Consider the following 53,224-nt stretch of genomic DNA (forward strand, 5'->3'; position numbering starts at 1 on the left):
GCGCCTTTTCAAAGCCGCCCGTGACGCTCAGCGCGTCGAGGATCTGCCCACCCTCGGCGGTGTCACGGTCCAGCAGCCGGGCCAGAGCCGTCACCTCGGCGCGCAGGGCGTTCATCTGGCCTTCGGCCTCGGACCTCTCGCCCCGGGCGTCGGCCTCGCGCGATTGCGTCTCGGCACGCTCGGTTTCGGCCTCGGTCAGCGCCTCTTCGGCCTCTTCGGCCCCGGCCTGCGCCTCGGAGAGCCGCTCCAGCGCCTCTTCGGCCGCCTCGCGGGACCGCTCCAACGCGCCCCGTGCCGCGCTGACGGCCTCACGCGCGCGGACCGCCTCGCCCTCATTGCGCTCGACCTGCTTGCGGCAATCGACGAGGTAGCGCTGCGCCGACTGGTGCCGCGCCGCAAGGCGCGCCACGTCCTCGGTCTGCTGCGCCAGATCGGCCTCGCGCTCCTGCAAGACCTGCGCCGCCTCACGGGCGGCCTCGTGCGCCTCGGCCAGCCGCGCGTCGTGCCCTTCGGAGGCCTTGGCCAGCTCTCGTTGTTCCCATTCCAGCCGCTCGATCGTCTCGCCGGCGTCACGGTTCAGACCGGCTTCGCGCTCCATGTCCAAAGCCAGCTGGGCAATCCGGTTCTTCAGGGTCTCGATTCGCGCCGCTGCCTGCCGCTCCTGATCGGTCAGGGTGTCGCGCTGGACGATCAGGCGTTGCAGCACCGCCGCGGCGATGGCCTCTTCCTCGCGCAGCGGCGGCAGCTTTTCCTCGCGTTCGCCGCGCAGCTTTTCCGCCGCGCGTGCCGCCAGCTCGGCCTTTGCGGCCGCGCTCACCGCCTCGCGCAGCGCGGCGTCGGCGGTGGCGCGGGCGTCATCGGCCTCGCGCCAGCGGCGGTACAACAGAATCCCTTCGGCCTGCCGCAATTCCGTGCCGATGGCGCGGTAGCGGGCCGCCTGCCGTGCCTGCCGTTCCAGTTGCGCCAGCTGCGTGGCCAACTGCTCGATCACATCGTCGACCCGCAGCAGGTTCTGCTCGGTGCTGTTGAGCTTCAGTTCCGCCTCGTGCCGCCGCGCGTAGAGGCCACCGATCCCGGCGGCGTCCTCCAGCACCTTGCGGCGATTCTTGGGCTTGGCGTTGATCAGCTCGCTGATCTGTCCCTGCCGCACCAGCGCGGGCGAGGTCGCGCCCGTGGCCGCATCGGCAAACAGCATCTGCACGTCGCGGGCGCGGGTGTCCTTGGCGTTGACCTTGTAGGCGCTGCCCACATCGCGGGTGATCCGCCGGACGATCTCCAGGTGGTCGCTGTCGTTGAAGCCCGAGGGCGCCAGGCGGTCGCCATTGTCGATGGTCAGACAGACCTCGGCAAAGTTGCGCGCCGGACGGGTGGCCGCCCCGGCAAAGATCACATCCTCCATGCCGCCGCCGCGCATCGCCTTGGCCCGGGTTTCGCCCATGACCCAGCGCAACGCCTCCAGCAGGTTGGACTTGCCGCAGCCGTTCGGTCCGACCACCCCGGTCAGGCCGGGATTGATGATCAGATCCGTCGGATCGACGAAGCTCTTGAAGCCGGTGAGTCTGAGTCTGGTAAAACGCAAGGTTCCGCACCCGATTCCGTCTAGGGTCTTCAGGGTGCGCGCGGCGGGGGGCCCGAGTCAAGAAAGCCGTGGCCTATATGGCGGGTTCTCGCCCTTTCTCCACAAGATATTGCGGACATACGGTCACTTTGAGCACGTCAAGGCGCCGGTCATCCGTCCGCCGCGCAGGTCGGCGCCGTCGATGTCGCAATAAAGGGTCCGGGGTCGACGGGGCATCTTGGGCGCCGGTTGTCCATCACAGGACAGGCCGATCCACATCATCGACGGATCCCCCTCGACCCAGGCGGCACGGCAACCGCTTTCGATCTGGGCGGCGATCCCGGCCTTGCGGGCCACGGCCTCGAACCTTGGAAAGGCTTCGGGAGAGGTGCGGATCGCCTCGACCAGGTCGCCGCGAAAGCGCAGCGAAAAGCGCGATCCCTCGACCGTGCGGTCCACCTTTGGCGCCCCAAGGAAACCCGGCCCCGCCACGTCACACGCGGCGAGGCCGGCAAGGAGAACACAGGGAAACACTCGCATCGGTACAGCTTGCCGTATCTTGGTTACCAGACGGTTAACGGCCGAGTGGGTCCAGTGGACCGACGCGCGTTTCCCGCTTTACATTCCATTGTCCGAATGTTTATATATTCCGAAACGAGAATTTGAATGCGACCACACAGGAGGCCCCGATGGTCCCGCAGACACACCGCCCCGCAGACAATTATTCACCGATCTACTTCCTCGCGTCGGTCGGCGCCGGTGGAATCGTCGTCAGCTTCTTCATGGTGCTGATGTTCTGGGTCCCGCACCCGGGCCAGCCGGTGCCCGTGTTCGAAGACATCATGGCCGCCTGGTCCACCCGTGGCCCGCTGATGCAGACGGCCATCGCAATCGCGCTTGCCGGCATCGCCTTCTTCGCCTTTCTCAACATCAAGTCGCTGGTCTGGAACCTCCAGTCCTTCGGCGCCTACAAGAAGACCGGCGCCTACGAGACCCTGCGCGCCTCGAACGCCGAATCGACGCTGACGGCCATGCCGCTGGCGCTGGCGATGACGGTCAACGTCGGCTTCATCCTCGGGCTCGTCTTCGTGCCCAAGCTGTGGAGCGTGGTCGAATACCTCTTTCCCATGGCGATGGTCGCCTTTGGCCTGATCGCGGTGCTGGCCTTCCGGCAGATCGGCGCCTTCCTCGGTCGTGTGCTGGCCAAGGGCGGGATCTTTGACGTCACCGCGCACAATTCGTTTGCCCAGCTGACCCCGGCCTTTGCCGTGGCGATGATCGCCGTCGGCTTTGCCGCCCCCGCCGCCATGAGCACCGCGCCGACAACGGTGGGTGTCTCGCTCATCATCTCGACGATCCTGGGGACCGTGGCCATCCTCTATGCCGCCGTGGCCGCGATCACCGCCTTTGCCTCGATGCTGCAACACGGCACCGCGCGCGAGGCCGGCCCGACCCTGATGATCATTGTCCCCATCGTCACCGTGCTTGGCATCATGTTCCTGCGGCAGGAACACGGACTGCACACCACCTTTGACGCCCATGACAACGCTGGCGAATCGCTGGTCTTTCTGACCCGGCTGCTGGCGATCCAGCTGACCTTCCTCGGCCTCGGCGCAGTGGTGCTGAAGGCGCAGGGATACTTCGCCGACTTCGTGCTGGGAACGAAGACTTCGGCCGGGTCCTACGCGTTGGTCTGCCCCTTCGTCGCGCTGTCGGTGATGCTGCATTTCTACGTGAACAAGGGGCTGGTCGGCGCCGGGGTGATCGCCAAGTACGACCTGGCCTACTGGGGCGTCACCGGGCTGGCCATCGCCTCGCAGATCGTTGCCATCGCCCTGGTGCTGCGCCTGAACCGTCAGCACTTTGCGCCCGCCCGCGCGCAGGCTGTTCCGGCCGAGTAACCCTCCGATCGACTCGGTCGCAAACTGGGGTCGGGCCTTCGGGTCCGGCCTCTTTTCATGCAGGTCAGTGGGCGACAGGAGCGCAAGGGGAACCGGATGAAGAACCCGCGCACGACGCTGTCTCAGGTTTCTCAAGGGGCTGCTCAGAAGGATACCTGGACCCCGGGCAATTTCAGCGCCTTCATCAGATCGCGCACCTCCTGCCGCGCGGCGATGTTGGAGATGCTGAGGCTGCGCACGCCGATGTCCCTCAGATCCAGCAGGGTCAGCCCGCGCGGAAACAGCTCGCGGAACACCACGCGCTCGGAAAAACCGGGTCCTACGCGAAAGCCGATGCGCTTGGACAGCATGGCCACGGCCTTTTCCATCTTGGCCTTGTTGATCATCTGCTGCGCGCCGACCCGGTTGCGCAGAACGATCCAGTCCATCGGCTTTAGCCCGTTCTTGGCGCGCAACTGCCGCGCCGACCAGACCATCTCGGCATAGACCGAGGGGCCGAGGATCTTTTCGCCGTCGCCTTCGATCCGCGCCAGCAGGTCGAAGTCGACAAAGCTGTCGTTGAGCGGCGTGACCAGCGTGTCGGCCATGGCGTGCGCGACCTGCGCCAGCCGCGTGTAGGCGCCGGGGCAGTCGATCACGATGAAATCATGGGTGTCGCGCAGCTTTTCCACCGCGCGGCGCAGGCGGTTGTCGGCGGGTTGCTCGCCGGCGGTCACCGCCTCGGGGTCCGGTTCGGGCAGCGGCATCCAGAAGGGCACGGCGAGGTCGTGGCCCTCTTTCTTCAGCCAGGCGCGGCGGTTCGACAGGTAGCGCCCCAGGCTCTGCTGCCGCAGGTCCAGGTCCAGCGTGCCGACGGAATGCCCCATGCGGGCCAGCGCCGTTGCGACGTGCATGGCGACGGTGGATTTGCCCGCGCCGCCCTTTTCGTTTCCGAAGACGATGAGATGTGCCACTGCTCTGCCTCTTGTCAGGCGCGCCGCGTGTTGACCCGCGGTCGCGCTGTGCCTGGTGCGCAGGCCCGTGCGGCAGGCCTGCCAAAACGCGGAAGGCCCGGCGCGGTGCCGGGCCTGTCCGTCTGCCGTGCTTGCGCGGCTCAGTGCAGCTTGGCACCCACCTCGGCAATGGCGCTGTCGATCAGCTGACCGGCACGATCGGCCGTCATCTCGCCGGCGACGACCTTGCGGGCGGCGGCAATCGCCACCGCTGCGGCGCGGTCACGCACTTCGCGGATGGCCGATGCCTCGGCCGAGGCCAGCTGGCTTTCGGCCGCCTGCAGACGGCGGGCAATCGAATGCTGGATGTCGGCCTTGGCCTGTTCGGCGGCCAGTTCGGCCTCCTGGCGGGCGTGGGCGATGATACGGTCAGCCTGTTCCCGGACTTCACGCTGCTTGCGCTCGTAGCTGGCCAGCAGGCTCTGGGCCTCCTCACGCAGCTTGCGGGCCTCGTCGAGGTCCGACTGGATGCCTTCGGCCCGCTTGTCCAGCAGACCGGCCAGCATGCCGGGGACCTTGAAGTAGACCAGCACCGCAAGAAAGGTGATGAAGCCCAGCGTCACGATGAAATCGGTGTTCTTCAGCGAGAAGAACGGACCCGAGGCTGCGGCGGCCGGCGATGCGGCCAGCGCGAACAGGGCGGGAAGGATGAGTTTCTTCATGGCCTTACCCCTTGAGCTGCGCATCGACCGCGGCCGCGATCTTGGCGTCGTCCGCAGAGCCGCCCAGCGCTGCCACGATGGCGGCGGCGGTGTCCTTGGCCACGACTTCGACATGGGCCAGAGCGCTTTCGCGGATCTCGCCGATGGCCTTTTCCGACTCGGCCGCCTTGGCGGCGATTTCCGCGTCGGCCTTGGCCAGCGCGACGCCGAGTTCGGCCTTGATTTCGTCACGCGCCTTCTGCGCGATGGTCTGGGCCTCGGCCCGGGCATCGGCAAGCGCCTTCTGATAAGCGGTTTCGGCCCGTTCGGCCTTGCGCTTCAGCTCTTCGGCGGCGGCGATGTCGTTTGTGATGGTCCCCTGGCGTTCCGCCAGAACCGCCGCGATGCGCGGCAGGGCAATGCGGGCCAGCACGAAGTAGATCACGACAAGCGTGATCACCAGCCAGAAGACCTGGTTGCCGATCCAGTCACCGCAGAGTTGCGGCATCCCGACGGCAGAGCCGTGCGAGTCCACGCATGCGCTGACAGCTTCGGCACCTGTAGTTTCGGTCGCCATTGTGTCCTCCGTCGGAACTTGTCTCTACATCGGGCGGTCAGGGCCTGCGCCGTGACCGCCCGCGCGTAAGGATCTTTACGTTCCGTGGATCAGACGGCGAACATCAGCAGCAGCGAAACGAGGAAGGCGAAGATGCCCAGCGCTTCTGCGAATGCGATGCCGATGAAGAGCGTGGCAGTCTGGCCGGCGGCGGCCGACGGGTTGCGCAGGGCGCCTGCCAGGAAGTTGCCGGCCACGTTGCCCACCCCGATTGCGGCTGCGCCGGAACCGATTGCTGCCAGGCCTGCGCCGATGTGTGCGAGATCGCCTTCCATTGAGATTCTCCTTACGATTGGAAGTTGAGTATTCGGGTTGTTCGTCGGGTAGGGTGGGTTTTCAACCCACCGCCCTTAATGATGCGGGTGCAGCGCGTCCTTGAGGTACACGCAGGTCAGGATCGTGAACACGTAGGCCTGGATGAAGGACACGAGGATCTCCAGCCCGTACATCGCGGTGATCGCCAGGACCGAGATCGGCGAGATCACGGCGATAGCGGCAAAGCCGGCAAAGACCTTGATCACCGCGTGACCTGCCATGACGTTGCCGGCAAGACGAATGCTGTGGCTGACCGGACGCACGAAGTAGGAGATCAGTTCGATGATCGCGAGGATCGGGCGCAGCGCCAGCGGCGCGCTCGACACCCAGAACAGGCCCAGGAAGGAGGCGCCGTTCTTGACAAAACCCAGGATGGTCACGGTCAGGAACACTGCCATCGCCAGCACCACGGTCACCGCAAAATGCGAGGTGGTGGTAAAGCTCTTGGGCAGCAGGCCAAGGAAGTTGGCCGACACGATGAACATGAACAGGGTCATGATGTAGGGGAAGTACTTCAGCCCGTCCTTGCCGGTCACATCCTCGACCATCTTGTAGACAAAGCCGTAGGCCAGTTCCGCGATCGACTGGCTGCGCGACGGCACGATGGCCCGCTTGGAGGTGCCCACCACCATCAGCAGAACGATCACCACGATGGCCAGGAACAGCCACAGCGTCACGTTGGTGATGGTGAACATGCCCACGTCGCCGCCGTGTCCGAACAGCGGCTTGACGATGAACTGGTCCATCGGGTGGAACACAAGGCTGCTGCTCTCGGCGGCTGCGTCATGCGTCTCGGTCGCCATCTCTTTTCCCCTCATCCGCTCCGGTGACCCGGGCGCTGTCGTCAGTTGCCCCCGTCGGGGCGCTAGTCCTTGCCCTCGTCGGGGCGCGGTGCCGCGCCGCCGGCCGAGGCCTGTTTCGCCTGGACCTCTTTCGCCGTGCGCAGCATCACCTTGATGCCCGCGGCGATGCCCAGCAGTGCGAACACCACCATCAGGAACGGCGCGGTGCCCAGCAGGATATCGAGACCGTATCCGATCCCGAAGCCGATCCCCAGTCCGGCCACCATCTCCGTCACCATCCGCCAGGCGATGTTGGCCTGGCTGTAGTGCTCTTCCTGATGGGTCTTCCCCACTTTCTGGCCTGCCTTGTAGGCGGCCAGCTTGGCGTCCAGGTCGTCCAGCTTGCGCTTGGGGTCGGGGTCGCTCACGTGTGGGTCGGCTCCGCTCAGGGTCGTCATGGTGCTATGCCGGGCGGGGCCACGAGTCAACACGCGGGAGTCCGGGCAAACTGGACGATCAACTACCTGTTTATGCTTGGAATTTTCTCGACCTCCCACCATGCGGTCATTCCGCCGCACTCCGCCAGACCGCTGATTTCGCTGCAAATGCACATTCAACTTAGCGGTTGAGTTTTTCCTGCGCGCCGCTCACACCCATGGCACACGACAGGATTATCGCCATGCGCACCGCCCTTGCCCTCTGCCTTTCGCTTGCCCTGACAGCGTCACAGCTGACCGCCGAAGAGGTGACGCTCACCCGCCCCGACGCGGTGCTTCGGGGCACCTGGAGCGCGCCGGACAACCCGGCCGCCGCCGCGCTGATCCTTCCCGGCTCGGGCCCGACGGACCGGGACGGAAACTCTGCGGCCGGGCTGTCCACGGATGCCTACCGCCAGCTGGCCGAGGCCCTGGCCGCGCGCGGCATCGCCACCCTGCGCGCCGACAAGCGCGGCATCGGTGCCAGCACAGGGGATCCGAACGCCGTCACGCTGGGGCTGTACGCGCAGGACGCCGGCGGCTGGATCGACATGGCCAGGGACCGGACCGGCCTGCCGTGTCTCTGGCTGATCGGCCATTCCGAAGGGGCGTTGGTGACGCTGAAGACGGCGCAGGCGCGCGACGATCTCTGCGGCCTCGTGTTGCTGGCCCCTCCCGGGCGGCCGGTCAGCCAGATCCTGCTGGAGCAGTTGAACGGGGTGCCCGCGCTTGACCCCCACATGGAGGCCGCCAAGCGCGCGATCGTGTCGCTGATCGCCGGGCAGACCGTCGACCCCGCCAGCCTGCCGACGCCGTTACAGGGCCTGTTCCACCCCGCCGTCCAGCCCTTCCTGATGGATCTCTTCGGCTTCGATCCGGCCGAGGCGGCGGCGGAGGTCACCCTGCCGGTGCTGCTGATCCGCGGCTCGGCGGACTTGCAGATCGCGGCAGTGGATGCCGAACGCCTGTCCGCCGCGCTGCCGCAGGTCGAGGCCATCGCGCTTCCAGGCATTACCCACGCGCTCAAGACCGCCGGCGATGACAGCCGCGACGCCAACCTTGCCACCTACGCGGACCCTGCCATCCCGCTGGCCGCCGGGCTGGCCGAGGCGGTCGCCCGCTTCCTCCTCGCGCCGCGATGACCGCCCGCCTCGACGCCGTCTTTGCCGCGCTGGCGGACCCCACGCGCCGCCGCATCCTGTCGATGCTGCTGGAGGACGACATGGCCGTGACCGATGTCGCCGAGCCGTTCGAGATGTCGCTGGCGGCGATTTCCAAGCACCTCACCGTGCTGACCAACGCGGGCCTCATCAGCCAGGACAAGCGCGGCCGGGTGAAGTGGTGCAAGCTGGAGCCGGACGCCCTGCGCGAGGCGTCGATCTGGATGCAGGCCTTTGGCCAGTTCGACCAGTTCGACCTTGACGGTTTCGAACGCTTCCTGGAACAGGAACTGGCCCCGCCGACCGAGACCCCGGACAGCTGATAGCAAGAGCCGCGCGCGGGACGAAGCGCGGGCAACGCGCTTGCAAGCGCGTTGAAAGGGCTTTCCAAAGCCCTTTCCCGCCAGCGCCCACGTCGGTCAGGAGACCGGAGCGCGCGCCTTCTCCTCGTCCTTCACCAGCAGCAGCAATGACAAGGCCGTCAGCGCCACCCCGGGCAGGATCGCCAGCCCCGGCACGCCCTGCCCCAGCGCCAGTTCCCACAGGATCACGGTCGATGGCACGATGTAGGTATAGGCCATGACCTTGGCCGCCGGCAGCCGCAGGGTGGCAAAGCGCAGGATCACGAAGGTGATGCCGGTCGCGGCGAAGGCGACGTAGAGGATCGTCCACCAGACAATGGCCGGAACAGACTGCCAGTCCATCGCCCAGAGATCCCGCGCGGCCCAGACGCACAGGATCAGCGCGCCGGCCGACAGGATCCCCGCGTTGAAGACCACCCCCGGCTCGCCCCGGCTCAGGAGGCGCAGCATGGGGGTGTACATCGCGTGCGCCACGCAGCCCCAGAAATAGATCGCCTCGCCGCGACCCACCTCGAAGCGCAGCAGCGCTTGCCAGTCCGCGTCGAAGATCACCCAGAGCGCGCCGACCCCGCCCACCAGGATCGCCAGCGCCATGCGCGGCGTCGTCACCTGCCGGACGATGATGTAGCCAAAGACCGCCGTCAGCGCCGGGTTCAGGGTAAAGACCGCCGCCATGCTGACCGGGGGCGCGGTCTTCAGCCCTTCGAACATGGTGACGAAGTAGATCACGAACAGCCCCGCCAGCACAAAGTAGCGCCACGGGGCGGCGACGGCCGCGCGCGTCACCCTGCCCGTCGCCAGCGCCCAACCCCAGAGCACCGCCGCCGCGATCACGAAGCGCACCGCGTTCAGCACCGCCGGGTCGATGAAAGGCGCCGCCATTCCGCCCAGCGAGAACGATCCCGACACCAGCACCGCAAAGACCAGCATGGCCAGGTGGCCCTTGCCCGCCTCGCTCATCGGGCAGAGCCTTCGCCGGCAAAGGTCTTCAGGTGCGTCAGGAAGGCCTGCACCTTGGCCGTGCGGTGCAGGTCCACGTGGGTCACCAGCCACAGCGGCGAGGTCCATTCCTCGTGCGGGGGCATGACCTGGACCAGTTCCGGGTGCCGTTCGGCCTCGCGCGTGCCCATGAAACCCAGGCCCGCGCCCTCGATGATCGCCGCCTCGATCACCCGCGCGTCGGTGCTGCGGAACACCACGCGGTCATAGGGGATGCGCGCGCGCAGCCAGCGCTGGAACGGCGCGCGGCTGTCCGGGTCGTCATGCGCGACGAAATCATGCGCCTTGAGCGCCTCCTCGTCCTCGGGCAGCCCGCGTGCCGCGATGTAATCGCGGTGGGCATAGAGGGCGATGTCCTGCCGTGAGAAGGGCTGCACCACGTTGTCGGGTTCCTGCGGCGCGGGACCGGCGCGCAGGGCGACATGCGCCTCGCCGTATTCCAGCCGAAACACCCGGTCGTCGGTGAGAAAACGCACGATGACCTCGGGGTGCGCCGCGCGAAAGCTGGCCAGCGCCGGCACCATCATCGGCGCAAAGGAAATCAGCGAGGTCACCATCAACTCGCCCGCGACCTCGTTGCCGCGCCCCTTGATCCGCCCTTCGAGCTGCTGGAACTGGTCGTCGGTGGTCTGCGCCACGCGCATCAGGTCCTGCCCGGCCTCGGTCGCGGTGTAGCCGCGCGCATGACGCTGGAACAGCTTGACCCCGACCCGCGCCTCCAGCGCGTCGATGTGCCGGATCACCGTGGCATGGTGCACGCCCAGCACCTCGGCCGCGCCGCTGACGGTGCCCAGCCGCGCCACCTGGAACGCGGTGCGGATCTCATCCCAGTTGTCCATCGGACCCTCCGGTCATTATGTGCGCTCACTCACAGCTCATGCGTTTTTTCGCCAATTGTGTTCGTCATCGCAAGTGCCAATTTGATCGGCATACAACAGACACATCCCCAAGGACCCGATCCATGACCAAGACCGTTCTCCGCATCGACGCCTCTGCCCGCACCGATGGCTCTGTCAGCCGCCAGCTGGGCGACGACATCCTCGCCCGGCTCAAGCCCGACACCGTCGTGATCCGCGACCTGTCGGAAACCGTGCCGCAGATCGACGGGCGCTGGCTGGCCGCCAACATGACGCCCGCAGATCAGCGCACCCCGGACCAGCGCGCCCGCCTGGCCCTGTCGGACGCGATGATCGAGGAACTGCGCAGCGCCGACACCATCGTCATCGCAACGCCGATCTACAACTTTGGCGTGCCATCGTCGCTCAAGGCCTGGTTCGACATGGTTGCCCGCGCCGGTCTGACCTTCCGCTATACCGAGGCGGGCCCGGTCGGCCTGCTGGAGGGCAAGCGCGTGATCCTCGCGCTGGCCTCCGGCGGCACCGAGATCGACAGCCCGATCGACTTTGCCACGCCCTGGCTGCGCCACGTGCTGGGCTTTGTCGGCATCACCGATGTGCAGGTGGTGCGGTCGGACCGGCTGATGGTGGACGCCGAGGCGTCGAAAGCCCGCGCCACCGAAGACCTCGAGCGGCTGGCAGCCTGATCCGACCTGATACCCGGCGCCGCGCTTTCCGGCGCCGGGATTTGACGGCGGTGACCGGCGCGCCTAGCCTGACGGGATGCGCGTCACCGTCACCACCCCCGACCGGTTCGAAGCCAAGGTCCAATCCTGGCTGTCCGGCATGATCCTGCTGGTCCTCGGGGTGCTCTGCGCCGCGCTGGGCCTTGCAGCCCTGGGCGCGGGTGAAGCGCAGGGCGCGATCTTTTCCGCCATCGGGCTTGGCCTGTTGGCGCTTGGTGCCTGGCTCTTGTCGTTGCGTACGCATGTCGTGTTTGACCGGCCCGCCAACCGCGCCACCCTGCGCTTCGCCAGCCTGTTCGGCGCACGCGAGGCGGCGTTTCCGCTGGACAGCGTCCAGCGGGCAAGGGTGCTGCGCCAGCGCCTTTCCGGCCGCCGACAGTACAATCTTGTGCTGGTCGTGACGCGGGACGGAACCGCCGAAGCCCATTCGCTGAGCCGCGGCTACGGGTCCGGCGGCTGGCGCAAGGGCCGCCTCTCACGCGCCATCAACGCCTGGCTGGGCGTGGCCGAGGGCGACTGACGCCACCGGCCCTTGACTCGGCGCCCCGATGCTCACTATACGCAGCCTGTTTCCGGGAGCGCTCTGGCCTTCCGGTCCCTTGGGCTTTGCCCGGGATCGCCCTCCGTCAGCGCGTTGCGCCCACGGGGGCCAACCGGCATTGGCCCGCACCGATTGGGATGCCGGTTGTCCCTCCCTACCTTGGAGGACACCATTGACGTAGAGAAGGAGGCGCTGCCTCATGTTCGAAAATCTCTCCGAACGCCTTGGCGGCGTGTTCGACCGGCTGACCAAGCAGGGCGCCCTGACCGAGGACGACGTCCGCACCGCCCTGCGCGAAGTGCGCGTCGCCCTGCTGGAGGCCGACGTGTCGCTGCCCGTGGCGCGGCAGTTCATCAAGGCCGTCGAGAAGAAGGCAACCGGGTCCGCGGTCACCAAGTCGATCACCCCCGGCCAGCAGGTCGTCAAGATCGTCCATGACGAGCTGATCGCCGTGCTGGCGGGCGAAGGCGAACCCGGCAAACTGCGCATCGACAGCCCCCCCGCGCCGATCCTGATGGTCGGCCTTCAGGGCGGCGGCAAGACCACGACGACCGCCAAGCTGGCCAAGCGCCTGAAAGAGCGCGAGGGCAAGAAGGTGCTGATGGCCTCGCTGGACGTCAACCGCCCCGCCGCCATGGAACAGCTGGCCATCCTGGGCAAGCAGATCGGCGTCGACACCCTGCCCATCGTCAAGGGCGAGGACCCGGTCGCCATCGCGAAGCGCACCAAGACGCAGGCGGGGCTGGGCGGCTACGACGTCTACATGCTGGACACCGCCGGCCGCCTGTCGATCGACGACGAATTGATGGCCCAGGTCGAGGCGGTGCGCGACGTCGCCAACCCGCGCGAGACGCTGCTGGTGGTCGACGGCCTGACCGGCCAGGACGCGGTGCACACCGCCGAGAATTTCGACAACCGCATCGGCATCACCGGCGTGGTGCTGACCCGGATGGACGGCGACGGCCGCGGCGGTGCCGCGCTGTCGATGCGCGCCGTCACCGGCAAGCCGATCAAGTTCGTCGGTCTTGGCGAAAAGATGGAGGCGCTCGAGACCTTCGAGCCCGAGCGCGTCGCCGGCCGCATCCTGGGCATGGGCGACATCGTCGCGCTGGTGGAAAAGGCGCAGGCCACGCTGGAAGCCGAACAGGCCGAGCGCATGATGAAGCGCTTTCAGAAGGGTCAGTTCAACATGAACGACCTCAAGATGCAGCTCGACCAGATGATCAAGATGGGCGGGATGGAAGGCATGATGTCGATGCTGCCTGGCATGGGCAAGATGGCCAAGCAGCTGGACGGCGCCGGCATCGACGACAAGATCCTGAAACAGCAGATCGCCCTCATCAATTCGATGACCAAGCTGGAGCGCGCCAACCCGCAGGTGCTTCAGGCCAGCCGGAAAAAGCGCATCGCGGCGGGTGCCGGAATGGAGGGCGCCGACCTCAACAAGCTGCTCAAGATGCAGCGCCAGATGTCCGACATGATGAAGAAGATGGGCAAGATGGGCAAGGGCGGCATGCTGAAACAGGCCATGCGCGGCATGTTCGGCGGCAAGGGCGGCCTGCCCCCGGAAATGGCCCAGGGCATGGACCCCAAGGCGCTGGAAGCCGCCGCCAAGCAGATGGGCAAGGGCCTGCCCGGCGGTCTGCCGGGCTTTGGCGGCGGCGCGGCCCTGCCCCCGGGCCTCTCCGGCCTCGGCAAGAAGAAATGACCTGAGAGGAAAGGACCCCTGCGCGTCGTCCTGGCGGACTTACTCCCGCCAGAGGCCCTGTCCCCTGCGGGACGCGCGGACACCGATAGATCCATGCCCGCCCCCACCCTGCATACCCCGCGCCTGACGCTGCGCGCCCACACGATGGGAGACCTCGAACAGCTCTGTGACCTGTTCGGGACCGATCGCGCGCGTTTCATGGGCGGACCTGTGTCGCGGATGCACGCTTGGCGCTGGATGGCATCCGAGGTGGCGATGTGGGACCTGATGGACCACGGCGCATGGGGCATCGAAACCCGTGACGGCACGTTTGTCGGCCAGGTCGGCCTGTACCAGCCGCCGCACTTCCCCGAACGGGAACTTGGCTGGACACTGCTGGAAAGCGCTGAAGGCAAGGGCTATGCGCAAGAAGCGGCCGTCGCCGTGCTGAACTGGGCCTGGGCGCAGGGCTGGGAAACACTCGTGTCCTACATCGACCCGGGCAACGTCCGTTCGATCGCGCTGGCCGAACGGCTGGGCGCCGCGCTTGACCCCGATGCGGCACTGCCCCAAGGCGAAACACCGGACGAAACGCACGTCTACCGGCACAGCCCGGACGCGGACGGCAACCCGGAGGCCTATGCATGAGCCTCACCAACGCCCCCCGCCTTGAAACCGACCACCTGATCCTGCGCGGCCCCGAGCCGCGGGACGCCGAACCGCTGATCGCCTTCCTGATGGACCAGGAGCGCGCCGCCGGCTTCGGCGCCTACGACAACCGTGGCGATGCCTGGCGCTGGTACGCGCTGAACATCGGCCACTGGCATATCCACGGCTACGGCTACTTCACCATCGAGATGAAGGACAGCGGCCTGCCCGCCGGGCTCTGCGGCATCTGGAACCCCGAGGGCTGGCCCGAACCCGAGGTCGGCTGGCTGGTCTTCGAGGGGTTCGAGGGCAAGGGCATCGCCTTTGAGGCCGCCCTGCGCGCCCGCCGCTGGGCCTACGAGGACCTCGGTTTTGCCACGTTGACCTCCAACATCGTGCCCGGCAACACTCGCTCCGCGGCGCTTGCACAGCGCCTTGGTGCGTGGCGGGAACGGGTCTACGACAACCTGACGATGGGCACCGAAGAGCTCTGGCGCCACCCCGGGCCGGAGGCGCCGACATGATCCCCTCCATCACCTTGACGACCGACCGGCTGACCCTGCGCACCCCTCTGGAAGAGGATTTCGAGGTCATCGCCGCCTTCATGGCGTCGGACCGGGCGCGCTTTGTCGGCGGCCCGGTCACCGACGACTTCGGCCAGTGGCGCGGTTTCCTCTCGGGCCTGGGTCACTGGGCGCTGCGCGGCTACGGCTTCTTCATGGTCCTGCATGGCACGCAAAAGGTCGGACGCGTCGGCCTGGTCAACCATGTCATGTGGGACGAACCGGAGTTGGGCTGGCACATCTTCGACGGCTGCGAAGGCCGGGGCTACGCCACCGAGGCCGCCGCCCGCGTGCGCGACTGGGCCGCTGCCGAACGCGGCCTTGGCCCGCTGATCTCCTACATCCACCCGGACAACACCGCCTCGCGCCGCGTCGCGGAACGGCTGGGCGCATGTTTCGAGCGGGACACCGTCCTGCTGGACCACCCGGCGCAGGTCTGGCGCCACCCCGAGGGCGCGAAATGACCGCCGCCTGCGAACGCCACATGCCCGGTCCCGCCGCCCGCGCCGCCGCGCGCCTGGGCGGCCGGATCCCGGTGCTCGACACCCGGCGGCTGCAACTGCGCGGCCCCCGGATCTACGACTTCGACGCTTTCGCCGCAATCATGGCCTCGGACCGCGCCCTGCACATGGGCGGGCCGTTCACACGCGGGCAGGCGTGGGACGAGTTCACCAACTACATCGCCTGCTGGCTGCTGCACGGCTTCGGTCTCTGGACCATCGACGCCAGCACCCAGCCCTCCGCGGGTTTTGCGCTGCTGGGCTTCGAATACGAAGACCCCGAGCCCGAACTGGGCATCTTCCTCACCGAAGTGGCCGAAGGCCAGGGCTACGCCGCAGAGGCGCTGACCGCCGTCCGCGCACATGCCTTCGGCGCGCTCGGGCTCGACAGCGTCGCCTCCTTTGTCGCGCCGGAGAACACCCGCTGCATCGCGTTGATGCAGCACCTCGGTGCCTGCCGGGATGCCGCGGCAGAGCAGCGGCTCGGCGACGGCACGCTTGTCTTCCGCCATATCAAGGAGGCCGCCTGATGGGCCATCGCGATATCCCCGTGCTCGAGACGAAACGGCTGGTGCTGCGCGGCCCCGTGCCGCAGGACTACCCCGACTTCAAGGCGACCTTCTCGTCCTACCGCTCGCGCTTCATGGGCGGGCCGCTGAACGCCTACGAGACCTGGATGCTCTACGCAGCCGAGATCGGGCACTGGGAGATCCGCGGCTTCGGCATGTGGATGGTCCACCTGCGGGACACCGGCGAAACCGTCGGAATGGCCGGCGGCTGGTTCCCGGCGAAATGGCCCGAGCGCGAGATCGCCTGGATCATCTGGCCCGACAAGGCCGGTCACGGCTTTGCCCTGGAGGCCACCGAGCGCGTCCGCCGGCACCTCTACAAGTCGCTGAACTGGGAAACCGCGGTCAGCTACATCGACCCCAAGAACCTCGATTCCATCCGGCTGGCCGAACGGCTGGGCTGCAAGAAAGACCCCGATGCCCCGTCGATCGACGGCTCGGACGCGGTCTATCGCCACCCGACGCTGGCCGACCTGCAAGGACAGCTGGGCCATGGCATCGACATGGAAATCGCGCACTACCAGAATCCGCTCTTCAAACCGAAAGGCTGGGCCATTGACTGACGCCGCCACCCGCGCCGCCACGCTCCTCAGGGAACACCGCGAGTCGATCGACCGGCTCGACGCGATCCTCGTCTTCACGCTGGCCGAGCGGTTCAAGCACACCCAGGCCGTGGGCGTCCTCAAGGCGCAGCACGACCTTCCCCCATCCGACCCCGCGCGCGAGGAACAGCAGATCGCGCGGCTCCAGGATCTGGCGCTCCAGGCCGACCTCGACCCGGAATTCGCCAAGAAATTCCTGAATTTCGTGATTCAGGAAGTCATCCAGCACCACAAGCAACACCAATCCTGACGGACCGTCCGTCAGATACGCCATTCAAAAAAGGAGACACCAAATGGCAGTCAAAGTTCGCCTCGCCCGTGGCGGTTCGAAAAAGCGCCCCTTCTACCGCATCGTCGTTGCCGACTCGCGCATGCCGCGCGACGGCCGCTTCATCGAGAAGGTCGGCACCTACAACCCGCTTCTGGCCAAGGACAGCGAAGACCGCGTCAAGATGGACGTGGAGCGCATCCAGTACTGGCTGGGCCAGGGCGCGCAGGTCACCGACCGCGTGTCGCGCTTTCTCGAAGCGGCTGGTGTGATCGAGAAGAAGGACCGCGCCAACCCCAAGAAGGGCACCCCGGGCAAGAAGGCCCAGGAACGCGCCAAGGCCCGTGCCGACAAGGCCGCCGAAGCGGCTGACGCCGAATAAGGCGCCCAAAGGGACGGTGGGCGGGGCGAGGCGGCGGCACGCCGCGAGCGTCCGCCCGCCGTTCCGCGCCTCCCGCCCATGTTCAGGCTGATCCGCACGAGCGTCCTTCTTGTCATCGCCTTCACCGCGGGCTTTCTCTATTCCGAACTGACGTGGCATGATCGCTGCAAAGACATGGGAGGCGAAGCGCGTGGTGGCGTCTGTTTCGACATATCGCAATGACTGACAAGGTCTGCGTCGGCGCCATCGCGGGCGCCTTTGGCGTCCAGGGCGAAGTGCGGCTCAAGAGTTTCACCGCCGATCCCTTGGCCGTGCAGGACTACGGCCCGCTCACGACCGAGGACGGCAGCCGCAGTTTCGAGGTCGAGATCACCCGCGACATCAACAACGGCTTTTCCGCCTGGCTGACCGGCGTCGACACCAAGGAGCAGGCCGACGCGCTCAAGGGCACGCGCCTGTTCGCCCCGCGCGACCGCCTGCCCAACCTGCCCGATGACGAATACTATCACGCCGACCTGATCGGCCTCCAGGTCTTTGACACAGGCGGCGCGCCGCTGGGCGCCGTGAAGGCGGTGATGAACCATGGCGCCTCCGACCTGCTGGAACTGCAGGTGCCGGGAAAGTCGCGCACCGTGCTTCTGCCTTTCACCCTGGCCGCCGTGCCCACCGTCGACCTGGCCTCAGGCCGGATCGTCGCCGATCCCCCCGAGGGACTTTTCGACTGACTCCGCGCGCACCGGGTCCCTGCCCCGAATCCGCCCACGATTCGCCGCGGTGACAGGCCCCTTGGCACCCGCAGGTGTTGGTATTGCCACGCATGGCGCAACAGCCACGCCAAGCGCCCCTTTCAGTTACCCGACCGGAAACGACACGGCCGGAAACAGGGCCCACGGCACCACGTTTTGGCCATGATTTTCGTCCAATTTTAGCCGCATTCGGCACAGTTTCGAGGGCACTGACTTGGACGCACTGGCTTTCCGCTTCATTCTCGCCGGCCTCGCCGTTGGCCCGGCGGCCGTCGCGACGGTCCTGCCGGCGTCGGGGGTCCTCGTGCCGCTGGGCTTGGTGGTGGGCGGGGCCGGCAGCGCCTGGGCCCTGTTCGTCAGCCTGCGCGACGGCAAGCAGCACCCGCGCCGCCGTGGCCCCGCGTTGCTGACACCGGCGACGCTGCGCCGCCGTCCCCGCGACCTGCCCCCGATCGGAGACCAGCGCCGCGCCTTGGCCGAGACGCTGGTCGCCGCCGTCGACCTGCGGACCGAGCCGGACGCCCCGCCGACCCGAGCCACCGCCGTCGCGCGCATCCTCGCACGCGTGCTGGACAGCTGGCAGATGGCCGACACGGCCGACCTGCCACGCGACCTGACGATCACCCTGACCCTGCTGGAACGCCTGCTGACCGCCGACCCGGGCGAGGCGGGCCGCATTGCGCAGATGTTCCGCCGTCCGGACCTGGTGCTGGCCTTGCGCGACGAGATCGACGAGGTGGCGCAGGTCCGCGCCGCCTATGACCGCGCCTTTGCCGCCTTCCAGGCCACGCGCGTCGTGCAGGCCGCCGACCCGGCCCCGCGCGACCTCGTCGAGGCATTCCTGAGCATGGGCGTCCCCGACATCGACCTGTGGCACCGCATCGTGACCGAGCACGATCCCGACAGCCCCGCGCTGCGCCGCGCCGCACTCTGGTGCGTCCTGCAACCGCAGTGCGACCGGGCAACCGTGGCCGCCTACCTGGCGCGCGTCACACATGAGGGGCAATTGACTCGCGCCGCGCGACGGGGCGACCGCGCCTATCTGGATCGCGTCGCCCGGGTGATCCGCAACTACAACGCCGGGGCCTACACCCGGCAGGAACTGGCATTTGTCCCCGCCGCCGGTGCCGCGCAGAGCCAGGCCGAGGAACTCGACGCGCTGGCCGATCTGACCCGCACCCCGCGCCTGCCGGACCCGCATTGCGCCGTGATCGCGCTGGACGGGCGCAAGCCGCGGCCGCGCCCGGCCTGGGACCTCGCCAACGGTCGGCTCGTCCGCCCACCGATGCGCGCCGATTATCTCTGAGCGGTCCCGCCTTGCCCCGTGGCCCCGCCCCGCGCTAACAGGGCCCGGCCACAGCAGGACAGACCCATGTCAGACGAACCGCCCCCCACCCGGTCACACGGGCGCAAATCCATCCGCCCCTCACTGGTCCCGCGTGACCTGATGGCGCCGGGCGAGGCGCTGGCACGGGCCTGGCGGGCGCAGGTCATCACCCTCTTTCCCGAGGCCTTTCCCGGCACGCTGGGCCTGTCGCTGACCGGCAAGGCGTTGCAGGACGGCCTGTGGCAGCTGGAGAGCATCCCCCTGCGCAAGTTCGGCGAGGGCAAGCATCGCAACGTCGACGACACACCCGCAGGTGGCGGCGCCGGCATGGTGCTGCGCGCGGATGTGATGGGCGCGGCGATCGACCACGCCCGCCGCCTGCAACACACCGCCGCGCCGCTGATCTACCTGTCGCCGCGCGGCCGTCCGCTGACACAGGGCATGGCGCGTGACCTCGCCACCCGCCCCGGCGTCACGCTGATCTGCGGTCGGTTCGAGGGGCTGGACCAAAGGGTGATCGACCATCACGGCATCGCCGAAGTCTCGATCGGCGATTACGTCCTGTCGGGCGGCGAGATCGCCGCGCAGGTGCTGCTGGACAGCGTCGTGCGCCTGTTGCCCGGGGTGCTGGGCAATGCCGTCTCGACCGAGGAGGAAAGCTTTTCCGAAGGCTTGCTGGAACACCCGCAATACACCCGACCCGCCGAGTGGCAGGGCCGGCCGATCCCCGAGGTGCTGCTGTCCGGCAACCACGGCGCCATCGCCAAGTGGCGCCGCGCGCAGGCCGAGGCGCTGACCCGCGACCGCCGCCCGGACCTCTGGGCAGCGCACGAGGCGCGCAAGCACGACACGCCGTCATGATCACCCTGCGTCGTGCCACGGCGGAGGACCTGCCTGCCCTCGTCGCCCTGCTGGCCGACGATCCGCTGGGGGCCGCGCGCGAAGACGCCTCGCTGCCGCTGGCGGACTGTTACACGCAGGCCTTTGACGCCATCGATGCGGACCCCAACCAGCTGCTTGTCGTGGCCACGCGCGATGGCACGGTGATTGGCTGTCTACAGCTGAGCTTTCTGCCCGGGCTGTCGCGCCGGGGCGCCTGGCGCGGGCAGATCGAATCCGTGCGTGTCGCGCCCAGCGCCCGTGGCCTCGGGCTGGGCCGCCAGATGATCGACTGGGCGATCGAGACGTGCCGGACGCGGGGCTGCACCCTCGTGCAGCTGACCTCGGACACATCGCGGCCCGACGCGCACCGGTTCTACGAAAGCCTGGGCTTTGTCCCCAGTCACACCGGCTTCAAGCTGCCGCTCTGAACTTTACAGCCCAGTTGGCGCGTGCAACCCTTTGCCCGACCCCGGACCGGAGCCGCCATGCAGATCCTGACGCCCCTCGCCCTTGCCCTGACCTTTGCCAGTCCGGCCCTTGCCTGGGAGCACACCGTGGAATGGCGCTTCAACGGGGCCGAAATAAAGTCGTTCAAGGCGACCGACCCGGAGTACGACGAGGACCCCGCGCTGCTGGAAGTCACCCTGAGCGATCCGCATTCCGGCGACACGGTGGTAACGATCGAGGCCGACAACGACATCGCCCCCTGTGCCGAGCTGCTGGGCTACGCCCAGGGCAACCCGTTCGAAACCGTCGTCCTGACCGCCAACCTGAACGCCCAGACGCTGAACGGCGTCACGCTGGCGCAGTGTTCGACCCGCTGAGACCATGCGCGCCTCCAGGATCATCCATGTCGTCAGCGCCCATGCCGCGGGTGAGGTCGGCGACGTCATCGTCGGCGGTGTCGCGCCGCCGCCGGGCCGCACGCTGTGGGAACAGCGCGACTGGATCGCCAATGACCAGACGCTGCGCAACTTTGTCCTGAACGAGCCGCGCGGCGGCGTCTTTCGCCACGTGAACCTGCTGGTGCCGCCGGTCGCGCCCGAGGCCGACGCCGCCTGGATCATCATGGAGCCCGAGGACACGCCGCCGATGTCCGGGTCCAACACCATCTGCGTCGCCACGGTGCTGCTGGAAACCGGCATCCTGCCGATGGTAGAGCCGGTGACGCATCTGACGCTGGAGGCGCCGGGCGGGCTGGTCCGGGTGGAGGCCGCCTGCGAGGGCGGCAAGGTCACGCGGGTGACGCTGACCAACCTGCCCAGCTTTGCCGACCGGCTGGGGGCCGAGATCGAGGTGCCCGGGGTCGGACGCCTGACCGTGGACACAGCGTTTGGTGGCGACAGTTTCGTGCTGGTGGATACCCGGCAACTGGGGCTGAAGCACGACCCGAAGAACGCCCGCATCCTGGCCGCGCTGGGCGCCCAGATCACCGATGCGGCCAACGCGCAGCTGGGTTTTGCCCATCCGGTGCTGCCGGGATGGGAGCACATCTCGTTCTGCCAGTTCACCTGGCCGGTGACGCGGGCGGGCGGCGTGCTGACCGGGGCCAACACCGTGTCGATCAAGCCTGCCAAGCTGGACCGCTCGCCCACCGGGACCGGCGTCAGCGCGCGGATGGCGGTGCTGCACGCGCGGGGTGAGATTGCCGTGGGCGAGCGCTACGTGGCCCGGTCCATCCTGGGGTCCGAGTTCGAGGGGGTGATCGCCGGCGTGACGATGCTGGGCGACCGGCCCGCCGTGGTGCCACGGATCAGCGGGACCGCCTGGATCACCGGCACGCATCAGCACATGCTGGACCCGACCGACCCCTGGCCCGGCGGCTACCGGCTGAACGACACCTGGCCGGGCGCCGAGGGATGAGCCAGGCGGTTTCGGATCGCCTGCGGCGATCCGACCGGCCGGGGGCTCTGCCCCCGGACCCCCGGGATATTTCAGGCCAGAAGAAACCGGGGGCGGGACCGCGCCCAAGGCACCATGGCCGGGCGGCTTTGTCCTTGATCCGGCGGGGCGGCGCCCCTATACAGCCCCATCTTCCGCTGCCGGGGCGACTCGGTGGCGGGGTTGTCGTGACCCCGAACGCGGGCGAACGGCAGAGCAAACAAAAGCTGGCCGGACATATCCTGTCACAGGATCAATGGCTCGCCAGACATCTCCGCGGGCAAACCGCGACGCACATAGGAGTAGGTCAGATGAACCTGATCGCACAGCTCGAGGCGGAACAGATCGCCTCTCTCGGGAAGACCATTCCCGATTTCAAACCCGGCGACACCGTCCGCGTCGGCTACAAGGTCACCGAAGGCACCCGGACCCGCGTGCAGGCCTACGAAGGCGTCTGCATCAGCCGCAAGCACGGCAAGGGCATCGCGGCCTCGTTTACCGTCCGGAAGATCTCTTTCGGCGAAGGCGTGGAGCGCGTGTTCCCGCTGTATTCGACCAACATCGAGTCCATCGAGGTCATCCGTCGTGGCCGCGTCCGCCGCGCCAAGATGTACTACCTCCGCTCGCGCCGCGGCAAGTCGGCCCGGATCTCCGAGGACACCACCTACAAGCCGCTCAAGCAGGGCGCCGACGCGTAAGGACTCCGTGAGATGAAAAAGAATCTGCACCCCGATTATCACGTCGTCACCGTCCGCATGACCGACGGGACCGAATTCCAGACCCGCACCACTTGGGGCAAGGAAGGCGACACGCTCGTGCTCGACATCGACCCGACCGTGCACCCGGCCTGGACCGGCGGTTCGTCGCGCCTGATGGACCAGGGCGGCCGCGTGTCGAAGTTCAAGAAGAAGTACGAAGGCCTCGGTTTCTGAGCCTGCCCTTCGCGCAAATTACGAAACGCCGTCCCTCGGGGCGGCGTTTTCGTTTGCGCGGCCGGTCAGCGGCAGCTGGCCCCCGGCGCATCGAGCAACGCGAACAGCGCCGCGTCGTCCGGGTCCTGTCTGGAGAGTCCCGCGTTTCGCTGCAACGTCTTGAGCGCGCGCGCCGAATTCGGCCCCCAGCGCCCATCGGGCCCGCCCTTCAGGCAGCCCCGTGCCGCCAGTTCGGCCTGCAGCGAGTAGACCAGCACCATCTGGCGCAAGGCGTCCTCCTCTTCGAGGATGTGACGCCCGGGGCAGGAGGTGGCGGCGTGGTGCTTGTGCGGCTGGATGTTGGCCGTCGGCACGCGGTAGGCGCGCTGCGCCTCGGACATCACGTGGACATAGGCCAGCCGCCCCGCCGAGGTCAGGCTCTCGTGGTTGAAGTCGCCCAGAGCCACCACCGCGAAATGCCCGGCGAAATCCGCCCGCTTGCCCGATCCATGCTCGGTCGACAGGGTGCCGGGCTTCAGCGAGACAGGTCGCCCCCGGGCGATGTTGCCCGCCTTGTCCACCGCGTAGTGGTAGGCGAACATGCCCAGCCCCGCCTGCGTGGCATGGTAGTGGTTGATGTTGCGCACCCGCTCGGTGATGGTCTGCCTTTCGCGCGCGGCGGCGGCGCGGCGGAAGAGGTTCGCATCGTCGCCGGCGAACCCCTCGTGGTGAAAGGTGATGTGGGTGATCCTGCCCTGTTCATAGCCTTTCAACGCGGCGCGGTCGATGTTGTCCAGCCTGGGCGCCAGCTCTCCGGCAATCTGGATTTGCACGGGCTGGGCGCTGGCGGACAGCGCAAAGATTGCCAACATGGCGGAGATGACGAAACGCAAGATCACGAAGGGGGCTCCCGGCAATTCGGAATCTCTCTAGCACGGAACGCGGCGGGCGCGCGCGCCAAACCCGCCATCCATCTGGACAGCGCCGCCCGTCGCCGCATAACTGGTCAGGACAGCCAGCCGGAGATACCGCCATGAAGGACGAGAATTTTCTCAAGGAGAACAACGCCCGCCACTTGTGGCAGCCGATGGGCCATCCCGGCGACGCGCAGGCCAATCCGCCCAGGATCATCAAATCCGCGCGGGGCAGCACGATCACCGACATCGACGGGCATTCCGTCGTGGACGCGGTGGGCGGGCTGTGGTGCGTCAACCTCGGTTATTCGAACGACAAGGTGAAGCAGGCCATCGCCGACCAGTTGCAGGTGCTGCCCTATGCCTCGGGCTTTGCCGGCAGCACCACGCCGCCCGCGATCGAGGCCGCCTATGCCGTGCAGGCGTTCTTTGCCGAGGACGGGATCGAGCGGGTCTTCTTTACCTCCGGCGGGTCGGATTCGGTCGAGACCTGCCTGCGGCTGGCGCGCCAGTATCACCGCCTGCGCGGTGAGCCGACGCGCACCAAGTTTCTCAGCCTGAAAAAGGGCTACCACGGCACGCATTTCGGCGGCGCCTCGGTCAACGGCAACATCCGCTTTCGCACCGCCTACGAGCCGCTGCTGCCCGGCTGTTTCCACCTGACCGCGCCCTACACCTATCGCAACCCCTTTGACGAGACGGACCCGGCCAGGCTGGCGCAGAAGATCGTGCAGATGGCCGAGGACGAGATCGCCTTTCAGGGCGCGAACACCATCGCCGCCTTCATCATGGAGCCGATCCTGGGCGCGGGCGGCGTGATCGTGCCCGACGCCAGCTTCATGCCGCTGATGCGCGACCTCTGCGACCGGCACGGCATCCTGATGATCGCCGACGAGGTGATCACCGGCTTTGGCCGCACCGGCGACTGGACCGGCGCGCGGCACTGGGGGGTGAAGCCGGACCTGATGAGCTGCGCCAAGGGCATCACCTCGGCCTATTTCCCGGTCGGGGCGGCACTGATCTCGGGCAAGGTGGCGGAGGTGTTCGAGAGCGCCGGCGCAGACGGGGCGATCTGGCACGGCTACACCTATTCGGCGCATCCGGTGGGGGCGGCGGCCGTTGTGGCCTGCCTGGCGGAAACCCTGCGGCTGGATACGAAGACCAACGCGGCCGCGCGCGGAACCCAGCTGTACGAGGGCGTCTGCCGGCTGGCCGAGAAATACGATGTCATCGGCGACGTGCGCGGTGGGCACGGGCTGATGGTCGGGATCGAGATCGTCAGCGACCGCGCGACCAAGGCACCGATGGACGCGCAGACGATGACGCGCATCCACCAGGCCACCTACGAGGCCGGGGCCATGGTGCGGCTGGGCATGCACAACATCCTGATGTCGCCGCCGCTGGTGGTGACCGAAGCGGAGATCGACCAGGTCCTGGCGGCGCTCGACACGGGTTTTGCCGCAGCCTGAGCATGAAAAAAGGGGCCGCGCGAGCGGCCCCTTTCGGTCATCGTCCGGGTTCAGTTGACGAACTTCTTGATCTCGCCGGATTTCAGGCGCGACAGGTAGCTGTTCACTTCGCGCTTGACGATCGGCATCAGGAAGTACAGCCCGATGATGTTGACAACCGCCATGGCAAAGATCGCCGCGTCCGAGAAGTCGATCACCGGCCCCAGGTTGGCCGAGGCGCCGATGATCACGAACAGGCAGAAGATGACCTTGAACACCAGTTCCTTGGACTTGCCCTCGCCGAACAGGTAGGTCCAGGCCTTCAGCCCGTAGTAGGACCAGCTGATCATGGTCGAGAAGGCGAACAGGATCACCGCCACCGCAAGGATGTAGGGGAACCAGCTGAAGGCGCTGCCAAAGGCCGCCGCGGTCAGGCCCACGCCCGAGGTGTCGCCCACGGTCTTGATGGTGGTGCCGCCCTCGTTGAGGATGTAGAGGCCCGTCGCCGGATCGACGACAAGCTGCTGGGTGATGATGATCACCAGCGCGGTCATGGTGCAGATCACCACCGTGTCGATGAAGGGTTCCAGCAGCGACACAAAGCCCTCTGTGATCGGCTCCTTGGTGCGCACGGCCGAGTGCGCGATGGCCGCCGAGCCGACGCCCGCCTCGTTCGAGAAGGCCGCCCGCTTGAAGCCCTGGATCAGCGCCCCGACAAGACCGCCCGCCACGCCAAGCCCGGTGAAGGCCCCGGCAAAGATCTGGCCGAAGGCCCAGCCGATCTTGTCCGCGTTCATCAGGATTATGACCAGCGCGGTGCCCACGTAGATCGCTGCCATGAACGGCACGACCTTTTCCGTCACCGAGGCGATCGACTTCAGACCGCCGATGATCACGACAAAGACGATCCCGGCAAAGACGATCCCGGTCAGAAAGCCGGGGTACTGGCCCACGACGCCGGTGATCGCCTGGTGCGCCTGGTTGGCCTGGAACATGTTCCCGCCGCCCAGCGCGCCGAGGATGCAGAAGATCGAGAACAGCACCGCCAGTACCTTGCCGCCCGGCAGGCCGCGTTCGGCAAATCCCTTGGTCAGGTAGTACATCGGGCCGCCCGAGACGGTGCCGTCGGCGTATTCGTTGCGGTACTTCACGCCCAGCGTGCATTCGGTGAATTTCGACGCCATGCCCATCAGGCCGGCAAGGATCACCCAGAAGGTCGCCCCCGGCCCGCCGATGCCCACGGCCACCGCGACACCTGCGATGTTGCCCAGGCCCACGGTGCCCGACAGCGCCGTTGCCAGCGCCTGGAAGTGACTGACCTCACCGGCGTCTTCGGGATCGGAGTAATCCCCCTTGACCAGGGCGATGGAGTGCGGAAAGGCGCGGAACTGGATGAACCCGAAATAGATCGTGAACACCGTCGCCGCGACCACCAGCCAGGCCACGATCCAGGGAAAGGTCGTGCCCGGGAAGGGGCTGAAGATGAAGTTGACGAACCAGCCGGTCGCGCCGGCAAAGGCGTCGTTGACCTTCTGGTCGATGCTGGACTCCTGCGCGCCGGCCATGGCGGCAGAGAGCATGAGTCCCGTGGCGGCAAGCGCCACCCGTTCTGCAAGTGTCTTCATGTGTTCTGTCCTGTTGTCCGGGGCATTCAGGGAACGATGGTGCAGGGCACCGGCGAGACCTGGACCAAAGATCCGGCGACCGAGCCAAAGACCCTTCGGCTGATCGAAGCCTGCCCGTCGCGGCCGATGAAAATCTGCTGGGCGCCCTGTTTCTCGACGATGTCGCACAGGGTGTCGGCGATGTGGCCATAGCGGACAACGGATTCGGCCGGGACACCGGCCTCGGCCAGCTTGCCCAGCACGGGCGCGATGATCATCGTCTCGGCCCGGTCCAGCTCTTCCTTGCGCCGTTTGTGACGCTCTTCCAGTTCGGTTGGCGTGAGAAAGGAGTAAGGCGACCATTCCAGCACATGGGCAACCACCAGCATCGCCCCTTGGGCCTTTGCACGCGTCACCGCGAAGTCCAGCGCACGTTGCGCCGCCTCGCTGCCGTCGTAGCCGACGACAAATTTGTCGGTCATTTCTGCGTTCCCTGTTCCGTTATTGCGCCTCTCGGCTGGGCGATTGTAACAAGTTTGTGTCAGTCGATTTGTTCGAATTCACCCCGAAAGCCGGCCGATTGCAGGGTAAACCGGGGCGGTGGCGGGGCAAAACGGGCAGCTGCCGCTTTTCAGGCGGTCTTTCCGCAGAATGCATGATGCAGGCCGTGCGCGGCAAACCTGCGACGGTTTCTCCCATATCGCATTCATTGTCCTGAATGTATACGGGCGCACACCCCCGATTCCCGTGGTGGAGGAGCGCGTCATGGAATTCCGCAAGATCACAGACGATATCACCGTCTCACCGCAGATCACCGCAGACCACCTGCAGGAAATCGTCGACGCGGGCTACCGCGCCATCATCTGCAACCGCCCCGATGGCGAAGGCGCCGACCAGCCGACATTCGACGAGATCGCCGAAGCGGCCAGGGCAAAAGGGCTGGAGGCCCGTTACCTGCCCATCGTCAGCGGCAAGGTGCTGGACGCCGACGCCACCGCCTTTGGCAAGCTGCTGCGCGACCTGCCCGGCCCGGTCTTTGCCTACTGCCGCACCGGCACGCGTTCGGCGACGCTGTGGTCGCTCAGCCAGGCGGGCAAGCTCGACACCTCCAGCATCCTCGCCGCGACGAAACAGGCGGGCTACGACATGGCGGGCGTGGTGCGCCGCATCGTCAACGGCGGCAAGACCCCGACGGACGAGGGCGACGCCAGGTTCGACGTGGTCGTGGTGGGCGGCGGCGCGGCGGGCATCGCCGTCTCGGCCAGCCTCAAGGCGCGCAAGCCCGGCCTCAGCATCGCCGTTCTGGACCCGGCCGACGTGCATTATTACCAGCCCGGCTGGACCATGGTCGGCGGCGGCATCTTCGAGGCCTCGACCACCGCGCGCACCATGGCCAGCCTGATCCCCAGCGGGGTCCACTGGATCAAGTCCGCCGTCGCCGCCTTTGAACCGCAGAACAACGCCGTGATCCTGGATGGCTGCCGTGTGGTGAAATACGACCGGCTGATCGTCTGCCCGGGGTTGAAGCTGGACTGGCACAAGGTCGACGGGCTGGTGGACACGCTGGGCAAGAACGGCGTGACCTCCAACTACCGCTATGACCTGGCGCCCTACACCTGGGAGCTGGTCAAGGGGCTGAAGCAGGGCCGCGCACTGTTCACCCAGCCGCCGATGCCGATCAAATGCGCCGGCGCGCCGCAAAAGGCGATGTACCTCTCGGGCGACCATTGGTTCCGCACCGGGCGGCTCAAGGACATCGACATCCAGTTCATGAACGCCGGCGGCGTGCTGTTCGGGGTCAAGGACTACGTTCCGGCACTCATGGACTACGTCAAGAAATACGACGCCTCGCTGAACTTTTTCCACAACCTCGTGGCGGTCGACGGTCCGGCGAAAAAGGCGACCTTCAAGGTCGCCAAGCCCGACACAGAGCCGACCGAGGTCACTGTCGACTTCGACATGATGCACGTGTGCCCGCCGCAGGTGGCGCCGGACTTCATCCGCGTGTCGCCGTTGGCCGATGCGGCGGGCTGGGTCGACGTCGACCAGAGCACGCTGCGCCACAAGACCTATGACAACATCTGGGCGCTGGGCGACGTGATGAACGCGCCCAACGCCAAGACCGCCGCCGCCGCGCGGATGCAGGCCCCCGTGGTGGCCGAAAACGTGGTCGCCGACACCCGGGGCCTGTCGGCCAAGGCGCTGTACAACGGTTATGGCTCCTGCCCGCTGACCGTGGAAAAGGGCAAGATCGTGCTGGCCGAGTTCGGCTATGGTGGCGCGCTGCTGCCGTCTTTTCCGAAGTGGCTGATCGACGGCACCAGACCGTCGCGCGCGGCCTGGCTGCTCAAGGAGCAGATCCTGCCGCCGGTCTACTGGAAGGCGATGTTGCGCGGCAAGGAATGGCTGGCCAAGCCCGAACCCGTCACCGTCAAGTAACCCCCCTCACCGGCCGCTCTCTCCAGGGCGGCCGGTGTCCTTTCCGGCCACCCTGCGTTGCGGCGTTTCGACCCTTTTCAAATTCATTTCCACGAATATATAAGCTCGCAACTCCCGCGACCCGACTCGCTGCCCGCGTCGCCGCACAGATACCAGGACACGCCATGACCCTCCTCTCGCGGACCGCCACCCAGCTGAAGCAATACCTGCCCATCCTGCAATGGGCCAAGACCTATGACCGCGAGACCGCGACCTCGGACCTGGTCGCCGCCGTGATCGTGACGATCATGCTGATCCCGCAATCGCTGGCCTACGCGCTGCTGGCAGGTCTGCCGGCAGAGATGGGGCTTTACGCCTCGATCCTGCCGCTGGTGGCCTATGCGATCTTTGGCACCAGCCGCGCGCTGGCGGTCGGTCCCGTGGCCGTCGTGTCGCTGATGACCGCCGCCGCGATCGGCAACCTCGGCCTGTCGGACCCGGCGCAGATCGCGCTGGCGGCCGGCACGCTGGCCTTCATCTCGGGAGTGATCCTGACCGTGCTGGGCGTGCTGCGGCTGGGGTTCATCGCCAACTTTCTGTCGCATCCGGTGATCGCCGGGTTCATCACCGCCTCGGGCGTGCTGATCGCCGCGTCGCAGCTGAAACACATCCTTGGAATCCCCGCGCATGGCCACACGCTGGTGCAGGTGGTGGGCGACCTGATCGCCAACCTGCCGCAGACCAGTCTGATCACCCTTGTGATTGGCGCCTTGGCCACCGCCTTCCTGTTCTGGGTCCGCAAGGGGCTGAAACCGCGCCTGTTGCAGGCCGGGTTGAAGCCGCGCATGGCCGATGTCGTGGCCAAGGCCGGGCCGGTTGGCGCCGTCGCGGTCACCACGCTGGTCACCTGGGGCTTTGGCCTGCAGGACGCGGGCGTCAAGATCGTCGGCAGCGTGCCCACCGGCCTGCCGCCGCTGACCGCGCCGTCCTTCTCACCCGAACTGTGGAGCCAGTTGTTCCTCTCGGCGCTGCTGATCTCGATCATCGGCTTTGTCGAGTCCGTCTCGGTCGCGCAGACACTCGCCGCCAAGAAGCGCCAGCGCATCGTTCCCGACCAGGAATTGATCGGCCTTGGCACGTCGAACATCGCGGCGGCCGTTTCGGGCGGCTACCCGGTGACCGGCGGCTTTGCCCGCTCGGTCGTGAACTTCGACGCCGGTGCCGCCACGCCTGCCGCCGGGGCCTTTACCGCCGTGGGCATCGCCGTCGCCACGCTGGCGCTGACGCCGCTGCTGTACTTCCTGCCCACCGCGACGCTGGCCGCGACGATCATCGTCGCCGTGCTCAGCCTGGTGGACTTCTCGATCCTGAAAAAGGCCTGGGGCTACTCCAAGATCGACTTTGCCGCCGTCTTTGCCACAATCGTGCTGACGCTGGGCTTTGGTGTCGAGATCGGCGTGTCGGCCGGCGTGCTGATCTCGATCGGCCTGCACCTCTACAAGACCTCGCGCCCGCATGTGGCCGAGGTGGGCCTGGTCCCCGGCACGCAGCACTTTCGCAACATCAAGCGGCACAAGGTCGAGACGCAGCCGCATCTTGTCACCCTGCGAGTCGATGAAAGCCTGTACTTCGCCAATGCCCGTTTCCTGGAGGATTACGTCCTGAAACGTGTGACCAGCGACAAGGCGCTGGAACACGTCGTCCTGCAGTTCACCGCCGTGAACGAGGTCGACATGAGCGCGCTAGAAACGCTGGAGGAGTTGAACCGCCGGCTGAATGAAATGGGCATCAAGATGCACCTGTCCGAGGTCAAGGGCCCGGTGATGGACCGCCTCTACCGGTCGCATTTCCTGGACGACCTGACCGGCCGCGTATTCCTGGCGCAGTACGACGCCTGGCGCAAGTTGACCAAGCCCGCGCCGGCCCCCTCAGCGCAGACGGACGCGGCCTGACGGTCCGAGGATCGAGATTTCCTGACCTTCGAAGACAGCCACCGAGAGCGGGTCGCCATAGCCCGCTCCGGTGTCGAGGTTCAGCCGGTTGGGATGCAGGTCCGGCGCATCCACCGGCGTATGCCCGTGCACGATGAAGGCGCCGAAATCGCCGGTGTAACGGTGGAAGTCCTGCCGGATCCACAACAGGTCTTCCTCGTCCTGCTGGTCGAGCAGCACCTGCGGGCGAACCCCGGCATGGACAAAAAAGACCCCGCCTTCGCGGTGTGACAGCTTCAGGTCTTGCAGAAAATGGACGTGCCGCTCGGGCACCGCCGCGCGCAGGTCGTCGGCCAAGGTCTTCTGGCGCACCTGCTTCGGCACGGCCACGCCGTAGGACTCGGCTGTCTGGATCCCGCCGATATTCGGGTGGAACCAGTGGTAGCCGACCAGAAGGTAAGGATCGACGCGCGGTGTGGGCGGGACGACGAACCATTCAAACATGCGGTCATGGTTGCCCTTGAGGCAGACCCAGTCCTGTCCAGCGTCGATCCCGGAACACAGCAGGTCGATCACCCCGGCCGAATCCGGCCCCCGGTCCACGTAATCCCCCAGAAAGACGACCCGCCCGCCGCCGTCGCGATCTACCCGCGCCAGCGCGTCCTCCAGCATGGCCTTCTGGCCGTGAATGTCGCCGATGGCGTAGATCCTGTCCATGCCATGGGTTCTAAAGCACCCGGCGCGCCGGTGAAAGCCGCGCTCAGGCGATCTGCATCGCCAGCGGGTCGTCCAGCATGACATAGGAATGCGTATTCACGTCGCCGCTCCAGCGCCAGAACGCCAGCAGCCCCTCCGGTCCCGCGCGGAAGGCATGTGGCATCCGCGACCGGTGGTGGATCTGCTCACCGGCAAACCGCTGACGGATGTCCTCTCCGGCAGTCCACAGGGCGGACCCGGCGAGGATGGTATAAGTCTCGTCGGCGTCGTGGTTGTGCAACCCGTAATAGGTGTCCGGGCGCTGATAGTAGAGGCCCATGCGCAGGTCGGCGCAGGGCACCGGCCCTTCGGGTCCCATCAGCGTGCAAACCAGGTACATCGACCCCAACCCGCCGACCTGCGCCGCGACCGGGTTCGCCCCCCAGGGCAACAGGTCAAAGCTGTCCAGCAGGCCGCGCGCGGCGGGGTGGTCCGAATTGGCCAGCAGGGTGCGGATGGCGATGGTGTCTTCCGGGGCGGGTTGCGACACGGCCAGCTGTTGCGGCCCCATCTCGCGCAGGATCAGCGCGGTGCGCGCGGCCTCGGGCCGATCCTCGGCATCCAGCGGAGTGGCAAGGGCGGCGATCAGGCACTGGACGGGATCGGACATGGCGCGCTCCGGCTGGGATCTGATGCGCCTTTGACCGGAATCTCACGGCCGCGCATATCCGGGGGCGACGCGCGCAGGTCGCAATCGGAAATCCGACCCGAAACAGGCGCCTGCCAGAGGCGTTGACACCATCGGAACGCGGTAGGCAGTCCCCGTGTCATGGCCTACCCTTGGACGGAATCCCCAGACCAAGGAGACCCCATGCCCGCGCCCACGCTCCCCCTCGACGGTTCCTGCCGATGCGGCCGCGTCCACATCCGGATCACGCAGCCACCGCTGATGACCGCCGCCTGCCACTGTCGCGGCTGCCAGAAGATGTCGTCCAGCGCCTATTCCCTCACCGCCATGGTGCCCATCGGCGGCTTTGAGGTGACGCAGGGCGACCCGGTTGTCTGCGGCACACACGGTCCGGACCAGGACCACATGGCCTGCCCCTATTGCATGACCTGGATGTTCACCCGTATCACCGGGATCGACGATTTCCTGAACGTCCGTCCCACGATGTTCGATGACACCGCGTGGTTTGTTCCCTTCGTCGAGACGATGACCAGCGCCCGGCTGCACTGGGTCACGACCCCGGCAAGACACAGCTTTGAGACCTGGCCGCCGGTCGAGGACTACGCAGCACTCATGGCGGAATACGCGGCGCAGGGCTGAAAAGGAAAACCCCTCCCGGCAGGCCGGGATGGGGTGACAATCGGTCGACGGAGGCGCGTGATCAGACCACGTCGAAGACCAGCGGCTTGATCTGGGTAAAGAGACCCGTCTCCGCCAGCTTGGCGCGCGCCTCGGCGGGCACCGGCTCGTCGACATACAGCAGCGCGATGGCCTCGCCGCCGCGGGCCGAGCGGCCCAGGGTAAAGTTCGCGATGTTCACGCCCATGGACCCCATGGTATTCCCCAACGCACCGATGATGCCCGGCTCGTCCTTGTTGGTGGTGTAGAGCATGTGCGCGCCGACCTCGGCGTCGATGTTGATGCCCTTGATCTGGATGAAGCGCGGCTTGCCATCCGAGAACACCGTCCCGGCGATCGAGCGTTCGCGCTTGGGCGTCACCACCGTCACCTTGATGTAGCCCTCGAAGGCGCCGGACTGCTCCTGGTTGGTGGTCGACAGCTTGATCCCGCGCTCCTTGGCCACCAGCGGGGCCGAGACCATGTTCACCTCGGGATTGACGCTCTTCATGATGCCCGCGATCAGCGCGCAGTTCAGCGCCTCGAGGTTCATGGTGGCGGCCTCGCCGTCGTAGAGGATGTTGATCGCCTTGATCGGCTCATCGGTCATCTGGCCGATGAAGCTGCCCAGGTGGTCGGCCAGCTTGATCCAGGGGCCCATGACCTTGGCCTCTTCGGCGGTCACCGAGGGCATGTTCAGCGCGTTTTGCACGGCGCCGGTCAGCAGGTAGTCGGCCATCTGCTCGGCCACCTGGAGGGCGACGTTTTCCTGCGCCTCGGTGGTGGCGGCACCCAGGTGGGGCGTGCAGACCACGTTCGGCAGGCCGAACAGCGGGTTGGACTTGGCCGGTTCCTCGGCAAAGACGTCAAAGGCCGCGCCGGCGACATGGCCGGACTTCAGCAGCTCGGCCAGCGCCTCTTCGTCCACCAGGCCGCCACGCGCGCAATTGATGATGCGCACGCCCGGCTTGGTCTTGAGAAGGTTCTCTTTCGACAGGATGTTGCGGGTGCTGTCGGTCAGCGGCACGTGCAGGGTGATGAAATCGGCGCGCTTGAGCAAGTCGTCGAGGTCTTCGACCTTCTGGACCTGCATCTTGGCGGCCTTCTCTTCCGACAGGAAGGGGTCAAAGGCCAGCACCTTCATGTGCAACCCGCGCGCGCGGTCGCAGACGATGCCGCCGATGTTGCCCGCACCGATCACGCCCAGCGTCTTGCCGGTCAGCTCGACGCCCATGAACTTGGACTTTTCCCACTTGCCCGCGTGGGTCGAGGCGCTGGCCTCGGGGATCTGGCGCGCCACGGCGAACATCATCGCGATGGCGTGTTCGGCCGTGGTGATCATGTTGCCGAAAGGCGTGTTCATCACGATCACGCCCTTTTTCGACGCGGCGTCCTTGTCGATGTTGTCGGTGCCGATCCCGGCGCGGCCGATCACCTTGAGGTTGGTCGCCTTCTCCAGGATGGTCGGCGTCACCTTGGTGGCCGAGCGGATGGCGAGGCCGTCGTAGTTGCCGATGATCTCGGCCAGCTTTTCCTTGTCCTTGCCCAGCTCGGGCATGAAATCCACGTCGATCCCGCGGTCGCGGAAGATCTGGACGGCGGCGTCCGACAGCTCGTCGGAGATGAGAACTTTGGGGGCCATTGCCTTGGGTCCTTTGGATATGCGGGGAAGGTGCGTGAGATCACGCACCCTACTTTTGGTTGTTCGGGGTAAGGCGCGTGCTCGCACGCACCGCGCGTCTCACGCGGCCTGCGCCAGCGCCTCGATCTCGGCGTGGAAGGCCCAGTCGAGCCAGGGCAGCATGGCCTGGATGTCGGAGGTCTCGACCGTGCCGCCGCACCAGATGCGCAGCCCGGCCGGCGCGTCGCGGTAGGCGCCCACGTCCAGCGCAACGCCTTCGGCCTCCAGCCGCTTGGCCACGGCCTTGGCAAAGGCAGCACCGTCGGTGATGCGCGCATTGGTAAACCGCAGGCAGACCGAGGTGTTCGACCTCGTTGCCGGATCGACCGCCAGGTTGTCGATCCAGTCGCGCGCCGCGCAGAAATCGTGGATCGCCTGCGCATTGGCATCGGCCCGCGCGATCAGACCCTTGAGCCCGCCGACCGAGCGCGCCCAGTCCAGCGCGACAAGGTAATCCTCGACCGCAAGCATCGACGGGGTATTGATCGTCTCGCCGACAAAGATGCCCTCGATCAGCTTCCCGCCCTTGGTCATGCGAAAGATCTTGGGCATCGGCCAGGCGGGGATGTAGCTTTCCAGCCGCTCGACGGCGCGGGGGCTGAGCACGATCATGCCGTGCGCCGCCTCGCCGCCCAGCACCTTCTGCCAGGAAAAGGTGGTCACATCCAGCTTGTCCCAGGGCAGGCCCATCGCAAAGGCGGCGCTGGTCGCGTCGCAGATGGTCAGCCCGGCACGGTCGGCGGGGATGACGTCACCATTCGGAACACGCACGCCGGAGGTGGTGCCGTTCCAAGTAAAGACGACATCGGTGTCGTAGTCGATCGCGCCCATGTCGACGATCTCGCCATATTCGGCGGTCTTGACCTCGGCGTCGATCTTCAACTGCTTGACCACGTCGGTGACCCAGCCCGCGCCAAAGCTTTCCCAGGCGACCATGGTCGCCTTACGGGCGCCCAGCAGCGACCACATCGCCATTTCGACGGCGCCGGTGTCAGAGGCAGGAACGATGCCGATGCGGTAGTCGGCGGGGATGCCCAGGATCTCGCGCGTGCCCTCGATTGCGGCCTTCAGCTTGTCCTTGCCAATCTTGGCGCGGTGCGACCGGCCAAGTGCGGCGTGCGACAGCAGGCCAAGTTCGAACGTGGGGATCTTGGCGCAGGGGCCAGAGGAGAAACGCGCATTTTCGGGCCGCGTTTCGGGTTTGCGCACGGTTTCGCGCGCGGGCGTTTGGGGTGCCATGTCAGCCTAACCTTCCAGATAGATGCCCCTCGTTGGGGAGGGGTGTCCCACGGAGGCATCTACGGCAGGCGCTGCGGCGCGGCAAGTCGGATATTGCAATGAAAGAGTTGGATTCGACGCGCCGCGCCACGTGGTCGGAGCGGATCGGAAACAGTCCGTCCAAAACCGAACCGTCGCTCGAATCCCTTTGCCACCCGCCCCCCTGTGCTAGGTTGGACCCAAGACATATTGCCAGGAGCCCTTCATGACACGCATTTTCCTAACCCTTTGCCTCATCCTGTCAGCGGCTTCGGCCCAGGCCTTCTGCGGTTTTTACGTCGCCAAGGCGGATGGCGGGCTGTTCAACGAAAGCTCCAAGGTGGTCTTTGTCCGTGACGGCGAACGCTCTGTCATCACCATGTCGTCGGACTACCGGGGCGAGCCGAAGGACTTTGCCCTAGTGGTCCCTGCCCCGCGTGTCCTGCTGCGCGACGAGATCCGCACCGTCAAGCCCGAGACGGTGGCGCGCCTGGACGACTACACCGCGCCACGGCTGGTCGAATACTTCGACCGCGATCCCTGCGCGCCGCCGATCATGCCGATGATCACGCTGAACGCCGTGGTGAACGAGGCCGCGCCGCCCATGGCGGACCGGGCCCGCGCGCTGGGCGTCACCATCGAGGCGCAATACGCCGTCGGCACCTATGACATCCTGATCCTGGGGGCCGAGGAATCCGATGGCCTGGCGACCTTCCTCACCGCCGAAGGCTACAAGCTGCCCGAGGGCGCGGGGCCGGTGCTGGCAGGCTACGTCGACGCCGGCATGAAGTTCTTTGTCGCCGGGGTGAACCTGGACCGCCACGCCGCCTCCGAGACGAAGGAGCTGCCGCCGTTGCAGATCGAGTTCACCTCCAAGGATTTCATGCTGCCGATCCAGCTGGGCAAGCTGAACGCCGAAGGCCCGCAGGACGCGCTGTTCTTCATGCTGTCGCGCAAGGGCCAGGTGCTGCCCGAGAACTACCTGCCTGTCGCGCTGCCCAGCAACGTCGACGTGCCGCTGTTCATCGAGGAAGAGTTCGGCGCCTTTTACAAGGCGCTGTTCGCGCAGGCAGCCCCCAAGGAGGGCGGCATCGTGACGGAATACGCCTGGGACATGGCTTGGTGCGACCCCTGCGCCGCCGATCCGCTGACCAACGCCGAACTGGCCGAACTGGGAGTCGACTGGCTGCCCGAAGAGGGCGCGCAGGGCGGCGGCGTGCAGGGGCAGAACGTCTACGTCACACGCCTGCACGCGCGCTACACCAGGGACCAGATGCCCGAGGACGTGATGTTCCGCGCCACCGAGGACCGGCAGAATTTCCAGGGGCGCTACGTGATGAACCACCCCTGGGAGGGCGAGATGGACTGCCCCGAGGCCGAGGATTACATCCTGCGCACCCGCGCCCGCATCGCCGACGAGGCCCGCACCGTGGCCCGGCTGACCGGCTGGGACGCCGACGAGCTGATCAGCAAGGCGCGGACCGGGATGCCGGAACTCTACCGCTGAACGCAGCTCGGCGCCCTCCCGGGGCGCCGCGATCAGGGACGGCGGGCGGGGCGATGTTGCCCGCAGGGCGACGAGCGTCGTCCGGCTGTCCCCGGCTCAGACCAGCCGCCCCCAGAGGTCGTATTCGCCAGCCTCGTCCACCTCGACCGTGACGATCTGACCAGGCACAAGTCCCTCGCCGCCTTCGTCGATGAAGAGGTTTCCGTCGATCTCGGGCGCATCCGCCTTGGTCCGGCAAGTGGCCACGCCGTCGCTGTCCACCTCGTCGACGATCACCTCGATCCGCTGCCCCAGCTTGGCGGCCAGCTTGGCCTCGGAAATCGCCTGCGCCTTTTCCATGAAGCGCGCCCAGCGTTCGGCCTTGACCTCTTCGGGAACGTGGTCCGGCAGGGCGTTGGCCCGTGCACCGGCAACGTTCTCGTACTGGAAACAGCCCACCCGATCCAGCTGCGCCTCGTCCAGCCAGTCCAGCAGGGTCTGGAACTCTTCCTCGGTCTCACCGGGATAGCCGACGATGAAGGTCGAGCGCAGCGTGATCTCCGGGCAGATCGCCCGCCAGGCGGCAATCTCGTCCAGCGTGCGCGTCGCCGCCGCCGGCCGCGCCATCCGGCGCAGCGTCTCGGGGTGGGCGTGCTGGAACGGGATGTCGAGGTAGGGCAGCACGAGACCGTCGGCCATCAGCGGCACCAGGTCGCGCACCCACGGATACGGGTAGACGTAGTGCAGCCGCACCCAGGCGCCAAGGCTGCCGAGGTCCTTGGCCAGCCCCAGCAGCGGGAACTTTTCCTCGCGGTCCTTCCAGTCGGTGCCGTAGGCCGAGGTGTCCTGGCTGATGACCAGCAGCTCCTTCACCCCCGCCGCGACCAGCCTTTCCGCCTCGCGCAGCACGGCACGGGCGGGACGCGAGGCCAGTTTGCCGCGCATGTCGGGGATGATGCAGAACTTGCAGGCGTGGTTGCAGCCTTCGGAAATCTTCAGATAGCTGTAGTGGCGCGGCGTCAGACTGACACCGCTGGCGGGCAGCAGGTCGATGAACGGATCGGGATCGGGCGGCACCGCCGCATGCACCGCGTCCAGCACCTGTTCGTACTGGTGCGGCCCGGTGACGGCCAGCACCCTGGGGTGCGCGCCGGTGATGTACTCGGGTTCCGCGCCCAGGCAGCCGGTGACGATCACCCGCCCGTTTTCCGCCAGCGCCTCGCCGATGGCCTCCAGGCTCTCGGCCTTGGCGCTGTCGAGAAAGCCGCAGGTGTTGACGATCACCGCGTCCGCACCCGCATAATCCGACGAGATGCCATAGCCTTCGGCCCGAAGCCTTGTCAGAATGCGTTCACTGTCGACCAGCGCCTTGGGGCAGCCAAGCGACACCATGCCGATGGTCGGCTGTCCGGGACGCGCGGTTTCGGTCACGCGGGCGCGGGCGAGGTCGGGGCGAAGATCGGGAGGATTCTGAACCATGGCGCGTCATACAGCGACATGCGCGGCTGGGAAAGGTGGCAGGTGATGGCGTGGACCGGACTGGAGCAGATCGACAGCCCCTCGGGGTCGCTGCGGGCTGAGCTCGAGGTCGACCGCGCCGGGAACTACCGCTACCGGCTGTTGCGCCGGATCGCCGCCGCGCCCGAGGACGAGGGCGCGCTGGGCGACGGCGCATGGCTGGTCGAAGAAGTCTCCGGCCTCTACGACTGGCGCGGCACCTGCCGCAACGATGCCCACCGCACGCTCCGCCTGGGCGATCCGGCCCGAACCGGGCCGGACTGAGTCAGCGGCGGCGGTCGCGCCGCGCGCTCATCGGCTGGAAGGCGACGCCGACATGCGCCTCGCAGTAGGGCTTGCCCTGCTGCACCGGCAGACCGCAGAACCAGAAATCATCGGTCGCGGGGTCGCCCACCGGCCACTTGCAGGTCCGCTCGGTCAGCTCCATCAAGGTCAGCTTCTTGGCCTTCTTCTCGACCTCGTTGACCTTGGCAAGTGCCTCGGGGCTGATCTCGTTGGCCGAGGGCTGCGGCGGCAGCGGCTGTCCGGCCGGGATGATCTGCTTGCGCGCGGGCATCTGCGTCACCGGCGCGGGGGCCGGAGCGGCGGCAACCGTTTCGGCAGGCTGCTGCGGACGCGGTTCCGGCGCCGGTTCGGGCTTGTTCGCCGCGGCGGGCTTGGGCTGCGGTTTGGCAGGTTTGCCCGGTGGTTGCGACTTGGCCTCGGGCTTGGGGGCCTCGGGCTGCGGCGCGGGGGTGGTCCCGGCGCGGTTCGACAAGCCCAGCCGGTGCACCTTGCCGATCACCGCATTGCGCGTGACACCGCCCAGTTCCTTTGCGATCTGGCTTGCGGACTGCCCCTCGGACCACATCTTCTTGAGCAGTTCAACGCGTTCATCGGTCCACGACATCGGGTTCCCTCAGCGAAAAAAGCGGCCGCTGTGCGGGGCCGCCTGACGTTTCCTTGGTTGGCTCTATTCTAATCATCGCGGACCGAGTTACAAGGCGGCGCAACGCATAGGAGGCCTCATGACCACGACACAGACCTACGCCCCCGGCAGCCGACGCTTTGGACGCGTCAATTGGCTGGGATTCTGGACCCTGTGCAAGCGCGAGGTCCTGCGCTTCACCGTGGTCTGGACGCAGACGGTGCTGGCCCCGCTGGTCACCGCCGGGCTGTTCCTGACCATCTTCACCATCGCCATCGGCCCGCAGCGCGGCGAAGTGATGGGCGTGGCCTTCACCACCTTCATCGCGCCGGGCATCCTGATGATGACGGTGATCCAGAATGCCTTTGTCAACACCTCCAGCTCACTGATGGTGTCCAAGGTCCAGGGCAACATCGTCGACACCCTGATGCCGCCGCTGTCCCCCGGCGAGCTGGTACTGGGCTACGTGATCGGCGGGACGGCGCGCGGGCTGGCCGTGGCGATTCCGCTGCTGGTGACCTACTGGGCGATCCTGGGACTGGTGCCGCAGGCGCCGCTGGTCACCCTGGCCTTCGTGGCGCTCGGGTCGGCATTCCTTGCCTCGCTGGGACTGATCGCCGGGGTCTTTGCGCAGAAGTTCGACCAGATGGCGGCGATCAGCAATTTCATCATCACTCCGCTCGCTTTTCTCTCCGGCACCTTCTACTCGGTCGAGGCCCTGCCGCCGGGCCTCTACCAGGTGACCCACGTCAACCCGGTGTTCTACCTGATCGACGGCGCACGCTGGGGCATGATCGGCGTGTCGGACTCCAGCCCCCTGCTCGGCTTCGCCGTTGCCTTTGGCGCAACCCTGCTGGCGTGCCTCGTGGCCTGGGGAATGTTCCGCCGCGGAACAAAACTCAAGGCGTGAGCGGTTTGGCCGGTGACCGTTCCACGACCGAGGGCTCCGCTGAACGAGGGAAAAAATCCGAAAAAACTTCGCCGAATGCCATTGCACCTGCCTCCGAAGCACAATAGATGAACCTTACGAAATTGGCGCGGGGTGGAGCAGCCCGGTAGCTCGTCAGGCTCATAACCTGAAGGTCGTAGGTTCAAATCCTACCCCCGCAACCAACGATGTCGAACGCCCCGCAGGCTTGCCGCCTCGGGGATTTGTCGTTTCTGCCTTGTTGAGCGACAACAGCCCCGCCAGTTCCCCGACAAGTTCGAGCGCCAACGATTCGTCATCCGGAATCAGCCTGATTTCAGACAGAAGGCTGCGGATGATCAACGTTGCCTCCGCCTTGGTGGCGGGATTGTCGAGCGCCGCATTCAAACTGGCAACTTCGGCACGATACCGGTCCGCCAATCCGGGGTGCAGCAGCACCGGCGTCTTGTCCGGCTCGGCCGCGAGTTGGGCTTCCAGTTCCGCCTTGCGGGCCTCCAGCCCGTCCATCTTCGACTTCATGCTGGGATGGAACATGCCCTCAGCGATGGCATCGACGATCCGGTCGATCTGGCGCACAACGCCGACGAGTTCTTTCGCCGCCGCGTCTCGCTCCCGAAGGCTCTCCTTGCTGAGCCGGTTGTATTCTTCCTGGTAGGCTTTCACGAACTCGGCGATGAGATCAGGGTGGAGGAGCTCGTCCTTCAACCCCGAGAGGACGCGCCGTTCCAGACCTTCCTTCCGAATGGTCAGGCGGTTGTCGCAGGTCCCCTTGTTGCGGCTGTTGGCGCAGCCGTAGTAGGCCTTCCCGACGAGGATGTAGCCACCGCCGCAGCAACCGCAGGTCAGAAGGCCCGAGAACAGGTGGCTGGCGCGCTTGGCTTTGGCAAGGCCCCCGCTTATCGCGGAGTTGCGCGTGCTTTTCTGACGCGCCTTCACGGCATCTCAACTGTCCTGATCGATGATCCGGAGGTCCGGCACCTCTTCGATGACCCATTCTTCAGGCGGGTTCGAACGGGCTTGCCGACTGCCGGTCATGGGGTCTTTCAGGAACCGCTGCCTGTTCCAGACAAGCCTCCCGATATAGAGTTCGTTGTTCAGGATACCGGTCCCGCGCTTCTGATTGCCGTGGATGGTGGATGCACCCCACGTCGCGCGGGGTCCCTGCACACCCTCCCTGTTCAGCGCAGAAGCGATGCTGCGCGGGCTGATGCCATTGGCGTAGTCGCGGAAGATGCGGCGCACGACAGCCGCCTCCGCCTCATTGATCCGCCGCTCACCCGTCGTGGTGCCGCCATCGGTGGTCAGCGACCGCACAACGTCGTAGCCGTAGGTCAGGCCACCGGCGGATTTGCCATTCCGGACACGCCCCTCAAGTCCGTGTCGCGTCTTCTGTGCAAGGTCATTCAGAAACAGGCTGCTCATCGTGCCCTTGCTCTTGATGTTGCTGAGGGTCTTTCCTGACACGCCGCACGTCGCAGGATGAAGATCTTCCAACTGACGCCGAAGTGCCTTGACCTCGCAAGGGAGGTCGCTCGGCGGGCGGTGAAGGAAGTCGGCGATCCGGTTGACTGCGGTCATGCGCGCACGGTGTCGGACCGTATCGTCCGGCGAACCGCTAGGCCGTGTTGACAAAAGGGATTCACAGGGCGTGTTGATCGTGATTCAAGCTGGTATCTGCGATGGAGACCAGCTTGGCACGAGACCTGATGTCGGACGAGGAATGGACGTTCTTTGAACGGTTCATTGTGTCAGTCCGCGCGCCGAACGGGCGCAAACCGACCGATCACCGTCTTGTTCTTGATGGGATTTTCTGGATCGCGCGCACGGGATCTCCCTGGCGTGATCTGCCGGAAGAGTTCGGCAAATGGTCAAGCGTCTACCGCCAGTTCCGGCGCTGGACACTGGCGGGGCTCTGGGAGCAGATCTTGGACGCGCTGAACGAAAGCGGGGCGGTGCCGCATGCCCTGCAAAAGATCGACAGCACTGCGGTTCGCGCCCATCACCAGGCAGCGGGCGCTGAAGGGGGACTCCGCGACAGGGTTTTGGCCGTTCGCCTGGTGGCTTCACGACAAGGATCCACCTCATCGTCAATGCAGCAGGGCTGCCTATGAGGACGGAGATCACCGCGGGGCAAACCTCCGACTATCTCGGCTTCGATCTGGTCATGGCCGCCAATCTGCCGACACCGAGTGGTCTGCTGGCCGACCGAGGCTATGACGCTGACAGCATTCGAAAATCATGGGCAAACGCGATGTCTTGCCCGTCATCCCCATGCGTAAATCACGAAAAAAGCGCATTGCCGTCGACCGGTCCTTGTATCGTCTTCGAAACCTTGTCGAACGGTGCTTCGACAAGCTGAAGAACGCCCGCCGCGTTGCCACCCGTTACGACAAGACTGCGGAGAGCTTCCTGGGCTTCATCGACATCACGTCGATCAGGCTTTGGATCCGTCATTTGTCAACATGACCTAGAAACTGCATCCCCTTTGCGGCCCCCCACAAACGGAAAAAGGCGGGGTTTCCCCCGCCTTTCCCGTCAGTTGCCAAAGCGCTGGTTCAATGCACCACCGCATCGTCGGGGCGCGGCCGGTTCGAGGCCGCCACACGGTCGCCGATGATCAGACCGTCGGTTCCGGCCGACACCGGGACGAGGTCGCCGTCCGTCACGTCGCCGGCCAGCAGCATCTCGGCCAGCGGGTCCTGCAACGCGCGCTGGATCACGCGCTTGAGCGGGCGGGCGCCGAAGACCGGGTCATAGCCTTCGTCCGCCAGCCAGGTCTTGGCCGCGTCGTCCAGCTCCAGCCGGATCTTGCGCGCCGCGAGCCGCTTGAGCAACCGCCGCAGCTGGATCTCCACGATGCCGGTCATGTCCTCGCGCTTGAGGCGGTCAAAGATGATCGTCTCGTCGAGCCGGTTCAGGAATTCCGGCCGGAAGTGCGCCCGCACCGCGTCCATCACGTCGCGCCGGGCACCGCTCGGGTCGGCCCCCTCCGGCATCTGGCTGAGCGCCTGCGAACCGAGGTTCGAGGTCAGCACGATCAGCGTCTGCTTGAAGTCGACCTTGCGGCCCTGGCCATCGGTCAGCACACCGTCGTCCAACACCTGCAACAGAACGTTGAACACGTCCGGATGCGCCTTCTCGACCTCGTCGAACAGCACCACCTGGTAGGGCCGGCGCCGCACCGCCTCGGTCAGCACGCCGCCTTCGTCGTAGCCGACGTAACCCGGAGGCGCGCCGATCAGACGGGCGACCGAGTGTTTCTCCATGAACTCGGACATGTCGATGCGGACCATCGCGTTGTCGTCGTCGAACAGGAACTCGGCCACCGCCTTGGTCAGTTCGGTCTTGCCGACCCCGGTCGGCCCGAGGAACAGGAACGAGCCAAGCGGCCGGTTCTCGTCGTTCAGACCGGCGCGTGCCCGGCGCACGGCATTGGCCACAGCCGTCACCGCCTGGCTCTGGCCGACCACCCGCCGGTGCAGGTCGTCCTCCATGCGCAGCAGCTTTTCGCGCTCGCCTTCCAGCATCTTGGAGGTCGGGATGCCGGTCCAGCGCTCGACGACGCTGGCAATGTGCTCGGGCAGTACCGCCTCCTCGACCATGACATCGAGATCCTCGGTCTCCGCCTCGCCCAGCTTGCGCTCAAGCTCGGGGATGCGACCGTACTGCAGCTCGCCGGCGCGGGCAAAGTTGCCCTCGCGCTTGGCCTGCTCCAGTTCGGCGCGCAGGTGGTCCAGCTCTTCCTTGATGTCGCGGGCCGAGGCCAGCTTGTCCCGCTCCGCCTGCCAGCGCGCGGTCATCTCGGCCGACTGCTGTTGCAACTCGGACAGGTCCTTTTGCAGCTTGGCCAGCCGGTCCTTGGAAGCCTGGTCATCCTCCATGCGCAGCGCCTCGACCTCGATCTGCTTTTGCAGGATGTCGCGGTCCAGCGCGTCCAGCTCCTCGGGCTTGGAGTCCACCTCCATCCGCAGACGGCTGGCGGCCTCGTCCATCAGGTCGATTGCCTTGTCGGGCAGGAACCGGTCGGTGATGTAGCGGTGCGACAGGGTCGCCGCCGTGACCAGCGCCGAGTCCGAGATCCGCACACCGTGGTGCAGTTCGTACTTTTCCTTGATGCCGCGCAGGATGCTGATCGTATCCTCGACCGTCGGCTCCTCGACCATCACGGGTTGGAAACGCCGCGCCAGGGCCGCGTCCTTTTCGACATGCTTGCGGTACTCGTCCAGCGTGGTGGCGCCGACGCAGTGCAGCTCGCCACGCGCCAGCGCCGGCTTCAGCAGGTTGGAGGCGTCCATCGCCCCGTCCGCCTTGCCCGCGCCGACCAGCGTGTGCATCTCGTCGATGAACAGGATGATCTCACCGGCGGCCGACGTGACCTCGGACAGGATCGCCTTCAGGCGCTCCTCGAACTCGCCGCGATATTTCGCCCCGGCGATCAGCGCGCCCATGTCCAGCGCCAGCAGGCGCTTGTTCTTGATCGATTCCGGCACGTCGCCGTTGACGATCCGCAGCGCGAGGCCCTCGGCGATGGCGGTCTTGCCCACGCCGGGTTCACCGATCAGCACCGGGTTGTTCTTGGTCCGGCGGCTGAGCACCTGCATGGTGCGGCGGATTTCCTCGTCGCGGCCGATGATCGGGTCGATCTTGCCTTCACGCGCGCGCTCGGTCAGGTCGAGGGCGTATTTCTTGAGCGCCTCGTAGCTGTCCTCGGCTGTCGCGGTGTCGGCGGTGCGCCCCTTGCGCACGTCGTTGATCGCCTGGTTCAGGCTCTGCGGGGTGACGCTCCCGGCGTCCAGCGCCTCCTTGGCCGGGCTCTTGACCATGGCCAGCGCGGTCAGCATCCGTTCGACCGGGACATAGCTGTCCCCGGCTTTGGTTGCCAGCTTCTCGGCCTCGTCCAGCACCTTGCCGGTGGCGGAATCCAGGTAGACCTGCCCGGCGTCGCCGCTGACTTTGGGGATCTTGGCCAGCTTGGTGTCCAGCACCTGGACCACCCGCTGGGGCTGTCCGCCCGCGGCCTTGATCAGGTTCGACGCCATGCCCTGATCGTCATCCATCAGCGCCTTGAGCAGGTGCTCGGGGGCCAGCTTCTGGTGGCTCTCCCGCATCGCGATGGTCTGCGCGGCCTGAATGAACCCACGCGCACGTTCCGTGAACTTCTCCAAGTTCATATCTTTCTCCTTCGATCAAGCGCCCCTTGAAATGCTCCGCGCCTGGCTTGGCAGCACGCGGTTCCTCGGGCCTCGATCTCAAGATGGCCCCGCCAAGCTGCCGGTTCAAGAGAACGCCGTGGCAAAAGTGCAACGGCTGCCGTGATGCTGTCGCTTGACCTCGCCGCCCCCGCCTTTCATGAGGGAGCAACGCAACCCTTGGAGAGCCCTGATGTCCGATGACCGCCTGATCGTCGCCCTCGATGTGCCGAATGTCGTCATGGGGCTGGACCTGGTCGAGCAGTTGGGGGATGCCGTGTCCTTCTACAAGATCGGGCTGGGCATGCTGACCGGCGGCGGGCTGGCGCTGGCCAACGAGTTGAAGCAGGAACACGGCAAGCGCATCTTTCTGGACATGAAACTGTTCGACATCGGTGCGACGGTCGAGGCGGCGGTGCGCGGCCTTGCGCAGTACGACCTCGATTTCCTGACCGTGCACGGCGATCCCTACGTGGTGCGCGCCGCCAAGGAGGGCGCCGCAGGGTCCCAGACCAAGATCCTCGCCGTGACAATCCTGACTTCGCTGGACCGGTCCGACCTCGATTCGGCGCTGATCAAGGCAGGCGATATCCCCGATCTCGTGGCCGAACGCGCCGCGCGCGCCTTCGAGGCCGGGGCCGACGGTGTCATCGCCTCGCCGAACGAGGCGGCGCTGATCCGTGCCCTGCCCGAAGCCAGGGGCCGGCTGATCGTGACGCCCGGCGTGCGCCCCTCCGGCGCGGACAAGGGCGATCAAAAGCGTATCGCGACCCCCGCGCAGGCGATCCGCGACGGGGCCGACCACATCGTCGTCGGCCGCCCGATTCACCGCGCCGACACGCCGCGCGCCGCCGCCACGGCCATCCTGAGCGAGATGACTTCGCCCCAGGCGGAACGGCCCAATCGCGGTGCCTGAGCGCCTCAGTCCTCGTTGATGTCCTTGTCCCAGATCCGCGTCTGCCCCTTGCGCACCCCGGCCAGCCGCCGCATCACCAGCCAGGCGATCAGCGAAAACACCGCGAAGGTCAGCACCGTCAGCGGCACCGCGCCGTGCAGGAACAGGCCCGACGGCCCGGCCAGCAGGAACAGCAGGCCCATCGCCAGGGCGCCCAGCGCAAAGCCCAGGAAGATGGTGCCCGGCACGATCACCTCGAGGATGGCCAGCGCGACCCCGGCCGCCATCCAAATCCACCAGACGTTCCAGCCCCAGCCCATCACTTGCCGGCCCCCTTCAGCATCTTGAAGGCATCGGCAAAGGCATCCAGCGCGTTGGCCGGCAGGATCACGGTCTGATTGCCCGTGCCCTGCCCCACGGCCGTCAGCGCCTCGACCTGCTTGATCGCGATCTGGAACTGCGCCGCCTCCATGCCGTTGTCCTGGATCGCCTTGGCGATGACCCCCGTGGCATAGGCCTCGGCGTCGGCGGTGATGCGGCGCGCCTTGGCGGCCTGTTCGGCGGCGTAGAGGTCGGCATCGGCCTGCAATTCGACCGCGCGGCGCTTGCCCTCGGCTTCGGTCACCTGGGCGCGGCGCGCCCGCTCGGCGTTCAGCTGTTGCAGCATGGCGCCGCGCGTCGCCTCGTCCAGGTTCACGTCCAGGATTTCGGCCCGCGTCACTTCGATGCCCCAGTCGTCAACCGCGTCCTCGACGTTCTTCTTGATCTCCTGGATCAGCTGCGAACGGTTGGATTGCACCTCGTCCAGCTCCATCCGGCCGATCTCGGCCCGGACGATGCCGGCCACGGTGGTGGCGATGGCCGCGTCCACGTCGCGGATGCGGTACACGGTCTTTTCCGGCTCGAGGATACGGTAGAACACGCTGGTCTCCACCTGCACCAGCACGTTGTCCGAGGTGATGGCGTCCTGCGTCGCGTCGGGCAGCTGGCGTTCGAGGATCGAGATCTTGTGCCGCACCTTGTCAAAGAAGGGCACGATCAGGTTGATCCCCGGGCCAAGCACCGCGCGCAGCCGGCCAAAGCGTTCGACCACGTGCTTTTCCGACTGCGGCACGATCCGCACGCCCAGAAAGATGCACAGGACGATCAGCCCGGCCAAGAGCAGCCAGACGATGGTGCCGTCGGCGGGGTCGATCACGATCTGGTACGGGATCATGGGCGTCTTCCATCTGTTGAGGTTCGGCCCAGCATTGCAGACCAAGAAACCGGAGGGAAGCGGGCTTGTGCGCCGTCCCGACCGCTGCCGCACCTGTCGCGCAGCCGTGCCCACAGAAGGGAATGCCTGACCTTCCAGAGCGGTTCCCACCCGCTCTCAATCCCGGCAGCCGGCCGCGCAAACCCCTGTTCCCCGGCAAAAATCCGCCCAAATCCCTCTCTCGGGCAGGTTTTCCATACCTGTGTCCCCCATGAAACAGGCGCAGACTGCTCCTACATAATTGACACGCGGCCCAGAGAGGCCGGCAGTCAGGAGACCGCCATGAGCAGTTGGAATCCCCGCATCGACCAGGTGCGTTACAACGCCGCTGAACAATGTTTCGAGGCTCTGGTCACCGTTGTCACCGCCCAGGGCCTGCTGCGGATCGCCAGCCAGTACACCGCGCCCATCACCACCGACTTCGAAGAAGCCGCGCGCGGGCTGTGGATGCGTGCCCGGCTGCACCTCGGCACGCCCGAGATGATGCAGCTGCGCCTGCCGGGCCTGTCACAAGCGGTGCCCGAAGCCGCCTGATCCCATCGGCTCATTCACGCCTGTATGAGCCTCGCCGCCTCCCCCTTGTCCCTCGGGGTCGCGGTGTGCCTGCCGGGGCCCGCCTGCTAGCCAGCGGGTCCCGGCATTTTTCCCGGATCGCCCTGCGCGGCCAGGTAGTCGCGCAGGATGTCGCGGAAATGCGGGATCGCGTCCCGTGCCTCGATGAAATCCCCGGGTGGCATCGCGTCCCAGCCCTGCCCCTCATCGCCGAACACCACCTCGTCCAGGATCGATTCGGGCAGGTGCGCTGCGAAGAACCAGCTGACCTTGCCCGCGTCATCGCGCAGGTGGGCCAGCCGCAACACCTCTGCCGACAGGATCAGCCCCAGTTCCTCCCGCGTCTCGCGCAGCACGCAGGTTTCCGGGCTTTCGCTGCCGTCCCGCGCACCGCCGGGAAAATCGAGAAAGCCGGGCCAGGGGATCGAAGGCTTGTTGTCACGCCGCAGCACGACCAGCCGCAGCCCGGCAAACAGCAGCAGCTTGGCGCCGTCGAACTCTCTGCGCGGATCGCTTTCGCTCATGGCGCCCTCTTCGGCGGCGGGGTATATTGGCCCCATGCCCGCCCTCTGCCGCGATTGCCTGACCCGGTTCGACGCTGGCGCGCGCTGCCCAAGGTGCGGGCGGCCGCGGGTGATCGCGCATGACGAACTCTGGGACCTCTCCATTGCCCATATGGACTGCGACGCCTTTTACGCAAGCGTCGAAAAGCGCGACAACCCCGAACTGGCCGACAAGCCGGTGATCATCGGCGGCGGACGGCGCGGCGTGGTGTCGACCGCCTGTTATGTCGCCCGCATCCGCGGCGTGCGCTCGGCCATGCCGATGTTCAAGGCGCTGGAACTGTGCCCCGACGCGGTTGTGTTGAAGCCGCGCATGTCCGTCTATGCCGAGGTGTCGCGCCAGATCCGGACGCTGATGGAGGAACTGACGCCCGCGATCGAGCCGCTGTCGCTGGACGAGGCCTTTCTGGACCTGTCGGGCACCCAGCGGCTGCACGGCGCGCCGCCTGCCGTCATGCTGGCGCGGCTCGTGCAGCGCATGAAGGCCGAACTGGGTGTGACCGGCTCCATCGGCCTGTCGCACAACAAGTTCCTGGCCAAGATCGCATCAGACCTGGACAAGCCGCGCGGGTTTGCCGTGATCGGCAAGGCCGAGACGCAGGCCTTTCTGAAACCGCGCCCGATCCGGCTGATCTGGGGCGTGGGCCTGGCCAGCGCCGAGACGCTGGAACGCGCCGGCATCCGCACCTTCGAGGACCTGCTGCGCTGGGACAAGACGGACCTGATCGCACGCTTCGGCAGCATGGGGGACCGGCTGTGGCACCTCGCGCGCGGCGAGGACAGGCGGCGTGTGACCCGCAATGCGGCCGTCAAGTCGATCTCGAACGAGACCACGTTCAACGAGGACACCGCCGATCCGGACATCCTGGACGGGCACCTCTGGCGGATGGCCGAAAAGGTCGCCGACCGGGCCAAGGCCAAGGGCATCGCCGGGCGCACCGTGACGCTGAAGCTGCGGCGGTCGGACTACCGCATCGTGACGCGGCGGACCAGCCTGCCGGACGCCACCCAGATCGCCGACCGCATCTACCGCGTCGCCCGTGCGCTGTTCGACCAGGTGCCCGGGGGAGAGTCCTACCGGCTGATCGGCGCGGGCATCTCGGACCTGGTGCCCGAGGCGCAGGCCGACCTGGAGGGCGACCTGCTGGACCCGCAGGCCAGCGCGCGGGCCAAGGCGGAACGCGCCACCGATGCGATACGCGCGAAATTCGGCGAAAACGCCATCCTCAAGGGTCGCGCGTTGCGCTGATGCGCCCGGCGGCGAGCAGTCCCGGATCAGGTCCGGGACGGGTGTCGCCCTGTCACGCCCCGCGGCGCATCAGGTCGTCCTCTTCGCCGGTTGCGTCAAAGCCGTAGGCCTCGAGCCCCGCTTCCAGGTGATCCGCCAGGTGCGGCGTGCCGATCAGGTAATCCGCCGTCGGCGTCGTCGCCTCGGCCATGGCGGTCTGGTACGCCTCGTCCCAGTCCTCGGGCTCGAACGCACCGCGACCGACCCACATCACGGCGACCAGCGCGGCCTGTTCCTCTTCGTCCATCCGGTCGATCAGGCCGCGCAATTCACCCTCGGCGCGGCCCAGTTCCCGCGCCATGAGGATCACGGCGGCCACCTTGTTCGGGCTGATATTTTCCATCTCGCGTCTCCTGTCCTTGGCTGACACAGCCTAGCCGATAGCAGACACCAATCCTTGATCCTACGCAAACAGGCGATAATACAGCCAGTCGGGCAACAGCTGGCTGCCCCGGAAGATCAACGAGAAGGCGCGTGGAAAGGCGCGCTGGAACCGCCGCCCCGACATATGCGTGAAACAGATCTCGGCCGCCGCTTCGGGCGACATGATGAAAGGCATGGAAAAATCGTTCTTTTCCGTCAACCGCGTGCGGATGTAGCCGGGAATCAGAAGCTGCACGTCAACATCGGTGCGGTGCAGGTCGGCATAGAGCGACTCGGCCAGCGCCATGACCCCCGCCTTGGAGGACACGTAGGCCGCCGCCCCTGGCAGGCCGCGATAACCGGACAACGACCCGGTCAGCACGAAATGGCCCCGGCCCCGGGCGACAAAGCGCGGGATCACCACGCCCGTCAGCCGCATCGCCCCGGTAAAGTTCACGTCGGCCATGGTGTTTGCCTGGGCCGCGTCCCAGTCCTGCGCCCCGAACGGCCAGTAGGCCGCCGCGATCTGGATCACGCCGTCGATCTCGCCGAGGCGGCCAGCCACCGCCTCCAGCGCCTCGGCGTCGGTCACATCGACCGGTTCGACCACCGACGGTCCGGGCAGCGCAGCGGCCAGCGCCTCCAACTTGTCCGTCGACCGCGCGCTGAGAACCAGCTCGACCCCGGCCTTGCTCAGCCGATGCGCCAGCGCCTCGCCCAGCCCCTCGCTGGCGCCGACCAGCCAGTAGCGTTTGCCCTTCCAGTCCCTCAAGCGACCTCTTCCTTGCGCCGCATGGTGGCGACCAGCTCGGCCACCTTGATGCCGAACTTGCGGAACTGCGAGCGGTTCACGATGGTCCCGTTTGGCGCGAGGTACATCCAGTCGGTGGTGTCCAGCACGTGGCCGCCCGCGTCCTCGGGCAGGCGGATGCGATAGCGCAGCTGCACCGCCGCGCCGCTCTGCTGGCCTTCGCCCTCACCCACCACGTCGGGCGCAGTGGCGCGGATGCGGCCGTCGTTGCCCAGCGTCAGGTTCCATTCGCGGTGCTGTTCACTGCCCGACTCGTAGGTGAAATGCTCGTGCATCACACCCTGGTTGCCGTTCCAGGTCGCCTCGAACTCGCCGACAAAGCGCGATGTGACGCGGCCCGTGGGGCCGTAGATCACGCCTTCGCAGATCAGCGGCCCGTTGAGATGGGTGCGCAGGTCGAACACGGTCCCGGTGTCGGCGGCGTAATCTTCGGGCCGCTGCGCCATGAAGCCGAAGTAGCGCGATTTCAGGTAGCCCAGGATCAGCATCAGCGCCGAGCCGAGCGCCACGTAATAGAGAGCGTCCATCAGGTTGCCTCCTTGATGTGCCCACCCGGACCGGGCCGGGCGGTTTGCATGGGTGTCGTGCTGACCGCGTCGCGCGGCGGTTCGGGGCGCGTGCGATAGCTGGCCCCCTTCCACCACAGCTTGAGCGCCTGCCAGTGGATCAGCGCCAGTACCCGCCGCGCGCCAAACGGGCGCCGCAGGGCCGAACGCAGGATATCCCTGCTGGTCAGCGGTGTGCGCGGGCCGACGAGCGTGGCGATCAGCCCGCCCTTGTCGTGCCCGAATTCGATCCAGACGCCGATCTTGTCGTCGCGGATGTCGAAGCGAAAGACATAGTCGCCCGCGACCGGCTGGAACGGCGAGACGTGAAAGATCTTCTGCGCGGTGATCCGGTCGGTCTGCGTGATCGGCCTGCCATCGGGACGCGTGCAGAGGTAGGAATGCCGGTCGCCAAAGGTGTTGCTGACCTCGGCGATCACTGCCTTGAGCGCGGCACCGTCATAGGCCAGCCAGAACGACACCGGGTTGAACACATGGCCCAGCAGCCGCGGCTGCGCCAGCAGCATCAGAGGCCCGCGAAACGTCACGCCATGCTCCGCCAGCACCTCGCGCGCCCACACCGCGCCACGGCCCTGTTTCGGCGCGCCGCCGTGGTCACTGTCCTGCAACGAGGTCACGTTGGCGCGGTTGCGCGAGAACAGCCAGGGTCCGCGCACCGGCGCCTCGGCGTCCAGCATCACGTAGTCCACCGAGTAGCGAAAGGCGTTCGCCACCTCGC

General features: G+C 66.8%; 61 protein-coding genes, 1 tRNA gene and 1 pseudogene (2 of these 63 cut by a window edge). 34 read left to right on the forward strand and 29 right to left on the reverse strand.

Features of this window, described 5'->3' with window-relative positions:
* On the reverse strand, window positions 1-1,579 hold the 5' portion of the coding sequence (gene smc / locus MAA8898_RS09465; protein WP_094020745.1) for a chromosome segregation protein SMC. It extends 1,880 nt beyond the left edge of the window; 1,579 of the gene's 3,459 nt are visible here — the first part of the coding sequence; the start codon lies at window positions 1,577-1,579; its stop codon lies off the left edge, out of view.
* Window positions 1,580-1,702: 123 nt separating this feature from the next.
* Window positions 1,703-2,017 carry a hypothetical protein gene (locus MAA8898_RS09470; protein WP_245853324.1) on the reverse strand — a complete coding sequence of 105 codons (315 nt, stop codon included), beginning with the start codon at window positions 2,015-2,017 and terminating at the stop codon, window positions 1,703-1,705.
* A gap of 230 nt (window positions 2,018-2,247) precedes the next feature.
* On the opposite strand from MAA8898_RS09470, the gene MAA8898_RS09475 reads away from it, so the two are divergent.
* Entirely contained in the window at window positions 2,248-3,459 is a 1,212-nt protein-coding gene (locus MAA8898_RS09475; protein WP_094020747.1) for a TsoY family (seleno)protein, read from the forward strand.
* Window positions 3,460-3,602: 143 nt separating this feature from the next.
* Here MAA8898_RS09475 and MAA8898_RS09480 read toward each other — a convergent pair whose 3' ends face one another.
* The 6 genes from MAA8898_RS09480 to MAA8898_RS09505 all read right to left on the reverse strand — a co-directional run bounded on the left by MAA8898_RS09480 (window position 3,603) and on the right by MAA8898_RS09505 (window position 7,233).
* Window positions 3,603-4,412: a division plane positioning ATPase MipZ gene (locus MAA8898_RS09480; protein ID WP_094020748.1), complete on the reverse strand. Its 810-nt coding sequence runs from the start codon at window positions 4,410-4,412 to the stop codon at window positions 3,603-3,605.
* A gap of 140 nt (window positions 4,413-4,552) precedes the next feature.
* On the reverse strand, window positions 4,553-5,113 hold the full coding sequence (locus tag MAA8898_RS09485) for a F0F1 ATP synthase subunit B (RefSeq protein ID WP_094020749.1): 561 nt from the start codon (window positions 5,111-5,113) through the stop codon (window positions 4,553-4,555).
* A gap of 4 nt (window positions 5,114-5,117) precedes the next feature.
* Complete coding sequence (locus MAA8898_RS09490; protein ID WP_094020750.1) at window positions 5,118-5,669, reverse strand: F0F1 ATP synthase subunit B'; 552 nt, start codon at window positions 5,667-5,669, stop codon at window positions 5,118-5,120.
* Between the two features lie 89 nt (window positions 5,670-5,758).
* Window positions 5,759-5,983, reverse strand: a complete 225-nt coding sequence (locus tag MAA8898_RS09495) for a F0F1 ATP synthase subunit C (RefSeq protein ID WP_072630388.1) — start codon at window positions 5,981-5,983, stop codon at window positions 5,759-5,761.
* A 75-nt stretch (window positions 5,984-6,058) separates the two neighbouring features.
* Window positions 6,059-6,826, reverse strand: coding sequence for a F0F1 ATP synthase subunit A (locus MAA8898_RS09500; protein ID WP_094020751.1), 768 nt, complete (start codon window positions 6,824-6,826; stop codon window positions 6,059-6,061).
* A 62-nt stretch (window positions 6,827-6,888) separates the two neighbouring features.
* On the reverse strand, window positions 6,889-7,233 hold the full coding sequence (locus MAA8898_RS09505; RefSeq protein ID WP_094020752.1) for an AtpZ/AtpI family protein: 345 nt from the start codon (window positions 7,231-7,233) through the stop codon (window positions 6,889-6,891).
* A gap of 227 nt (window positions 7,234-7,460) precedes the next feature.
* On the opposite strand from MAA8898_RS09505, the gene MAA8898_RS09510 reads away from it, so the two are divergent.
* Window positions 7,461-8,423 carry an alpha/beta hydrolase gene (locus MAA8898_RS09510; protein ID WP_141194820.1) on the forward strand — a complete coding sequence of 321 codons (963 nt, stop codon included), beginning with the start codon at window positions 7,461-7,463 and terminating at the stop codon, window positions 8,421-8,423.
* Complete coding sequence (locus tag MAA8898_RS09515) at window positions 8,420-8,764, forward strand: ArsR/SmtB family transcription factor (RefSeq protein WP_094020754.1); 345 nt, start codon at window positions 8,420-8,422, stop codon at window positions 8,762-8,764. The genes MAA8898_RS09510 and MAA8898_RS09515 overlap by 4 nt, the downstream gene beginning before the upstream one ends.
* A gap of 96 nt (window positions 8,765-8,860) precedes the next feature.
* Here the strand turns inward: MAA8898_RS09515 and MAA8898_RS09520 are convergent, their stop codons facing one another.
* Both MAA8898_RS09520 and MAA8898_RS09525 read right to left on the reverse strand, forming a co-directional pair.
* Window positions 8,861-9,763: a DMT family transporter gene (locus tag MAA8898_RS09520; protein ID WP_094020755.1), complete on the reverse strand. Its 903-nt coding sequence runs from the start codon at window positions 9,761-9,763 to the stop codon at window positions 8,861-8,863.
* The gene (locus MAA8898_RS09525; protein ID WP_094020756.1) at window positions 9,760-10,641 is read right to left on the reverse strand and encodes a LysR family transcriptional regulator; all 882 of its coding nucleotides are present in this window, start codon (window positions 10,639-10,641) and stop codon (window positions 9,760-9,762) included. The genes MAA8898_RS09520 and MAA8898_RS09525 overlap by 4 nt, the downstream gene beginning before the upstream one ends.
* Before the next feature lie 122 nt (window positions 10,642-10,763).
* Here MAA8898_RS09525 and MAA8898_RS09530 point away from each other — a divergent pair, with 122 nt between their 5' ends.
* The 19 genes from MAA8898_RS09530 (at window position 10,764) to rpmE (ending at window position 22,912) form a co-directional block, all read left to right on the forward strand.
* On the forward strand, window positions 10,764-11,345 hold the full coding sequence (locus tag MAA8898_RS09530) for an FMN-dependent NADH-azoreductase (RefSeq protein WP_094020757.1): 582 nt from the start codon (window positions 10,764-10,766) through the stop codon (window positions 11,343-11,345).
* A gap of 76 nt (window positions 11,346-11,421) precedes the next feature.
* Window positions 11,422-11,904 carry a hypothetical protein gene (locus MAA8898_RS09535; RefSeq protein WP_094020758.1) on the forward strand — a complete coding sequence of 161 codons (483 nt, stop codon included), beginning with the start codon at window positions 11,422-11,424 and terminating at the stop codon, window positions 11,902-11,904.
* A gap of 220 nt (window positions 11,905-12,124) precedes the next feature.
* Entirely contained in the window at window positions 12,125-13,633 is a 1,509-nt protein-coding gene (gene ffh / locus MAA8898_RS09540; RefSeq protein ID WP_094020759.1) for a signal recognition particle protein, read from the forward strand.
* 93 nt (window positions 13,634-13,726) lie between these two features.
* Window positions 13,727-14,260 carry a GNAT family N-acetyltransferase gene (locus MAA8898_RS09545; RefSeq protein ID WP_094020760.1) on the forward strand — a complete coding sequence of 178 codons (534 nt, stop codon included), beginning with the start codon at window positions 13,727-13,729 and terminating at the stop codon, window positions 14,258-14,260.
* The gene (locus MAA8898_RS09550) at window positions 14,257-14,784 is read left to right on the forward strand and encodes a GNAT family N-acetyltransferase (protein ID WP_094020761.1); all 528 of its coding nucleotides are present in this window, start codon (window positions 14,257-14,259) and stop codon (window positions 14,782-14,784) included. Before MAA8898_RS09545 ends, MAA8898_RS09550 begins: the two co-directional genes overlap by 4 nt.
* Window positions 14,781-15,287 carry a GNAT family N-acetyltransferase gene (locus MAA8898_RS09555; protein WP_094020762.1) on the forward strand — a complete coding sequence of 169 codons (507 nt, stop codon included), beginning with the start codon at window positions 14,781-14,783 and terminating at the stop codon, window positions 15,285-15,287. The genes MAA8898_RS09550 and MAA8898_RS09555 overlap by 4 nt, the downstream gene beginning before the upstream one ends.
* Complete coding sequence (locus MAA8898_RS09560; protein ID WP_094020763.1) at window positions 15,284-15,853, forward strand: GNAT family N-acetyltransferase; 570 nt, start codon at window positions 15,284-15,286, stop codon at window positions 15,851-15,853. The genes MAA8898_RS09555 and MAA8898_RS09560 overlap by 4 nt, the downstream gene beginning before the upstream one ends.
* The gene (locus MAA8898_RS09565) at window positions 15,853-16,455 is read left to right on the forward strand and encodes a GNAT family N-acetyltransferase (RefSeq protein WP_094020764.1); all 603 of its coding nucleotides are present in this window, start codon (window positions 15,853-15,855) and stop codon (window positions 16,453-16,455) included. Before MAA8898_RS09560 ends, MAA8898_RS09565 begins: the two co-directional genes overlap by 1 nt.
* Window positions 16,448-16,744 carry a chorismate mutase gene (locus tag MAA8898_RS09570; RefSeq protein WP_094020765.1) on the forward strand — a complete coding sequence of 99 codons (297 nt, stop codon included), beginning with the start codon at window positions 16,448-16,450 and terminating at the stop codon, window positions 16,742-16,744. The genes MAA8898_RS09565 and MAA8898_RS09570 overlap by 8 nt, the downstream gene beginning before the upstream one ends.
* A gap of 43 nt (window positions 16,745-16,787) precedes the next feature.
* Window positions 16,788-17,144, forward strand: coding sequence for a 30S ribosomal protein S16 (gene rpsP / locus MAA8898_RS09575; RefSeq protein ID WP_094020766.1), 357 nt, complete (start codon window positions 16,788-16,790; stop codon window positions 17,142-17,144).
* Window positions 17,145-17,222: 78 nt separating this feature from the next.
* Window positions 17,223-17,366 (forward strand): hypothetical protein, encoded by a 144-nt coding sequence (locus MAA8898_RS26230; protein WP_176445114.1) that lies wholly within the window; start codon window positions 17,223-17,225, stop codon window positions 17,364-17,366.
* On the forward strand, window positions 17,363-17,869 hold the full coding sequence (rimM, locus tag MAA8898_RS09580) for a ribosome maturation factor RimM (RefSeq protein WP_094020767.1): 507 nt from the start codon (window positions 17,363-17,365) through the stop codon (window positions 17,867-17,869). Before MAA8898_RS26230 ends, rimM begins: the two co-directional genes overlap by 4 nt.
* Before the next feature lie 235 nt (window positions 17,870-18,104).
* On the forward strand, window positions 18,105-19,196 hold the full coding sequence (locus MAA8898_RS09585) for a hypothetical protein (RefSeq protein WP_094020768.1): 1,092 nt from the start codon (window positions 18,105-18,107) through the stop codon (window positions 19,194-19,196).
* 66 nt (window positions 19,197-19,262) lie between these two features.
* Window positions 19,263-20,078, forward strand: a complete 816-nt coding sequence (gene trmD / locus MAA8898_RS09590; protein WP_094020769.1) for a tRNA (guanosine(37)-N1)-methyltransferase TrmD — start codon at window positions 19,263-19,265, stop codon at window positions 20,076-20,078.
* Window positions 20,075-20,527: a GNAT family N-acetyltransferase gene (locus MAA8898_RS09595; protein WP_094020770.1), complete on the forward strand. Its 453-nt coding sequence runs from the start codon at window positions 20,075-20,077 to the stop codon at window positions 20,525-20,527. Before trmD ends, MAA8898_RS09595 begins: the two co-directional genes overlap by 4 nt.
* Window positions 20,528-20,584: 57 nt before the next feature.
* A complete protein-coding gene (locus MAA8898_RS09600) occupies window positions 20,585-20,923 on the forward strand; it encodes a hypothetical protein (RefSeq protein ID WP_094020771.1) in 339 nt (112 codons plus the stop codon).
* Window positions 20,924-20,927: 4 nt separating this feature from the next.
* Complete coding sequence (locus MAA8898_RS09605; RefSeq protein ID WP_094020772.1) at window positions 20,928-21,962, forward strand: trans-3-hydroxy-L-proline dehydratase; 1,035 nt, start codon at window positions 20,928-20,930, stop codon at window positions 21,960-21,962.
* 329 nt (window positions 21,963-22,291) lie between these two features.
* On the forward strand, window positions 22,292-22,678 hold the full coding sequence (gene rplS / locus MAA8898_RS09610) for a 50S ribosomal protein L19 (protein WP_094020773.1): 387 nt from the start codon (window positions 22,292-22,294) through the stop codon (window positions 22,676-22,678).
* A 12-nt stretch (window positions 22,679-22,690) separates the two neighbouring features.
* Window positions 22,691-22,912 carry a 50S ribosomal protein L31 gene (rpmE, locus tag MAA8898_RS09615; RefSeq protein ID WP_094020774.1) on the forward strand — a complete coding sequence of 74 codons (222 nt, stop codon included), beginning with the start codon at window positions 22,691-22,693 and terminating at the stop codon, window positions 22,910-22,912.
* A gap of 65 nt (window positions 22,913-22,977) precedes the next feature.
* On the opposite strand, the gene MAA8898_RS09620 is transcribed toward rpmE, so the two are convergent.
* Window positions 22,978-23,790, reverse strand: coding sequence for a peptidoglycan recognition protein family protein (locus MAA8898_RS09620; RefSeq protein WP_094020775.1), 813 nt, complete (start codon window positions 23,788-23,790; stop codon window positions 22,978-22,980).
* Between the two features lie 134 nt (window positions 23,791-23,924).
* Here MAA8898_RS09620 and MAA8898_RS09625 point away from each other — a divergent pair, with 134 nt between their 5' ends.
* A complete protein-coding gene (locus tag MAA8898_RS09625; protein ID WP_094020776.1) occupies window positions 23,925-25,274 on the forward strand; it encodes an aminotransferase class III-fold pyridoxal phosphate-dependent enzyme in 1,350 nt (449 codons plus the stop codon).
* A gap of 50 nt (window positions 25,275-25,324) precedes the next feature.
* On the opposite strand, the gene MAA8898_RS09630 is transcribed toward MAA8898_RS09625, so the two are convergent.
* Complete coding sequence (locus MAA8898_RS09630; protein ID WP_094020777.1) at window positions 25,325-26,878, reverse strand: alanine/glycine:cation symporter family protein; 1,554 nt, start codon at window positions 26,876-26,878, stop codon at window positions 25,325-25,327.
* A gap of 26 nt (window positions 26,879-26,904) precedes the next feature.
* Window positions 26,905-27,339, reverse strand: coding sequence for a universal stress protein (locus MAA8898_RS09635; protein WP_094020778.1), 435 nt, complete (start codon window positions 27,337-27,339; stop codon window positions 26,905-26,907).
* 283 nt (window positions 27,340-27,622) lie between these two features.
* On the opposite strand from MAA8898_RS09635, the gene MAA8898_RS09640 reads away from it, so the two are divergent.
* Entirely contained in the window at window positions 27,623-29,296 is a 1,674-nt protein-coding gene (locus MAA8898_RS09640) for a bifunctional protein tyrosine phosphatase family protein/NAD(P)/FAD-dependent oxidoreductase (protein WP_094020779.1), read from the forward strand.
* 164 nt (window positions 29,297-29,460) lie between these two features.
* Window positions 29,461-31,227 carry a SulP family inorganic anion transporter gene (locus MAA8898_RS09645; RefSeq protein ID WP_094020780.1) on the forward strand — a complete coding sequence of 589 codons (1,767 nt, stop codon included), beginning with the start codon at window positions 29,461-29,463 and terminating at the stop codon, window positions 31,225-31,227.
* On the opposite strand, the gene MAA8898_RS09650 is transcribed toward MAA8898_RS09645, so the two are convergent.
* Window positions 31,204-31,923 carry a metallophosphoesterase family protein gene (locus MAA8898_RS09650; protein WP_094020781.1) on the reverse strand — a complete coding sequence of 240 codons (720 nt, stop codon included), beginning with the start codon at window positions 31,921-31,923 and terminating at the stop codon, window positions 31,204-31,206. The two genes, MAA8898_RS09645 and MAA8898_RS09650, sit on opposite strands and share 24 nt — an antisense overlap.
* 43 nt (window positions 31,924-31,966) lie before the next feature.
* On the reverse strand, window positions 31,967-32,572 hold the full coding sequence (locus tag MAA8898_RS09655; RefSeq protein ID WP_094020782.1) for a dimethylsulfonioproprionate lyase family protein: 606 nt from the start codon (window positions 32,570-32,572) through the stop codon (window positions 31,967-31,969).
* Between the two features lie 201 nt (window positions 32,573-32,773).
* On the opposite strand from MAA8898_RS09655, the gene MAA8898_RS09660 reads away from it, so the two are divergent.
* Window positions 32,774-33,229, forward strand: coding sequence for a GFA family protein (locus MAA8898_RS09660; RefSeq protein ID WP_094020783.1), 456 nt, complete (start codon window positions 32,774-32,776; stop codon window positions 33,227-33,229).
* A gap of 61 nt (window positions 33,230-33,290) precedes the next feature.
* Here MAA8898_RS09660 and serA read toward each other — a convergent pair whose 3' ends face one another.
* On the reverse strand, window positions 33,291-34,889 hold the full coding sequence (gene serA / locus MAA8898_RS09665; protein ID WP_094020784.1) for a phosphoglycerate dehydrogenase: 1,599 nt from the start codon (window positions 34,887-34,889) through the stop codon (window positions 33,291-33,293).
* A 99-nt stretch (window positions 34,890-34,988) separates the two neighbouring features.
* Window positions 34,989-36,167 carry a phosphoserine transaminase gene (locus MAA8898_RS09670; protein WP_094020785.1) on the reverse strand — a complete coding sequence of 393 codons (1,179 nt, stop codon included), beginning with the start codon at window positions 36,165-36,167 and terminating at the stop codon, window positions 34,989-34,991.
* A gap of 244 nt (window positions 36,168-36,411) precedes the next feature.
* On the opposite strand from MAA8898_RS09670, the gene MAA8898_RS09675 reads away from it, so the two are divergent.
* Window positions 36,412-37,692: a DUF2330 domain-containing protein gene (locus MAA8898_RS09675; protein ID WP_094020786.1), complete on the forward strand. Its 1,281-nt coding sequence runs from the start codon at window positions 36,412-36,414 to the stop codon at window positions 37,690-37,692.
* A gap of 96 nt (window positions 37,693-37,788) precedes the next feature.
* Here the strand turns inward: MAA8898_RS09675 and rimO are convergent, their stop codons facing one another.
* Entirely contained in the window at window positions 37,789-39,150 is a 1,362-nt protein-coding gene (gene rimO, locus MAA8898_RS09680; protein ID WP_094020787.1) for a 30S ribosomal protein S12 methylthiotransferase RimO, read from the reverse strand.
* Window positions 39,151-39,195: 45 nt separating this feature from the next.
* Here rimO and MAA8898_RS09685 point away from each other — a divergent pair, with 45 nt between their 5' ends.
* On the forward strand, window positions 39,196-39,453 hold the full coding sequence (locus tag MAA8898_RS09685) for a hypothetical protein (RefSeq protein WP_141194821.1): 258 nt from the start codon (window positions 39,196-39,198) through the stop codon (window positions 39,451-39,453).
* 1 nt (window position 39,454) lies between these two features.
* On the opposite strand, the gene MAA8898_RS09690 is transcribed toward MAA8898_RS09685, so the two are convergent.
* Window positions 39,455-40,078 (reverse strand): GcrA family cell cycle regulator, encoded by a 624-nt coding sequence (locus tag MAA8898_RS09690; RefSeq protein ID WP_094020789.1) that lies wholly within the window; start codon window positions 40,076-40,078, stop codon window positions 39,455-39,457.
* Window positions 40,079-40,196: 118 nt separating this feature from the next.
* On the opposite strand from MAA8898_RS09690, the gene MAA8898_RS09695 reads away from it, so the two are divergent.
* On the forward strand, window positions 40,197-41,006 hold the full coding sequence (locus MAA8898_RS09695) for an ABC transporter permease (protein WP_094020790.1): 810 nt from the start codon (window positions 40,197-40,199) through the stop codon (window positions 41,004-41,006).
* Window positions 41,007-41,132: 126 nt separating this feature from the next.
* Window positions 41,133-41,209, forward strand: a tRNA-Met gene (locus MAA8898_RS09700).
* On the opposite strand, the gene MAA8898_RS09705 is transcribed toward MAA8898_RS09700, so the two are convergent.
* Entirely contained in the window at window positions 41,166-41,960 is a 795-nt protein-coding gene (locus MAA8898_RS09705; RefSeq protein WP_094020886.1) for a recombinase zinc ribbon domain-containing protein, read from the reverse strand. The genes MAA8898_RS09700 and MAA8898_RS09705 overlap by 44 nt on opposite strands.
* Before the next feature lie 6 nt (window positions 41,961-41,966).
* Complete coding sequence (locus tag MAA8898_RS09710; protein ID WP_094020791.1) at window positions 41,967-42,602, reverse strand: recombinase family protein; 636 nt, start codon at window positions 42,600-42,602, stop codon at window positions 41,967-41,969.
* A gap of 101 nt (window positions 42,603-42,703) precedes the next feature.
* On the opposite strand from MAA8898_RS09710, the pseudogene MAA8898_RS09715 reads away from it, so the two are divergent.
* Window positions 42,704-43,490 (forward strand): annotated as a pseudogene (locus MAA8898_RS09715) (IS5 family transposase).
* Between the two features lie 89 nt (window positions 43,491-43,579).
* Here MAA8898_RS09715 and clpB read toward each other — a convergent pair.
* Window positions 43,580-46,195: an ATP-dependent chaperone ClpB gene (gene clpB, locus MAA8898_RS09720; protein ID WP_094020792.1), complete on the reverse strand. Its 2,616-nt coding sequence runs from the start codon at window positions 46,193-46,195 to the stop codon at window positions 43,580-43,582.
* 211 nt (window positions 46,196-46,406) lie between these two features.
* On the opposite strand from clpB, the gene pyrF reads away from it, so the two are divergent.
* A complete protein-coding gene (gene pyrF / locus MAA8898_RS09725; RefSeq protein ID WP_094020793.1) occupies window positions 46,407-47,129 on the forward strand; it encodes an orotidine-5'-phosphate decarboxylase in 723 nt (240 codons plus the stop codon).
* 5 nt (window positions 47,130-47,134) lie between these two features.
* Here pyrF and MAA8898_RS09730 read toward each other — a convergent pair whose 3' ends face one another.
* Window positions 47,135-47,428, reverse strand: a complete 294-nt coding sequence (locus MAA8898_RS09730) for an NfeD family protein (protein WP_094020794.1) — start codon at window positions 47,426-47,428, stop codon at window positions 47,135-47,137.
* Window positions 47,428-48,324 carry an SPFH domain-containing protein gene (locus MAA8898_RS09735; protein ID WP_176445115.1) on the reverse strand — a complete coding sequence of 299 codons (897 nt, stop codon included), beginning with the start codon at window positions 48,322-48,324 and terminating at the stop codon, window positions 47,428-47,430. Before MAA8898_RS09735 ends, MAA8898_RS09730 begins: the two co-directional genes overlap by 1 nt.
* Window positions 48,325-48,645: 321 nt before the next feature.
* On the opposite strand from MAA8898_RS09735, the gene MAA8898_RS09740 reads away from it, so the two are divergent.
* Complete coding sequence (locus tag MAA8898_RS09740) at window positions 48,646-48,897, forward strand: hypothetical protein (protein WP_094020795.1); 252 nt, start codon at window positions 48,646-48,648, stop codon at window positions 48,895-48,897.
* Between the two features lie 86 nt (window positions 48,898-48,983).
* On the opposite strand, the gene MAA8898_RS09745 is transcribed toward MAA8898_RS09740, so the two are convergent.
* A complete protein-coding gene (locus tag MAA8898_RS09745; RefSeq protein ID WP_094020796.1) occupies window positions 48,984-49,439 on the reverse strand; it encodes an NUDIX domain-containing protein in 456 nt (151 codons plus the stop codon).
* A 34-nt stretch (window positions 49,440-49,473) separates the two neighbouring features.
* Between MAA8898_RS09745 and MAA8898_RS09750 the strand changes: the two genes are divergently transcribed.
* Window positions 49,474-50,727, forward strand: a complete 1,254-nt coding sequence (locus MAA8898_RS09750) for a DNA polymerase IV (RefSeq protein ID WP_094020797.1) — start codon at window positions 49,474-49,476, stop codon at window positions 50,725-50,727.
* 52 nt (window positions 50,728-50,779) lie between these two features.
* Here the strand turns inward: MAA8898_RS09750 and MAA8898_RS09755 are convergent, their stop codons facing one another.
* The 4 genes in view from MAA8898_RS09755 to MAA8898_RS09770 are tightly spaced (at most 60 nt apart) and all read right to left on the reverse strand, a layout consistent with a single transcriptional unit that may run on beyond the window.
* Window positions 50,780-51,109, reverse strand: coding sequence for a DUF3775 domain-containing protein (locus MAA8898_RS09755; protein ID WP_094020798.1), 330 nt, complete (start codon window positions 51,107-51,109; stop codon window positions 50,780-50,782).
* A 60-nt stretch (window positions 51,110-51,169) separates the two neighbouring features.
* The gene (locus MAA8898_RS09760) at window positions 51,170-51,901 is read right to left on the reverse strand and encodes an SDR family NAD(P)-dependent oxidoreductase (RefSeq protein ID WP_094020799.1); all 732 of its coding nucleotides are present in this window, start codon (window positions 51,899-51,901) and stop codon (window positions 51,170-51,172) included.
* Window positions 51,898-52,467, reverse strand: a complete 570-nt coding sequence (locus MAA8898_RS09765) for a DUF3833 domain-containing protein (protein ID WP_094020800.1) — start codon at window positions 52,465-52,467, stop codon at window positions 51,898-51,900. Before MAA8898_RS09765 ends, MAA8898_RS09760 begins: the two co-directional genes overlap by 4 nt.
* On the reverse strand, window positions 52,467-53,224 hold the 3' portion of the coding sequence (locus MAA8898_RS09770) for a DUF1365 domain-containing protein (RefSeq protein ID WP_094020801.1). Its footprint extends 46 nt past the window's final position; the window shows 758 of its 804 coding nt (coding positions 47-804); its start codon lies off the right edge, out of view — the gene reads right to left on this strand; its stop codon occupies window positions 52,467-52,469. The genes MAA8898_RS09765 and MAA8898_RS09770 overlap by 1 nt, the downstream gene beginning before the upstream one ends.

Source organism: Antarctobacter aquimaris, assembly GCF_900184945.1.
Lineage (GTDB): Bacteria > Pseudomonadota > Alphaproteobacteria > Rhodobacterales > Rhodobacteraceae > Maliponia > Maliponia aquimaris.

Excerpts from the sequence above, each read along its gene's own strand:
- MAA8898_RS09475 (WP_094020747.1), top strand. The coding sequence starts at position 2,248 with ATGGTCCCGCAGACACACCGCCCCGCAGACAATTATTCACCGATCTAC.
- MAA8898_RS09695 (WP_094020790.1), top strand. The coding sequence starts at position 40,197 with ATGACCACGACACAGACCTACGCCCCCGGCAGCCGACGCTTTGGACGC.
- MAA8898_RS09545 (WP_094020760.1), top strand. The coding sequence starts at position 13,727 with ATGCCCGCCCCCACCCTGCATACCCCGCGCCTGACGCTGCGCGCCCAC.
- MAA8898_RS09655 (WP_094020782.1), bottom strand. The coding sequence starts at position 32,572 with ATGTCCGATCCCGTCCAGTGCCTGATCGCCGCCCTTGCCACTCCGCTG.
- MAA8898_RS09605 (WP_094020772.1), top strand. The coding sequence starts at position 20,928 with ATGCGCGCCTCCAGGATCATCCATGTCGTCAGCGCCCATGCCGCGGGT.
- MAA8898_RS26230 (WP_176445114.1), top strand. The coding sequence starts at position 17,223 with ATGTTCAGGCTGATCCGCACGAGCGTCCTTCTTGTCATCGCCTTCACC.
- MAA8898_RS09490 (WP_094020750.1), bottom strand. The coding sequence starts at position 5,669 with ATGGCGACCGAAACTACAGGTGCCGAAGCTGTCAGCGCATGCGTGGAC.
- MAA8898_RS09535 (WP_094020758.1), top strand. The coding sequence starts at position 11,422 with ATGCGCGTCACCGTCACCACCCCCGACCGGTTCGAAGCCAAGGTCCAA.
- ffh (WP_094020759.1), top strand. The coding sequence starts at position 12,125 with ATGTTCGAAAATCTCTCCGAACGCCTTGGCGGCGTGTTCGACCGGCTG.
- rimM (WP_094020767.1), top strand. The coding sequence starts at position 17,363 with ATGACTGACAAGGTCTGCGTCGGCGCCATCGCGGGCGCCTTTGGCGTC.
- MAA8898_RS09685 (WP_141194821.1), top strand. The coding sequence starts at position 39,196 with ATGGCGTGGACCGGACTGGAGCAGATCGACAGCCCCTCGGGGTCGCTG.
- clpB (WP_094020792.1), bottom strand. The coding sequence starts at position 46,195 with ATGAACTTGGAGAAGTTCACGGAACGTGCGCGTGGGTTCATTCAGGCC.
- MAA8898_RS09485 (WP_094020749.1), bottom strand. The coding sequence starts at position 5,113 with ATGAAGAAACTCATCCTTCCCGCCCTGTTCGCGCTGGCCGCATCGCCG.
- MAA8898_RS09560 (WP_094020763.1), top strand. The coding sequence starts at position 15,284 with ATGACCGCCGCCTGCGAACGCCACATGCCCGGTCCCGCCGCCCGCGCC.
- MAA8898_RS09735 (WP_176445115.1), bottom strand. The coding sequence starts at position 48,324 with ATGATCCCGTACCAGATCGTGATCGACCCCGCCGACGGCACCATCGTC.
- MAA8898_RS09765 (WP_094020800.1), bottom strand. The coding sequence starts at position 52,467 with ATGGACGCTCTCTATTACGTGGCGCTCGGCTCGGCGCTGATGCTGATC.
- MAA8898_RS09520 (WP_094020755.1), bottom strand. The coding sequence starts at position 9,763 with ATGAGCGAGGCGGGCAAGGGCCACCTGGCCATGCTGGTCTTTGCGGTG.
- MAA8898_RS09710 (WP_094020791.1), bottom strand. The coding sequence starts at position 42,602 with ATGACCGCAGTCAACCGGATCGCCGACTTCCTTCACCGCCCGCCGAGC.
- MAA8898_RS09645 (WP_094020780.1), top strand. The coding sequence starts at position 29,461 with ATGACCCTCCTCTCGCGGACCGCCACCCAGCTGAAGCAATACCTGCCC.
- MAA8898_RS09660 (WP_094020783.1), top strand. The coding sequence starts at position 32,774 with ATGCCCGCGCCCACGCTCCCCCTCGACGGTTCCTGCCGATGCGGCCGC.
- serA (WP_094020784.1), bottom strand. The coding sequence starts at position 34,889 with ATGGCCCCCAAAGTTCTCATCTCCGACGAGCTGTCGGACGCCGCCGTC.
- MAA8898_RS09690 (WP_094020789.1), bottom strand. The coding sequence starts at position 40,078 with ATGTCGTGGACCGATGAACGCGTTGAACTGCTCAAGAAGATGTGGTCC.
- MAA8898_RS09755 (WP_094020798.1), bottom strand. The coding sequence starts at position 51,109 with ATGGAAAATATCAGCCCGAACAAGGTGGCCGCCGTGATCCTCATGGCG.
- MAA8898_RS09595 (WP_094020770.1), top strand. The coding sequence starts at position 20,075 with ATGATCACCCTGCGTCGTGCCACGGCGGAGGACCTGCCTGCCCTCGTC.
- MAA8898_RS09675 (WP_094020786.1), top strand. The coding sequence starts at position 36,412 with ATGACACGCATTTTCCTAACCCTTTGCCTCATCCTGTCAGCGGCTTCG.
- MAA8898_RS09515 (WP_094020754.1), top strand. The coding sequence starts at position 8,420 with ATGACCGCCCGCCTCGACGCCGTCTTTGCCGCGCTGGCGGACCCCACG.
- MAA8898_RS09500 (WP_094020751.1), bottom strand. The coding sequence starts at position 6,826 with ATGGCGACCGAGACGCATGACGCAGCCGCCGAGAGCAGCAGCCTTGTG.
- rimO (WP_094020787.1), bottom strand. The coding sequence starts at position 39,150 with ATGGTTCAGAATCCTCCCGATCTTCGCCCCGACCTCGCCCGCGCCCGC.
- rpmE (WP_094020774.1), top strand. The coding sequence starts at position 22,691 with ATGAAAAAGAATCTGCACCCCGATTATCACGTCGTCACCGTCCGCATG.
- MAA8898_RS09625 (WP_094020776.1), top strand. The coding sequence starts at position 23,925 with ATGAAGGACGAGAATTTTCTCAAGGAGAACAACGCCCGCCACTTGTGG.
- MAA8898_RS09630 (WP_094020777.1), bottom strand. The coding sequence starts at position 26,878 with ATGAAGACACTTGCAGAACGGGTGGCGCTTGCCGCCACGGGACTCATG.
- MAA8898_RS09565 (WP_094020764.1), top strand. The coding sequence starts at position 15,853 with ATGGGCCATCGCGATATCCCCGTGCTCGAGACGAAACGGCTGGTGCTG.
- MAA8898_RS09670 (WP_094020785.1), bottom strand. The coding sequence starts at position 36,167 with ATGGCACCCCAAACGCCCGCGCGCGAAACCGTGCGCAAACCCGAAACG.
- trmD (WP_094020769.1), top strand. The coding sequence starts at position 19,263 with ATGTCAGACGAACCGCCCCCCACCCGGTCACACGGGCGCAAATCCATC.
- MAA8898_RS09635 (WP_094020778.1), bottom strand. The coding sequence starts at position 27,339 with ATGACCGACAAATTTGTCGTCGGCTACGACGGCAGCGAGGCGGCGCAA.
- MAA8898_RS09525 (WP_094020756.1), bottom strand. The coding sequence starts at position 10,641 with ATGGACAACTGGGATGAGATCCGCACCGCGTTCCAGGTGGCGCGGCTG.
- MAA8898_RS09730 (WP_094020794.1), bottom strand. The coding sequence starts at position 47,428 with ATGGGCTGGGGCTGGAACGTCTGGTGGATTTGGATGGCGGCCGGGGTC.
- rplS (WP_094020773.1), top strand. The coding sequence starts at position 22,292 with ATGAACCTGATCGCACAGCTCGAGGCGGAACAGATCGCCTCTCTCGGG.
- MAA8898_RS09750 (WP_094020797.1), top strand. The coding sequence starts at position 49,474 with ATGCCCGCCCTCTGCCGCGATTGCCTGACCCGGTTCGACGCTGGCGCG.
- MAA8898_RS09740 (WP_094020795.1), top strand. The coding sequence starts at position 48,646 with ATGAGCAGTTGGAATCCCCGCATCGACCAGGTGCGTTACAACGCCGCT.
- MAA8898_RS09640 (WP_094020779.1), top strand. The coding sequence starts at position 27,623 with ATGGAATTCCGCAAGATCACAGACGATATCACCGTCTCACCGCAGATC.
- pyrF (WP_094020793.1), top strand. The coding sequence starts at position 46,407 with ATGTCCGATGACCGCCTGATCGTCGCCCTCGATGTGCCGAATGTCGTC.
- MAA8898_RS09745 (WP_094020796.1), bottom strand. The coding sequence starts at position 49,439 with ATGAGCGAAAGCGATCCGCGCAGAGAGTTCGACGGCGCCAAGCTGCTG.
- MAA8898_RS09495 (WP_072630388.1), bottom strand. The coding sequence starts at position 5,983 with ATGGAAGGCGATCTCGCACACATCGGCGCAGGCCTGGCAGCAATCGGT.
- MAA8898_RS09530 (WP_094020757.1), top strand. The coding sequence starts at position 10,764 with ATGACCAAGACCGTTCTCCGCATCGACGCCTCTGCCCGCACCGATGGC.
- MAA8898_RS09555 (WP_094020762.1), top strand. The coding sequence starts at position 14,781 with ATGATCCCCTCCATCACCTTGACGACCGACCGGCTGACCCTGCGCACC.
- MAA8898_RS09550 (WP_094020761.1), top strand. The coding sequence starts at position 14,257 with ATGAGCCTCACCAACGCCCCCCGCCTTGAAACCGACCACCTGATCCTG.
- rpsP (WP_094020766.1), top strand. The coding sequence starts at position 16,788 with ATGGCAGTCAAAGTTCGCCTCGCCCGTGGCGGTTCGAAAAAGCGCCCC.
- MAA8898_RS09510 (WP_141194820.1), top strand. The coding sequence starts at position 7,461 with ATGGCACACGACAGGATTATCGCCATGCGCACCGCCCTTGCCCTCTGC.
- MAA8898_RS09650 (WP_094020781.1), bottom strand. The coding sequence starts at position 31,923 with ATGGACAGGATCTACGCCATCGGCGACATTCACGGCCAGAAGGCCATG.
- MAA8898_RS09600 (WP_094020771.1), top strand. The coding sequence starts at position 20,585 with ATGCAGATCCTGACGCCCCTCGCCCTTGCCCTGACCTTTGCCAGTCCG.